At 39.9% G+C, this 49,393-nt stretch carries 49 protein-coding genes, 2 riboswitches and 1 other annotated feature (1 of these 52 running past the window's edge); of the genes, 41 read left to right on the top strand and 8 right to left on the bottom strand.

Translation table 11 applies throughout. The features are described from left to right. Positions 1 to 78: 78 nt before the first annotated feature. The 5 genes from CD31_RS10505 to CD31_RS10485 form a co-directional block, all read right to left on the bottom strand. On the bottom strand, positions 79 to 3,579 hold the full coding sequence (locus CD31_RS10505; protein WP_036077449.1) for a S8 family serine peptidase: 3,501 nt from the start codon (positions 3,577 to 3,579) through the stop codon (positions 79 to 81). 179 nt (positions 3,580 to 3,758) lie between these two features. Continuing rightward, positions 3,759 to 4,595, bottom strand: coding sequence for an energy-coupling factor ABC transporter ATP-binding protein (locus tag CD31_RS10500; protein ID WP_036077448.1), 837 nt, complete (start codon positions 4,593 to 4,595; stop codon positions 3,759 to 3,761). Beyond that, positions 4,592 to 5,365: a cobalt ECF transporter T component CbiQ gene (gene cbiQ / locus CD31_RS10495; RefSeq protein ID WP_036077446.1), complete on the bottom strand. Its 774-nt coding sequence runs from the start codon at positions 5,363 to 5,365 to the stop codon at positions 4,592 to 4,594. Before cbiQ ends, CD31_RS10500 begins: the two co-directional genes overlap by 4 nt. A 5-nt stretch (positions 5,366 to 5,370) precedes the next feature. Then, the gene (locus tag CD31_RS10490) at positions 5,371 to 5,643 is read right to left on the bottom strand and encodes an energy-coupling factor ABC transporter substrate-binding protein (protein WP_009370241.1); all 273 of its coding nucleotides are present in this window, start codon (positions 5,641 to 5,643) and stop codon (positions 5,371 to 5,373) included. Positions 5,644 to 5,645: 2 nt separating this feature from the next. Continuing rightward, positions 5,646 to 6,392 (bottom strand): energy-coupling factor ABC transporter permease, encoded by a 747-nt coding sequence (locus tag CD31_RS10485; protein ID WP_016993836.1) that lies wholly within the window; start codon positions 6,390 to 6,392, stop codon positions 5,646 to 5,648. A 149-nt stretch (positions 6,393 to 6,541) separates the two neighbouring features. Next, positions 6,542 to 6,726, bottom strand: a riboswitch (cobalamin riboswitch). A gap of 250 nt (positions 6,727 to 6,976) precedes the next feature. After that, positions 6,977 to 7,158: riboswitch (cobalamin riboswitch) on the top strand. A 146-nt stretch (positions 7,159 to 7,304) separates the two neighbouring features. Between CD31_RS10485 and CD31_RS10480 the strand changes: the two genes are divergently transcribed. The 27 genes from CD31_RS10480 to CD31_RS10350 all read left to right on the top strand — a co-directional run bounded on the left by CD31_RS10480 (position 7,305) and on the right by CD31_RS10350 (position 32,784). Next, positions 7,305 to 7,676 carry a (2Fe-2S) ferredoxin domain-containing protein gene (locus tag CD31_RS10480; protein WP_004231296.1) on the top strand — a complete coding sequence of 124 codons (372 nt, stop codon included), beginning with the start codon at positions 7,305 to 7,307 and terminating at the stop codon, positions 7,674 to 7,676. 4 nt (positions 7,677 to 7,680) lie between these two features. Next, the gene (cobJ, locus tag CD31_RS10475) at positions 7,681 to 9,348 is read left to right on the top strand and encodes a precorrin-3B C(17)-methyltransferase (protein WP_036077443.1); all 1,668 of its coding nucleotides are present in this window, start codon (positions 7,681 to 7,683) and stop codon (positions 9,346 to 9,348) included. A 14-nt stretch (positions 9,349 to 9,362) separates the two neighbouring features. Then, positions 9,363 to 10,274, top strand: a complete 912-nt coding sequence (locus CD31_RS10470) for a sirohydrochlorin chelatase (RefSeq protein ID WP_036077441.1) — start codon at positions 9,363 to 9,365, stop codon at positions 10,272 to 10,274. Beyond that, positions 10,271 to 11,032 carry a precorrin-6A reductase gene (cobK, locus tag CD31_RS10465; protein WP_016993831.1) on the top strand — a complete coding sequence of 254 codons (762 nt, stop codon included), beginning with the start codon at positions 10,271 to 10,273 and terminating at the stop codon, positions 11,030 to 11,032. The genes CD31_RS10470 and cobK overlap by 4 nt, the downstream gene beginning before the upstream one ends. 12 nt (positions 11,033 to 11,044) lie before the next feature. Then, the gene (locus CD31_RS10460) at positions 11,045 to 11,704 is read left to right on the top strand and encodes a precorrin-8X methylmutase (protein WP_004231303.1); all 660 of its coding nucleotides are present in this window, start codon (positions 11,045 to 11,047) and stop codon (positions 11,702 to 11,704) included. Further along, the gene (locus CD31_RS10455; protein ID WP_036077439.1) at positions 11,704 to 12,837 is read left to right on the top strand and encodes a cobalt-precorrin-5B (C(1))-methyltransferase; all 1,134 of its coding nucleotides are present in this window, start codon (positions 11,704 to 11,706) and stop codon (positions 12,835 to 12,837) included. The genes CD31_RS10460 and CD31_RS10455 overlap by 1 nt, the downstream gene beginning before the upstream one ends. Further along, positions 12,794 to 14,014 carry a bifunctional cobalt-precorrin-7 (C(5))-methyltransferase/cobalt-precorrin-6B (C(15))-methyltransferase gene (locus tag CD31_RS10450; protein ID WP_036077437.1) on the top strand — a complete coding sequence of 407 codons (1,221 nt, stop codon included), beginning with the start codon at positions 12,794 to 12,796 and terminating at the stop codon, positions 14,012 to 14,014. Before CD31_RS10455 ends, CD31_RS10450 begins: the two co-directional genes overlap by 44 nt. Continuing rightward, a complete protein-coding gene (gene cobI / locus CD31_RS10445; protein WP_036077434.1) occupies positions 14,007 to 14,714 on the top strand; it encodes a precorrin-2 C(20)-methyltransferase in 708 nt (235 codons plus the stop codon). Before CD31_RS10450 ends, cobI begins: the two co-directional genes overlap by 8 nt. Further along, on the top strand, positions 14,714 to 15,499 hold the full coding sequence (gene cobM / locus CD31_RS10440) for a precorrin-4 C(11)-methyltransferase (protein WP_036077432.1): 786 nt from the start codon (positions 14,714 to 14,716) through the stop codon (positions 15,497 to 15,499). The genes cobI and cobM overlap by 1 nt, the downstream gene beginning before the upstream one ends. Further along, positions 15,492 to 16,613 (top strand): cobalt-precorrin 5A hydrolase, encoded by a 1,122-nt coding sequence (locus CD31_RS10435; protein WP_036077430.1) that lies wholly within the window; start codon positions 15,492 to 15,494, stop codon positions 16,611 to 16,613. Before cobM ends, CD31_RS10435 begins: the two co-directional genes overlap by 8 nt. 11 nt (positions 16,614 to 16,624) lie before the next feature. Continuing rightward, positions 16,625 to 17,992 carry a cobyrinic acid a,c-diamide synthase CobB gene (locus CD31_RS10430; RefSeq protein ID WP_036077427.1) on the top strand — a complete coding sequence of 456 codons (1,368 nt, stop codon included), beginning with the start codon at positions 16,625 to 16,627 and terminating at the stop codon, positions 17,990 to 17,992. Then, the gene (locus CD31_RS10425) at positions 17,985 to 18,623 is read left to right on the top strand and encodes a precorrin-2 dehydrogenase/sirohydrochlorin ferrochelatase family protein (RefSeq protein ID WP_036077425.1); all 639 of its coding nucleotides are present in this window, start codon (positions 17,985 to 17,987) and stop codon (positions 18,621 to 18,623) included. The genes CD31_RS10430 and CD31_RS10425 overlap by 8 nt, the downstream gene beginning before the upstream one ends. Continuing rightward, entirely contained in the window at positions 18,620 to 19,387 is a 768-nt protein-coding gene (cobA, locus tag CD31_RS10420) for a uroporphyrinogen-III C-methyltransferase (RefSeq protein WP_036077423.1), read from the top strand. Before CD31_RS10425 ends, cobA begins: the two co-directional genes overlap by 4 nt. Positions 19,388 to 19,420: 33 nt before the next feature. After that, on the top strand, positions 19,421 to 19,981 hold the full coding sequence (locus CD31_RS10415; RefSeq protein WP_036077421.1) for a nitroreductase family protein: 561 nt from the start codon (positions 19,421 to 19,423) through the stop codon (positions 19,979 to 19,981). 13 nt (positions 19,982 to 19,994) lie between these two features. Further along, positions 19,995 to 20,531, top strand: a complete 537-nt coding sequence (locus CD31_RS10410; RefSeq protein ID WP_016993822.1) for a cob(I)yrinic acid a,c-diamide adenosyltransferase — start codon at positions 19,995 to 19,997, stop codon at positions 20,529 to 20,531. A gap of 215 nt (positions 20,532 to 20,746) precedes the next feature. After that, positions 20,747 to 22,246: a cobyric acid synthase gene (locus tag CD31_RS10405; protein ID WP_036077419.1), complete on the top strand. Its 1,500-nt coding sequence runs from the start codon at positions 20,747 to 20,749 to the stop codon at positions 22,244 to 22,246. Then, positions 22,243 to 23,079 carry a class I SAM-dependent methyltransferase gene (locus tag CD31_RS10400; protein WP_036077416.1) on the top strand — a complete coding sequence of 279 codons (837 nt, stop codon included), beginning with the start codon at positions 22,243 to 22,245 and terminating at the stop codon, positions 23,077 to 23,079. The genes CD31_RS10405 and CD31_RS10400 overlap by 4 nt, the downstream gene beginning before the upstream one ends. Before the next feature lie 97 nt (positions 23,080 to 23,176). Further along, entirely contained in the window at positions 23,177 to 24,109 is a 933-nt protein-coding gene (rnz, locus tag CD31_RS10395; protein ID WP_036077413.1) for a ribonuclease Z, read from the top strand. 323 nt (positions 24,110 to 24,432) lie between these two features. Further along, complete coding sequence (locus tag CD31_RS10390; protein WP_036077410.1) at positions 24,433 to 26,427, top strand: methyl-accepting chemotaxis protein; 1,995 nt, start codon at positions 24,433 to 24,435, stop codon at positions 26,425 to 26,427. 65 nt (positions 26,428 to 26,492) lie between these two features. Then, entirely contained in the window at positions 26,493 to 26,723 is a 231-nt protein-coding gene (locus CD31_RS10385; RefSeq protein WP_009370265.1) for a hypothetical protein, read from the top strand. A gap of 114 nt (positions 26,724 to 26,837) precedes the next feature. After that, the gene (locus CD31_RS10380; RefSeq protein WP_036077407.1) at positions 26,838 to 27,419 is read left to right on the top strand and encodes a TetR/AcrR family transcriptional regulator; all 582 of its coding nucleotides are present in this window, start codon (positions 26,838 to 26,840) and stop codon (positions 27,417 to 27,419) included. A 79-nt stretch (positions 27,420 to 27,498) separates the two neighbouring features. After that, a complete protein-coding gene (locus tag CD31_RS10375) occupies positions 27,499 to 28,878 on the top strand; it encodes an MDR family MFS transporter (RefSeq protein WP_016993128.1) in 1,380 nt (459 codons plus the stop codon). 90 nt (positions 28,879 to 28,968) lie between these two features. Beyond that, positions 28,969 to 29,589, top strand: a complete 621-nt coding sequence (cdaS, locus tag CD31_RS10370; RefSeq protein WP_036077405.1) for a sporulation-specific diadenylate cyclase CdaS — start codon at positions 28,969 to 28,971, stop codon at positions 29,587 to 29,589. Positions 29,590 to 29,688: 99 nt separating this feature from the next. Further along, a complete protein-coding gene (locus CD31_RS10365) occupies positions 29,689 to 30,132 on the top strand; it encodes a MarR family winged helix-turn-helix transcriptional regulator (RefSeq protein WP_036077403.1) in 444 nt (147 codons plus the stop codon). A 58-nt stretch (positions 30,133 to 30,190) separates the two neighbouring features. Then, positions 30,191 to 31,132 carry a ring-cleaving dioxygenase gene (locus CD31_RS10360; protein ID WP_036077401.1) on the top strand — a complete coding sequence of 314 codons (942 nt, stop codon included), beginning with the start codon at positions 30,191 to 30,193 and terminating at the stop codon, positions 31,130 to 31,132. Between the two features lie 16 nt (positions 31,133 to 31,148). After that, positions 31,149 to 32,204 (top strand): LLM class flavin-dependent oxidoreductase, encoded by a 1,056-nt coding sequence (locus CD31_RS10355; RefSeq protein ID WP_036077471.1) that lies wholly within the window; start codon positions 31,149 to 31,151, stop codon positions 32,202 to 32,204. Positions 32,205 to 32,217: 13 nt separating this feature from the next. Next, entirely contained in the window at positions 32,218 to 32,784 is a 567-nt protein-coding gene (locus tag CD31_RS10350; RefSeq protein ID WP_036077399.1) for an NADPH-dependent FMN reductase, read from the top strand. Positions 32,785 to 32,845: 61 nt separating this feature from the next. Here CD31_RS10350 and CD31_RS10345 read toward each other — a convergent pair whose 3' ends face one another. Then, complete coding sequence (locus tag CD31_RS10345; RefSeq protein ID WP_036077396.1) at positions 32,846 to 33,871, bottom strand: DUF2332 domain-containing protein; 1,026 nt, start codon at positions 33,869 to 33,871, stop codon at positions 32,846 to 32,848. Between the two features lie 121 nt (positions 33,872 to 33,992). On the opposite strand from CD31_RS10345, the gene CD31_RS10340 reads away from it, so the two are divergent. Both CD31_RS10340 and CD31_RS10335 read left to right on the top strand, forming a co-directional pair. Continuing rightward, positions 33,993 to 34,874: a LysR family transcriptional regulator gene (locus tag CD31_RS10340; RefSeq protein ID WP_016995068.1), complete on the top strand. Its 882-nt coding sequence runs from the start codon at positions 33,993 to 33,995 to the stop codon at positions 34,872 to 34,874. A 113-nt stretch (positions 34,875 to 34,987) separates the two neighbouring features. Beyond that, the gene (locus CD31_RS10335) at positions 34,988 to 35,266 is read left to right on the top strand and encodes a YuzB family protein (protein WP_081977492.1); all 279 of its coding nucleotides are present in this window, start codon (positions 34,988 to 34,990) and stop codon (positions 35,264 to 35,266) included. 49 nt (positions 35,267 to 35,315) lie between these two features. On the opposite strand, the gene namA is transcribed toward CD31_RS10335, so the two are convergent. Then, positions 35,316 to 36,326, bottom strand: a complete 1,011-nt coding sequence (gene namA / locus CD31_RS10330; RefSeq protein WP_052125366.1) for an NADPH dehydrogenase NamA — start codon at positions 36,324 to 36,326, stop codon at positions 35,316 to 35,318. Between the two features lie 48 nt (positions 36,327 to 36,374). Continuing rightward, on the bottom strand, positions 36,375 to 37,178 hold the full coding sequence (proC, locus tag CD31_RS10325; RefSeq protein WP_036077393.1) for a pyrroline-5-carboxylate reductase: 804 nt from the start codon (positions 37,176 to 37,178) through the stop codon (positions 36,375 to 36,377). A 46-nt stretch (positions 37,179 to 37,224) separates the two neighbouring features. Beyond that, positions 37,225 to 37,439, bottom strand: a binding site (T-box leader). Between the two features lie 86 nt (positions 37,440 to 37,525). On the opposite strand from proC, the gene CD31_RS10320 reads away from it, so the two are divergent. The 12 genes from CD31_RS10320 to CD31_RS10265 all read left to right on the top strand — a co-directional run. Next, a complete protein-coding gene (locus tag CD31_RS10320) occupies positions 37,526 to 38,515 on the top strand; it encodes an MBL fold metallo-hydrolase (protein WP_176408510.1) in 990 nt (329 codons plus the stop codon). Positions 38,516 to 38,523: 8 nt separating this feature from the next. Further along, on the top strand, positions 38,524 to 39,279 hold the full coding sequence (locus CD31_RS10315; RefSeq protein WP_036077391.1) for an SDR family NAD(P)-dependent oxidoreductase: 756 nt from the start codon (positions 38,524 to 38,526) through the stop codon (positions 39,277 to 39,279). Between the two features lie 102 nt (positions 39,280 to 39,381). After that, entirely contained in the window at positions 39,382 to 40,176 is a 795-nt protein-coding gene (locus tag CD31_RS10310; RefSeq protein ID WP_036077388.1) for a MerR family transcriptional regulator, read from the top strand. Positions 40,177 to 40,250: 74 nt separating this feature from the next. Then, complete coding sequence (locus tag CD31_RS10305) at positions 40,251 to 41,060, top strand: CPBP family intramembrane glutamic endopeptidase (protein ID WP_036077387.1); 810 nt, start codon at positions 40,251 to 40,253, stop codon at positions 41,058 to 41,060. Positions 41,061 to 41,343: 283 nt separating this feature from the next. Then, positions 41,344 to 42,537, top strand: coding sequence for an argininosuccinate synthase (locus tag CD31_RS10300; protein ID WP_004231366.1), 1,194 nt, complete (start codon positions 41,344 to 41,346; stop codon positions 42,535 to 42,537). Between the two features lie 81 nt (positions 42,538 to 42,618). Continuing rightward, positions 42,619 to 43,998 carry an argininosuccinate lyase gene (gene argH, locus CD31_RS10295; protein WP_016992885.1) on the top strand — a complete coding sequence of 460 codons (1,380 nt, stop codon included), beginning with the start codon at positions 42,619 to 42,621 and terminating at the stop codon, positions 43,996 to 43,998. 203 nt (positions 43,999 to 44,201) lie between these two features. Beyond that, positions 44,202 to 44,579, top strand: coding sequence for a carboxymuconolactone decarboxylase family protein (locus tag CD31_RS10290; protein WP_036077386.1), 378 nt, complete (start codon positions 44,202 to 44,204; stop codon positions 44,577 to 44,579). 616 nt (positions 44,580 to 45,195) lie between these two features. Continuing rightward, positions 45,196 to 45,573, top strand: a complete 378-nt coding sequence (locus tag CD31_RS10285; protein WP_016992883.1) for a GntR family transcriptional regulator — start codon at positions 45,196 to 45,198, stop codon at positions 45,571 to 45,573. Between the two features lie 7 nt (positions 45,574 to 45,580). After that, the gene (locus CD31_RS10280) at positions 45,581 to 46,660 is read left to right on the top strand and encodes a DUF1648 domain-containing protein (RefSeq protein WP_016992882.1); all 1,080 of its coding nucleotides are present in this window, start codon (positions 45,581 to 45,583) and stop codon (positions 46,658 to 46,660) included. A 13-nt stretch (positions 46,661 to 46,673) separates the two neighbouring features. Next, positions 46,674 to 47,957, top strand: coding sequence for an alpha/beta hydrolase (locus tag CD31_RS10275; RefSeq protein WP_036077385.1), 1,284 nt, complete (start codon positions 46,674 to 46,676; stop codon positions 47,955 to 47,957). Positions 47,958 to 47,969: 12 nt separating this feature from the next. Next, positions 47,970 to 48,284 (top strand): DUF3784 domain-containing protein, encoded by a 315-nt coding sequence (locus tag CD31_RS10270; protein WP_036077384.1) that lies wholly within the window; start codon positions 47,970 to 47,972, stop codon positions 48,282 to 48,284. Between the two features lie 224 nt (positions 48,285 to 48,508). Then, a protein-coding gene (locus CD31_RS10265) for a hypothetical protein (RefSeq protein WP_016992880.1) crosses the window boundary here: on the top strand, positions 48,509 to 49,393 show its 5' portion. 303 nt of this gene lie beyond the right edge of the window; only the first 885 of its 1,188 coding nucleotides appear in the window; its start codon is at positions 48,509 to 48,511; its stop codon lies beyond the right edge, outside the window.

The following is a 49,393-nucleotide window of genomic DNA, read 5'->3' as shown; positions in this document are numbered from 1 at the left end:
AACTGCTCCTCCAATTGTTAGATGTGTCTAACAATTGGGGAGCAGTTCAATGGTCTAGGGGATTTTGTTTATTTCTATCTATTTAATTTCAAGCGTATAGGGTTGTGTGCTAGCTTTGCCATCAAACTCACTTACTTCAATATAGTATTTGCCTGCATCAAGCTCCACCGTACCTACCTCGGCGTCACCAGCTCCATAAAGATCGAATGTTTTGACGGTTTTTCCGTTTGCATCCAACACTCGAATAACACCATCCAACGCTTTTTCTGTTTGAAGAGAGAAGAAGACTTCGCGCTTCTGGTCGTTATTCCATTCAAAATAGTCTTTATCGCCAAATGGAATACCTGCATTTAAATATTGCGTTGCAACCCATTTCTCGTCCTTTTTCACAAGAACAGATGGCTTGCTAGGTACACCATTTACTAATTTTGAATCCGCATCTTCATCCACATGCTTATGATCAAACAATGTTAATGTATAGGGCTGAATAGATACCTGGCCAAGCCCCATGCTGTTAACAAGGATAAAATAGCCTCGATCCTTCTTTGCCTTAAATGATGTATTCACATCTGTTGTACCCATCATTCCAAGTAACATTTCAAGAATATTATCACCTAAGCCAAATGGAATTTCTGTTTCCATTTCTTTGGCATCAATCTTCATATTGCCGTTCGTATCTTCGATAATAGCTCCTGCAAATTTTAAGTCTTTTTGCAGTTCTTTAGGTAGCTGAGTCAATTGTTCATTTGTAAAAGGAACTGAAGAAAGAAGCAGACTCATGACCTCATCATTGCCTTGTTGCTTATAGTAATAATAATCTACATCATCTTGATAAATCAGATGGTCTCTATAAGTAGTACCTGGTTGAATTTTTAGCGCTTTTGCTTCCTCATGATTGTCTGGATTGTACTCTGCTGGAAGATCGCCTATTTTCTTTGTTTTCAATGTATAAGGCTCGGCAGATCGTTCTCCAGCATTGACAACGGCTACCACGTAGGTTTTGTCCTTTTTCAATGGTATGACCTTTGCATCATCCTCGTTACCGGCTGAACCAAGTAGTAGTGCCAGTATACCAAGGTCATTAGTTAAGGATGAAACGGGAATTAATTCTTTTGTTTCTTCATCATATTCAAACACTGTACCTGTTGGCATTTGGTTCATGCCTTTCAAAAAGCTGAAGCTATAAAGGGCGTCTTCCTTCGCTTTAAATAAGAAATAATCCTCATCATAATCTGTTTGGAAATAAGCCTTTTGATCTTCGCCTATTTCAAAACGGATCGCCTGCTTAATGATAGGATCAACATTTTCTAGGTTGCCTGAACCTGTAGAATTCAATAACATACTCATCAGGCTGTCAATTGCATTACGTTTTTTTATGTTAGTTTCTATAAGCGGTAATTGGCCCTCAGGAACATTTTCTTCTGCCATGGCTTCATCTACAGGTAATCCATCCTCATCAGGTGGAAGGGTAACTACTTCACCTTTTAATGTGTAAGGGATCATTGATTCACTGATCGTTTCTTCTTTTTCGATGCCGCCACTAAAGAACATCTCCATAGAAAACTCGCTATTACTTTCATTAGATACACTTAAAACGTACTCTTGATCTGGAACAGCATCGATAATCATACGAACAGGTTCACCTTTTGCTGTACCATAAGCGGTCTGCATTGGATAGGCTTCCTCTTCTTCACCTTCATCATTTTCAGCTTGATCGATTTCTTCTGGTGGTACAGGATTAAAATCATCTTTTAGATAAAGCTCCATAGAGGCAGTGACACCTGGAATTCCTGATAGATCAAACTGTAATGTCGTCGGTTTTTTGACAGAGAACGTGAAGTAATCTTGATCTTGTTGTTGATCTTTTGACAGTAATGTATAGTTTTTACCTGCTGTACTATATGGGAACTTTTTAATAGGCTCCATCGTAGACTTGTCTATTGTATCTATTGGCAAGTCCTTCGTCGTTTGTGCTGTGAAAATATAAGTAGATTTGCCTTTTAAACTATAGCTTCCATTATGATCTTTGACACCAATAACAAGCGTTCCCTTTTGATCTGCTTTAAATAGATAACCTTCTTTTTTTCCTACACGAACATCATTAACAAGGATCGGCTCTACATCACCAATCCCACTATTTGGGTAGAAATATAAATCAAAGGCATAGTCGTATTTGTCAGCGCCTTTTAATGTTAATTGAGCATATTCATTTTCTTCTAAATCGACTTTATACCATTTCTTCTCGTCTTGCTGTTCAAAAGCACCCTGTTCAGTATTTAGCTTATTTTTAGCAAGGACCTTGGCGTTTTTAATACGATCTTCCTTTGTTTCTGAATAATGCTTAGGCAATTTATTGAAATCAAACTGTAATGCTTTTACAGGGTCAACTAATCCATGACCATAAGTAAGATCATAACCTTTCTCGCCCAAATCTTGTGCTGTCATTTCTAAAATCGCTTCTATTTGATGCGGTTTTAAAGATGGGTCTTTTGATTTAAGAAGAGAGGCGATACCTGCCACGACAGGAGAAGCCATGGATGTACCACTAAACTTGACAAAGGATGAACCTTTTTTCGCATCATGAACGGTGCTATAAATGTCTTCACCTGGTGCAACAATATCAACAGACGGACCGTAATTGGAGTAGCTTGATAGTTTGTTGCGTTCGTTTGTTGAACCAACACTAATGACACCTTCAAAAGAAGCGGGGAAGGAATATTCATCTGTCGATTCATTTCCTGCGGCCGCCACAATTGTAATACCACTATCAATCGCTTTCTGAACGGCTTCCTTCATCAGAGGAGATTCACCATAGCCTCCTAGACTCATATTAATAACGTCTACGCCCTGCTCAATTGCATAAAGAATACCCTGTGCAATGATGAAATCATTAGCACCTTCATTGCCATTAAATACATCAATTGGCAGCAACTTCGCATTCGGATTAATCCCGTGCCCACCTACGCCATTATCTTTTGCTGCGGCGATAATACCTGCCACATGTGTTCCGTGATCGCCTGAATAAGTAGTATTAGCGGGTGCTGCTGCATTATAGGGTGGGAGTACTTGTGACTTTAGATCGGGGTGTTTAAAATCTACACCAGAATCAATGACAGCAACTGTGACATCATGGTTGCCTGCTAATTCTAGTGCCTTATCCATTTGCAGTAGGTTTAAATGATACATCTCTTGTTTTTTAGGATCAGCTTCTTTAGTAAAGGAATGATAGATGTAACTAGGAGATACACTTGATATTCCGTTTTGCTTTAAATAGTAAGAGACGGCTTTTTCGATCGATACGCCTTTATTTAGTTGTACAACATCATAACCTAATGAAGGAATGGAGCGGATGACCTTGGAGCCAATTTTTTTATGTACGTTTTTATCAAGACCTGAATGCTTGATAACAATTGTATCCTTACTCATCCATTTTTCTTCATTCTTCTCTGTTTGTTTCGCACTGTTTGCCAGCATGTTTTTTGCTTTATGCTGGGGTGCCTCAGCAAAGGCAGAAGCAGCAGGAACCATGAGTGCAGCAGATGCTACAACAGCGACTGATTTTTTATACCAACTTTTCAATTGTTATCTCTCCTTGGTGTTATAAATTAAGTCTCGACTATATTAATACGGACAAAGATTAGAAAAGTTTCGTAATGAAGGAAAATTTTTCTTCCCTCATTTAACTTTTGGCGGGTAGAACGAAAAACCATACAGTTAAATACTGTCTGTTTTTCGTGACCTTGGTATTGTTAAAGACTTTAGAGCTGTTCTATTAATTGTTGTAACTCCTGCTTGGAACGAGGGATTTTGATATTATCGGGCAAGAGCTTCTTTTTTTGTAATGCTATGACCATTTCAAAAACCCATGGACGTTCAAGGTGCGCGCGATTTAACAATTCTTCTTCATAAAACAAGGTGATTGGATCGCCGTTATAAATAATTTTTCCAGCCTCCATCACAATCATTAGATCGGCCCATTCATAGGCGAGAGGAATGTCATGGGTTGCTAGTAAAATGGTTCTCTCACCATCTTCTAATTTGGCTAAGTATTGTAATACTTGTGTAGCATAATAATTATCAAGACCTGCTGTTGGTTCGTCTAACAAAAGGACTGAGGGCTCCATGGCTAAAACGCCTGCCATTGCTACTCGTTTTTTCTGACCTACGCTTAAAAAATGAATGGGCTTATCGAGCAAATCTTCCACTTCGGTTTGCGCAACGGCCCATGCTATTTTTTCTTCCGTTTTTTCAGGAGACCAGCCGAGATTCAATGGGCCAAATGCTATATCTTGCTTGACGGTCCCAGAAAAAAGCTGATGATCTGCATTTTGGAAAACAATGCCGACTTTTTGACGTAGCGCCTTTAAAGCTTTTCGATTATATTCCAGCCTGTTGCCTTCGAATAAAATGGTTCCAGTGGTAGGTTTCAAAATACCATTAAGATGCTGAAATAAAGTCGATTTTCCTGCGCCATTATGCCCGAGTATGGCAATTTTTTTACCTTTTGGAATGTGTAATGTTATATCAGACAACGCCTTCGTACCATCCGCATAGGCATATGATAATTGGTTGAGTTTAAAATAAAATGCTGTCATGTGAAATACCCTCCGTATACGATGAGGACTAGTAATATAGCTGCCATGCCTAGCCAATTTTTCTTGCTATAGGAGCCCATCTCTTGCCAATAGACGGCCTCGCCACCTCGTGATTGCATGGCATTGTTGAGCTCCCGACTATGTTGAAACATTTCCACAAATAATGCCGCAATGAGAATGGAGACAGAGCGTAACCATTGTATCGGTGAATGATAGCCGAGACGTGCTTGCTGCGCGAGATGTATATTTTGCATACTTGCTAAAAACATAAAAATAAAACGATAGGTTAGTTCGACGAGCTCAACCAATAAAGAGGGGAGTCGCCATTGTCGTAGCACATAACATATGCCTTGTACAGAAGTGGTTAGAATTAAAAAGTATAAACAACTAATACTGCCAAGGACTATAAAGAACAGCTGTTGTGCTGCTAACATACTTGCGTTCCCGATAAAGACAGTCCAATTGCTCCAGGTAAACGACCAAATATGGGCAGGGAGTGCATTCGTTGATGATGTAAAGGAAAGTAAAATAGAAACGAGGCTTGTTAATAAGAAAAAGCCAGGTAGCAATAATAATTTGAAATAGTATGTAAGCGGAATTTTTGCACCTACAATGATAAAAGCACTCATTACAAAAAATGTAATGAGTGAAAGTCGTTCATCTCTCATAATGAGCGTTATGAGAAGTAGTCCAAGTGAAAATATCATTTTTTCTAGCGGATGAACGGACGCTAGCTTATTCAGATAGGCATACTTATCAATGAGTAACATAATGGTTAACCTTCTTTGTGTTTGCCACGCATATAGCCGATGAAGTAGCCAATAAAGCCAGCTCCTATAGCTGCCTGTAGCACGAATAATAAGCTTTCGATTTCACCACTAGGTGGCTCCCATAGACTCTCAAACCATGGCTCATATTCCGCATTGATTTCACCAATAGCTGCTTCTGCCTCACCATCAGCACCACCAAATTCAGCACCTTTTTGTATGAACAAGGGAATAATGGCTAACAACACTACAATGGCTAACAGCAATAAATTTTTTTTCATCTTTAATGTGCCTCCTTTGTTGAGAAAACACGTAAAGTTTTTAATTCGCTAATATTGTATTTTTTCAAGAAATTCATCACAATGACGGTTAAAATGCCTTCACTCACGGCTAAAGGAATTTGAGTTAAGGCAAAAATACCTGCAAACTTTGTAAAGGATGCCATAAAGCCTCCAACCTCAGAAGGGAAGGCTAGTGCTAGTTGTACAGAAGTCACAACATATGTACCTAAATCACCAAGCATGGCTGCAAAGAAAACGGCTAGTGAAAATGACAAGCCTACTTTTTGTGCTCCTTTAAAGACAAAGTAAGCAATAAAAGGACCTACAATAGCCATAGAAAAGGCGTTAGCCCCTAAAGTTGTGATTCCACCATGTGCTAATAATAAAGATTGGAATAATAAAACGATTGTTCCAATTACACTCATAGCTAGAGGGCCAAAGAGAACTGTTCCAAGACCTACACCGGTTGGATGAGAGCAGCTACCTGTAACAGAAGGGATTTTTAAGGCGGATAGCACAAAGGCAAAGGCACCTGAAAGTCCCAAAAGCATTTTTGTTTCAGGATTTTCTTCAATGGTTTTTCGAATAGAACGCAATCCTAAAATGATAAAAGGAATAGAGATGACCCACCAAAAAATAGCCCATTCGATTGGTAAAAAACCTTCCATGATATGCATGGCAAAGGCACGTTTTGGCACGATTAAAAAGGCCAGTAAAAAATAACTAAGTTTCCACCATGATAATTTCAAAAAGCTTTCCTCCTAACTAATTAATAGATTTTTAGAATATTGCGTGCGTAATTAAAAAAAGCACTTCTCCAGTGGTGGAAAAGTGCATAGCTAAAAAAGCAAATAACAGTCTCATCTGCTAAGCCGCACACCTATCCTCGTAGGTTGAAACGATCACTTATTTTTCGGCAGGTCTCCTGGCTCTAGTTCAATGCTTTATAGGTCTTCCCATCCGTTGGACAGTGACATATTCTATAAAGCTCCCTATTACAGTGGCGGGACCGCGCCGGACTCAAACCGGCTTCCCTTTTAAGCAAAATGACAAGCATTTTACACCGAAAAACATTCAAATTGTGAGATTTCACGACAAAGTGTAACATGAATTTCCATAAATATGCTATACCTTTTATAAATTTTTTTAATTAAAGGTCAATGATGAATATTCTGATAATATTTTGTATGCTAATTATGTGATTGTATAAATTTTATACCCTAGTCCACCTCATAATTGATAAATTTGTCATAAATTTTTAAAGAAATATTGAAATTTTAAAATAATAAGATATGATAAAGACAGTTTTCTATTTAAAATTCTAATAAAAATTTCATATAAAACGTCAATAAGTGCTCGAATAGCTCGAGATAATAGGGAAATTGGTGAAAATCCAATACAGCCCCCGCTACTGTAATAGCTGATGAAATCGCAAAGCCACTGGTGCAAACTTGGGAAGGCGCGAAAGTAAAATGAAGCTTAAGTCAGGAAACCTGCTTATTTGATTGTGCATGCAAACTTTTCGGAGGGAGAAGTTGAAGCGAAAGCGAGTACCTGTATTTTATTCTATTCGTTTTTATTTGGCTTCTACAAAACCTTTACTCTTCGTTCTAGAGTGAAGGTTTTTCTTTTTCCAAAAAGCAAATGAGGGGAGACAGAAAATGACAACTTGGAATTTAGAGGGGATGAAAACACATCTCTTTATTTGCAATGGCAGTAGCTGTATGAAAAAGGATGGTGAGGAAATTACCTTAGCCATTCGAGATGAAATACAACGGCAAGCACTCGATCAAGAAATACATACGACAAGAACGCGCTGTAATGGACGATGCAAGGATGCTTGTGTGGTAATAGCCTACCCCCAGGGGAATTGGTATCGTGTGCCATCAACAGAGCATGCTAGAACACTAGTACAAGATTTACATCATGAATCCTTATACAACGAACATGTCTTTACACTTCGTGAAGGTACATTACAGCGTACTGCTCAAACAACTGCCATTAAAGGGATCGAAAAGGTGAAAGAGGGGTAACAACATGGCGCAAAAAGGAAAAATTTTCGTAGTAGGCTTTGGACCTGGAGATTTTAAGCATATTACGACACGTGCAGTAGAGGCACTACAACAAAGTGAGATGATTATAGGCTACAAAACCTATGTAGAGCTGATTCAAGATTTAGTAAGTGCAAAATCAATTGTTAGTACAGGCATGACAGAAGAAGTGTCGCGAGCACAGGAAGCCGTTCGTCAAGCAGAGGCAGGGAGCATCGTATCGGTGATTTCGAGTGGTGATGCAGGCGTCTATGGCATGGCGGGATTAGTATATGAGGTGTTAATTGAGCTAGGCTGGACAGAAGCAACAGGAATTGAAGTTGAAATTGTTCCTGGTATTTCTGCGATTAATTCATGCGCTAGTATACTTGGTGCACCGATTATGCACGATGCTTGTACAATCAGTTTAAGTGACCATCTAACACCTTGGAATTTGATTGCAAAGCGTGTCGAGGCAGCTGCAATGGCGGATTTTGTCATTGCTTTATACAATCCTAAAAGTGGGCGTCGAACAAGACAAATTGTCGAGGCTCAGCGAATTCTCTTAGAATATCGTTCGCCAGACACACCAGTAGGGCTTGTGAAAAGTGCCTATCGGGAACGTCAAGAAGTGACCATGACAACACTAGCAGAAATGCTAGAACATGATATTGGTATGCTGACAACTGTCATTATCGGGAATTCATCAACATTTTTCTATGACAATAAGATGATTACGCCCCGCGGTTACCAGCGTAAATATACCCTGGGTGAAGAAAAACAGCCATTACGTCCACATCAACGTTTACGCGAAGAAAATGAACCTTGGGCAATGAACCAAGAGACAGGGACAGCGCGAAATGACTTTACGGCTGACCCTAATGCAGGGCGTTTTAATAAACCCAGTATAGCCGCTACGCCAAAGCCGAAAAAAACAGCACTTGAAATGGCTACAGCGGCACTCGCAATGGTCAAAGGGACAAGCGCAGTCAAAGTAACACCGAAGCTAGTACAGCAAAAAATAGAATCTATTTTTGAATTAGCAGTTAGTCCTGGTGTAGCTAATAAGTTTTTTACTCCCCAGCAAATGATGACATTAGCAGAGGTCGTTGGGGAAGAGGGAACGATGGAATATACACCAGATCATCAAATTCACTTGAAAATACCAACGACAGTCCCTGAACAGATTACAGAGAAATTACAGGAAGTTGGCTTTTTATTAGCCCCGATTGGTGATGTGTTATCACTAAAGGCTTGTGATTTTTGCTACGGTGAAAAGGCTGATTCGATACCATATGCAGAGGAAATACAAGAAAAACTAGGCGGTATATCCTTACCGAAGACATTAAATATTGGCTTTAATGGCTGTGGGATGGCCTGTTATCGGGCAGTATTTGATGATATTGGCATCGTCTACCGCAAAAGTAAATTCGATGTCTTTATTGGAGCAAAGCCAGTCGGTCGTACAGCTCATGCGGCACAGCCTGTTGTAGAAGGGCTGGAGCCTGAGCAACTGATTCCACTCATTACAGATATTATTGAAGAATATAAAGCAAATGCTCATCCAAATGAACGTTTATTTAAATATTTTAAGCGTGTGAAAAAGATACTGCATTTTACGTATCAAGATATGTCTTCCAAAATAAAAGTAGAGCCAGCTCCGTGCGGCGACTAGTAAGGAGTAGAGAGATGAAAGCTATTTTATTTGTCGGCCATGGGAGCCGTTTAGCAGCAGGAAATGATGAGGTTCGTACATTTATCGAACAAATGACACCTCGTATTGATGAACAATTTTTAGTGGAAACTTGTTTCCTTGAATTTGCTTCACCTAACATCGAAGAAGGTATTACAAACTGTGTGAAAAAGGGAGCAACAGAGGTACATGTAATTCCAATCATTTTACTGCATGCAGGCCATTCAAAGCTGCATATTCCAGCGGAAATCGAGCATGCACGTGAGCATTATCCATCGATTACCTTCACATATGGTCAAACAATTGGTATCCATGATGAAATCTTTGCCATTTTACAAGATCGCCTAGCCGAAATTGGCTTTAATTCAGAACAAGAGCAGGAAGACACAGCGATTTTATTGATTGCACGAGGTGGCAGTGACCCATCTGCTAATGGTGATTTTTATAAAATCACGCGACTTTTATGGGAAAAACTACCTGTAAAATACGTAGAAAGTGCTTTTATGGGTGTCACAGATCCACGAGTTGAAGAAGGAATTGAACGTTGTGTCAAATTAGGTGCAAAAAAAATCATCATGTTACCATACTTCTTATTCACAGGCATTTTGATGGAACGCATGCATGGCATGTGTGAGAAGTTTAAGGAACTTTATCCAGAGTGTGATATTCAAATTGCTAACTATTTTGGTTACCATGAACGTTTACAAAATGTTTTATTAGAGCGTATTGAACAGGCGATCAACGGTACATCTACAGGTATGCAAGATTTAGAAGACTATCGTGCCTATGCGGCAATACATGGACATGCGCATCATCATCACCATCATGAGCACGATCATGGGCATGACCATCACCACCACCATGATCACGACCATGACCATCATCATGAAGAGGAGCCGGTAAAATGATTTTCATGTTAGCAGGGACAAGTGATGCAAGAGATCTAGCCCTAGCATTACAACGTGCAGGTCATGCGGTAACCGCTACGGTCGTCACTGAATCGGCGGCCTCTAGTCTTGCTGACGTTGGTCTGCCACATTTAATCGGTCGACTGACAGCTGAGGAAATGGCGACCATCATGACAGAGCAGGGCTATCAATTGGTGGTAGATGCCTCTCATCCATTTGCGGAAGAGGCCTCTAAAAATGCGATGGCAGCGGCAGAGCAGGCACAGATTCCATATATTCGCTATGAGCGAGCTCATGAACATTATGCCCATCCTTTAATTACTGTTGTAAAGGATTATGAGGAGGCAGCTCAGCTAGCTGCAGAAAAACGTGGCGTCATTATGCTAACGACTGGAAGTAAAACACTCGCTACATTTACGAAGGTTTTACACGGCTTAGAAAATACGAGAGTAATTGCTCGTATGCTTCCACGACTGGACAATATGGAAAAATGTGAGGCGCTCGGCGTGGCACAGCGAGATATTGTGGCCATTCAAGGTCCGTTTTCAAAGGAATTAAATGAAGCTCTATTTCGTCAATACGGAGTGACGTTGATGATTACCAAAGAAAGCGGTAAAGTTGGCTCAGTTGATGAGAAGCTAGAGGCAGCCCTTGCATGCCAGATCGAAACGATTCTTATTGCACGACCAAATATTCAATACGGCCAACAATATTCAACATTTGAAGAAGTATTACAGGCTGTTGAACATACAATTTAGGAGGCATTTTCCATGGATTTTAAAACAGATTTCAAACCATTAACGGTGGACCCAGATAAAATTTACGATTACAGTTTCTCGATAATTGCAGAGGAAATGGGCGAGCATGATTTCTCAGAAGATGAATGGAAAGTTGTACGTCGCATTATCCATGCATCCGCTGATTTCGAGCTAGGCCGTAGTGTCATCATTACACCAGGTGCTATTGAAGCGGGTATCAAGTCTATTCTTGCTGGACGTCATGTCATTGCAGATGTGCAAATGATTGAAAGTGGCTCTGGTAAAAAGCGTTTCCAAAAACATGGTGGCGATTTGCATTGCTATATTGCGGATGAAGATGTATCAATAGAAGCGAAAAAACAAAATACAACACGTGCCATCATTTCGATGCAAAAGGCTTCAAAATTACATGAAGGTGGTATTTATGCCATTGGTAATGCACCAACCGCATTACTGGAATTGATTCGTTTAATTAAAGAAGGGCTAGCAAAACCAGATTTAATTATCGGTATGCCTGTTGGTTTTGTGTCAGCAGCTGAGTCAAAAGAAGAGCTGCTTAAACTAGAAGGGATTCCGTACATTACAAATGTTGGTCGTAAAGGCGGTAGTACAGTGACGGTTGCTGCTTTAAATGCCATCTCACTTTTAGCGGACGAACAGGCGAAAAAATAATGGAGCGGAAGCCAAAAAAGGACCCCAAGGACATGCGTCACGGTTATACGACGGGAGCCTGTGCAACTGCTGTATCAAAGGCTGCACTGCTTGCCCTTATTACCAAGGAGGAGCAAGAGACAAGCACGATTCATTTACCTATTGGTCGAGATGCAACCTTTACAATTGAAAAATGCATATTTGAAGAAAATGCTGTCAGCTGTGAAACGATTAAAGATGCTGGTGATGATCCTGATGCGACCCATCAGGCACTCATCGTTGGCACAGTGAGCTGGGCAGATACACCTGGGATTCATTTAGATGGAGGTATTGGCGTCGGGCGTGTCACAAAGCCTGGCTTGCCAGTGCCTGTCGGAGAAGCAGCCATTAATCCTGTACCCCGTAAAATGATTTATAGCACGGTCCAAGGTGTGTTGGACGAATTTCACATTACACGAGGCGTGAATGTAGTGATTTCTGTCCCTAAGGGCGAGGAGATTGCTAAAAAAACGTTAAATGGACGACTCGGTATACTTGGGGGCATCTCAATCTTAGGCACTAGGGGAACCGTCGTGCCTTTTTCGAGTTCTGCTTATATGGCTAGTATTGTCCAAGCCATCAGTGTAGCGAAAGAGGCTGGCTGTGAGCATTTAGTGGTGACAACAGGTGGGCGAAGTGAGAAGTTTGCGATGAAACAATACCCACATCTAGCAGAAGAAGCGTTTATTGAAATGGGTGACTTTGTAGGTTTTACATTAAAGCATTGTAAGCGTCTAGGCATCAAACAAGTTTCACTCGTTGGGATGATGGGGAAATTTTCTAAAGTCGCACAAGGAGTCATGATGGTGCATTCCAAAAGTGCACCAATCGATTTTAATTTTTTAGCACAATTGGCAGAGGATATAGGGGCAGATGAAGAAACGATAGCACAAGTTCTGGAGGCAAATACAGCTTCACAAGTGGGTGAGATTATGATGGAGAAGGGCTATGATGCGTTCTTCCATCGTTTATGTGAGGCCTGCTGCTTTTCCTCTATCCATCATATTAAGGGCGGTTTAACGCTTTCCACATCGATCTATTCGATGCAGGGACAATTATTAGGAAGGGCTGATGACATTGCATCGATCGATGAAGTTGATTGGGATCGGGGATAACGGATTAGCAAGCTTATTACCCCAATACCTTCAGTGGATTGAGGACTGTGAGGTACTTGTTGGTGGTGAGCGAGTACTTGATTTTTTCCCAGACTTTAGAGGTGAAAAAATCCTGATAAAAGGAGGTCTTTCAACACTTGTTGAAAGATTGTCTGAAGAAACAAGAAATACCGTGATTCTTGCATCTGGAGATCCATTATTTTATGGCATCGGAGGCTATTTAGCAAAAAAGCTACAAATAGAGGTTTATCCATATATGAGCTCTGTCCAGCTTGCCTTTGCGAAAATGGGAGAGAGCTGGCAGGATGCTTACGTAACGAGTATTCATGGACGACCAATGAAGGGCCTGGCACAGCGAATTGATGGCAAAAAGAAAGTAGCACTTTTAACAGATGCAGAGAATAGTCCGAATGCTCTCGCTCAATATTTAAAGCATTTTGGTATGACGGAATATCGTGCGTTTGTAGCCGAAAATTTACAGGGCGAAAACGAAAAAAGTGGCTGGTACTCGCTCGATGAAATGGAAGTTACTCATTTTTCTCCTTTAAATGTCGTGATTTTAAAACAAACAATAGCACCGAAACGCTACACACTCGGGATTGATGATGAAGAATTTTCACAACGAAAGCCAGATAAAGGACTTATTACAAAGAAAGAAATTCGAGTTTTAAGTTTGCAAGCCATGCAGCTACAACAGGATAGCATTATTTGGGATATTGGCACATGTACGGGATCCATGGCCATTGAGGCAGGTAAGCTTGCGCCAGAAGGACAAGTATTTGCTGTAGAAAAAAATGCACCAGATTTAGAAAACTGTCTCCAGAATCAACAAAAATTCCGAGTTGATATGACAGCTATTCATAGTAAAGCACCAGAGGGCTTAGACAGCTTTCCAGACCCTGATGCCATTTTCATCGGTGGCACTGGTGGTGAAATGGTTGAGTTACTGCAATTATGCTGTCAGCGTTTAAAGCAAAATGGGCGCATTGTCTTAAATGCAGCGACTATTGAAAATTTATATAAAGCCGTTGAGGCATTTAAAGCTTGTGGTTTTGCTGTTGATATTTTGCAGGCACAGCTTGCACGTAGCAAGCCTATTTTAGACATGACACGCTTTGTGCCATTAAATCCAATATACATTATTTCCGCTTATCGAAAGGAAGAAAATTATGAGTAATCTAGGAATTTTATATGGCTTGGGCGTTGGTCCTGGCGATCCAGAATTAATTACAGTAAAGGCGTTCCGTGTGATTCAGGAGTCACCTGTTATTGCCTATCCAAAAAAGCTAAAAGGCAGTAAAAGCTATGCCCATCGTATTGTAGATGTGTATATTAATCCAGAAGAAAAAGATATGCTTGGTCTTGTATTCCCAATGACGAAAGATGAGGCTGTTCTAGAACGTGAATGGACAAAATCAGTAGAACTTGTCTACGAAAAATTACAAGAGGGGAAAGATGTAGCCTTTGTCACAGAGGGCGATCCATTATTGTATAGTACGTTTATTCATATGATGAAGCTAATGCAGGACATGCATCCAGATGTTGAAATTCGCACGGTACCAGGAATTTCTTCGTTTAATGGCTCTGCATCGCGCTTAGGCATTGCATTAGCGGATGGCGATGATCGTGTTGCGATTATTCCTGCGTATGACAATTACGAAGCAATGCGTGAAGCGATTGAAACGCATGATGCTGTTGTCTTTATTAAAGTGGCGAAAGTCATTGATTTAATGCTTGAGGTGCTACGCGATTTAGATTTATTAGATAAAGCATCCGTGGTGACAAAGGTAACATCTGATGAAGAAATCATTTGGGATGTGCGTGAGTTGGATGGTGTCGATTTAGAATATTTAACATTAATGGTGGTGCGTAAATAATGAAGAAAATCTATATTGTCGGCGCTGGTCCTGGTGATCCCGATTTAATTACAGTCAAAGGTTTACATATGTTACAAACAGCGGACGTTGTCATGTATACAGATTCTTTAGTGAGTGAGGATCTCATTGCGAAAGCTAGACCTGATGCGGAGGTCATTCGTACAGCAGGTATGCACTTAGAGGAAATGGTTGCCGTGATGGTGGACCGAGTCAATGCTGGGAAAACAGTGGCACGTATGCATACAGGTGACCCAGCGATGTATGGTGCCATTATGGAGCAAGTTGCGCTATTAAAAAAGGAAGGTATTGGGTATGAAGTCATTCCAGGAGTTAGCTCTGTATTTGCATCGGCTGCTGCTATCGGAGCTGAGCTAACCATCCCTGATTTAACACAAACCCTTATTTTAACGCGTGCTGAGGGGCGCACACCTGTACCAGAATTTGAAAAGCTGCGTGATTTAGCGAGTCATCATTGTACAATTGCCTTATTCCTTAGTGCAACGCTGACGAAGAAAATTGTCAAAGAGCTACAGAGCGCTGGTTGGGCTGATGACACGCCTGTAGCAGTTATTCAACGTGCTTCATGGCCCGATCAAAAAATCGTACGAACGACTTTAATCGATTTAGATGAAGCGATGCGTGTGAATGGTATTCGAAAGCATGCGATGATTTTAGCAGGCTGGGCATTAGACCCGAACATTCATGATAAAGACCAATATCGTTCGAAGTTATATGATGCAAGCTTTACACACGGCTTTAGAAAAGGTGTGAAGACAAGTGATTGAGTTACAAGAGGGTGTGTTACCAGAGGTTGATCAACGTAATCCTTATGCCGTTGTAGCCATTACGAAGCATGGTGTCCAAATAGGACGTCGTCTGCAGCAAACCTTTGCAGCAAGTGATTTATATTATATGAGTAAATTTGAACAAGGCGATGAAGCAGAAAAGCATATTCAACTATTTACAGGCACAGTGCGCCTGCTATTGCCAACACTCTTTAAGCAATATAAAGGGTTGATTTTAATTATTTCACTAGGGGCAGTCGTACGAATGATTGCGCCGATTTTAAAAGATAAAAAGACAGACCCAGGTGTTGTGGTGATTGATGATCGAGGGGAAAATGTTATTAGCGTATTATCAGGGCATTTAGGTGGTGCCAATGAGCTAACACACGAGGTGGCAGCTGCACTTGGTGCAAATCCGATTATTACAACGGCTTCTGATGTACAAAAGACGATTCCCGTTGATTTATTTGGAGCCCGCTTTGGCTGGGTATGGGATAGTGCGGATAAATTGACACCTGTTAGTGCATCTGTCGTAAATGAGGAACATGTAGCCATTGTACAGGAGACAGGCGAACGTGATTGGTGGATGCGTGATACACCGATGCCAGAGCAAATTAAAATCTATCCATCCACACAGGCAGCTATCCAAGCTGCTCCCCATGCCACATTATTAATAACAGATCGAATCATTGAACCTGAAGAAGAGGTTCTTCTAGAAAACGGTGTTATTTATCGCCCAAAATCCATTGTGCTAGGAATGGGCTGTAACCGTGGTACATCTTTAGAGGAAATTGAACAAGTAATCGATGAAACCTTGGCAGAGCTAAAGCTTTCGAAAAAAAGTGTGAAAGCCTTATGCACGATTGATTTAAAGAAAGATGAGCCATGTTTCCTAGAGATTACGAAGAAATATGATTGGGAGTTCGTTACGTATACACCGGATGAATTAAATGAAATCGAATTTCCATCACCCTCTGAAACAGTCTTTAAATATACAGGCGCATACGGAGTGAGTGAACCAGCAGCTATGCGCTATGCACAGGTCCCATCACTCCTATTAGAGAAGAAAAAATCAGGTAATGCTACGATTTCAGTTGCTAGATACCTATTTTAAGGAGGAAGTCCATGCAAACAAATCGATTTGTATTAGCTGGTACGGGTAGTGGTGTAGGCAAAACTACTTTTACCATTGGACTGATGAAGGCACTACAAAACAAAGGAAACGTGGTACAGGGCTTTAAATGCGGTCCTGATTATATCGATCCAACCTATCATACAGCTGTAACGGGCAGAGTATCACGTAATATTGATAGCTGGATGTTTTCACACGAAGCAGTCCGTGATATTGTAGCACGTGCAAGTATGGATGCAGATGTGTCCATTATTGAAGGTGTGATGGGCTTTTATGACGGTAAAAGCCCTTTATCTGACGCTGGGTCTGCTGCTGATATTAGCGTAGTGACAGAGAGTCCTGTTATTTTAATTGTCAATTGTGCTAGCATGGCACGTAGCGTAGCAGCAGTTGTGAAAGGCTTCCAATTACTATCAGATAAGCCGAATATCGTTGGTGTTATTGCGAACCAGGTTGGTAGTGTCGGTCATTATGAAATTGCGAAGGCGGCTATTGAACAAGAATGTGGCATTCCTGTTATTGGCTACCTAAAGCGTGAGGAAGGGATTGATATCCCGAGTCGTCATTTAGGGTTAGTACCCGCTATTGAAAGAGGAGAGCTAGATTCATTTTTTGATAAACTAGGGAACCTGATGGCAGAAACGATTGATTTGGACCAATTAATACATTTAACAAAGGCTCCTATTTTGCAAGAATCAGGTCATTTATTCAGAGAGGAGCCTTCACGAAATATTTGTATAGCGGTTGCAAGAGATGCAGCATTTAATTTTTATTATGAAGAAAACTTGGCGTTGTTACGTGCGAAAGGTGCGACACTACAGTTTTTCTCACCGCTTGCGAATGAGCCTGTACCAGCTGAAGCAGATGGCTTGTATATTGGTGGTGGCTTTCCTGAGGAATTTGCAGAGTCACTTGCTACCAATACAGTCGTTAAAGACTCTATTCGTCAAGTCATTGCCAAAGGTCTTCCAACATTAGCTGAGTGTGGGGGCTTTATGTATTTAACAGAGGCCATTACAAATAGCCATGGCGACCGCTATGACATGGTAGGGGTAATTCCCGGAGAAGTGGCGATGCAAACAAAACTAGCAGCACTTGGTTATCGTGAAATTTTTGGCACAGCCGATAATTTCTTAATTGGTGCTGAGGAACAAGCGAAGGGCCATGAGTTCCATTACTCCAAATATAGTGGTTCTCACAATACAGCAGCCTACGAAACGATTGGTCGTTTTGGCAAAAAGAAAGAAGGCTATCAAGAAGGAAATTTAGTGGCTGGCTATACTCATTTCCATTTTGTATCAAACCCAAAGCTCGTTGACAATTGGTTAACAGCTTGTAAGAAGGTGAAAAGTAATGACTAATTATTTTCCTATTCATATCAATCTAGAATATAAAACAGTGGTAATTGTAGGCGGCGGTCATGTGGCAACGCAGAAGGTAGCATCCCTGTTACCAGCAAAGGCAAACATCGTCATTGTCAGTCCAACCATACATGACACATTACAGTCACTTGCTGAGGCAGGGCAAATTACTTGGAAGCAAAAGGAATTTGAACCGCGTGATTTAGATGATGCCATTCTCATTATCGCTGCAACGAATGTGACAGCTGTGAACGAAGCCGTTCAAGAAGCAGCACAGCATTGGCAATTAATCAACCGAACAGATAAACAAAGTGAAAGTGATTTTATTACGCCTGCTACTGTTCGCCGTGGTCCACTGATGTTAACTGTTTCGACATCGGGAGCAAGCCCAAGTCTAGCGCGCAAGATTAAAGCAGACTTAGAAGAGCAATTCGATGATGCTTATGATGACTATGTTTGCTTTTTACAGCAAGCTCGATTAATGATTGCTGCTAAGTATGATAAAGGTCCCCAAAGACGTGCAGCATTACAAGCATTGCTAGAGCCAAACATCCTTGAATGGACACGTCATGGTGAGATTGATCGACGAGAAGCATTTTTACAACAACTATTGATGGGAGCAGCGCAATGAAGGATGGAATCGTATATATCGTGGGAGCAGGTCCTGGCGATCCGAAGCTCATTACTGTGTATGGACTGGAATGTATTCAAAAGGCTGATGTAATTGCTTATGACCGTCTTGTAAATCCCAAATTGCTTGATTTTGCAAAAAAGGATGCGGAGCTTGTTTATTGTGGCAAATTACCAGGGAAGCATCATCTCATTCAAGAGGAAATAAATGCATTGCTCGTTGAAAAAGCACAAGAAGGTAAAATTGTTACACGCCTAAAAGGTGGCGATCCGTTTGTTTTTGGACGTGGCGCAGAGGAAGCTGAAATCTTAAAAAATCATGGCATTGCCTATGAAATCGTTCCGGGGATTACAGCCGGAATTGCAGCTCCTGCATACGCAGGAATTCCAGTTACACATAGAGACTTCGCGACAAGCTTTGCCATTGTAACGGGACATGGTCGTGAAGAAAAAGGACAAGATTTTTTGAATTGGCCCGCATTGGCTACTGGTATAGATACCGTTGCCTTTTACATGAGTGTAGGTAATATTGCCTACATTGCGCGAAAATTAATCGAAAATGGACGGAAGGCAACAACGTCAGTCGCGGTCATTGAGTGGGGAACAACTGCTCAGCAACGCACGATTACAGGGCCGCTAGATGAGATAGCTAGCATTATTGAGCGTGAAGGGTATCATAACCCTTCTATGATTGTTGTTGGCGAGGTTGTCAATGTACGTGAAAAAATTCAATGGTTTGAAGAGCAAGGACTTACCTTTTCATAATCATCTCTTAGAAGCGCACAAGGAGGAAGCACTATGACTGTCATTGAAGCATTAAAAAAACGTCGAGCAATTCGTAATTACACGACACAACCAGTAGAGAAAGAAAAAATTGAGCAAATTTTACAGGCAGCAACCTATGCTCCGAATGACCGGATGCGAGAGCCCTGGCATTTTTATGTCATTCAAGATGAAGCCATGAAGCGTTACGAAGAAATGGCTAGTGCTTATTTACAAGAACGCTTTCCCACGAAGCCAAATTTAGTGGAAAGTTCATTAAAGGTTGTACAAACAACGCCTGTAGCCATTGTTGTGACAGCTGACATAGTAGAAGGGGATGCAGATGCCACAGAAGATAATGTCTTTGCTGTATGTAGTGCCATTATGTCTATGTGGTTGACAGCAGAGGAGCTAGGTCTTGGCTTTGTTTGGCGTACACGTGGTGTTGGTCTCGTACATGATTCTCGTATGCATACGTTTATTGGTGCAAGTGAGGCTCAAAAAGTAGTCGGTACAATATTTATTGGCTACCCACAGGAGCAAGAGCAAGCAGAAAAGAAACGAACACCGTTTGCAGAAAAGACAACATGGCTGTAAGGAGGCGATCAGCATGGCAAGAAAAGGCTTGTTTTTAGTATATACAGGTGAAGGTAAAGGCAAAACGACAGCATCTCTTGGCGTTACATTGCGTGCAGTTGGCCGTGGCTTACATGTGCGTTATCTGCAGTTTATCAAATCCCCAGAACGCACTTACGGAGAGCAAATTGCCCTTCGTAAGCTAGGCGTCGAAATGGAACAAATGGGCATAGGCTTTACATGGACAAAAACACCTGAGGAGCATCGTGCTGCATTAGCGAAGGCTTGGAAAAAAACGAAGGCAGCTCTGCAGGATGCCAGCATTGATTTATTGGTTTTAGATGAACTGAACAATGCCCTAGCAATCACCAAGTTTCCAATCGATGATGTCCTTCCCCTTGCAGAAGTCATCGAGGCAATCCAACAACGCCCTTCAACAATGCATTTGGTTGTTACAGGACGAAGTGCGAATCCGGCATTACTAGCAATGGCTGATTTAGTGTCAACCATTGAGGCAACAAAGCATTACTATGATGAAGGGATTCCAGCGGTGAAAGGGCTCGAATTTTAAGGCCCTTTACAATGGCTGAATGAAAAATACCCGCGTTTCGCCATGGAATACCCGCGGAGTGAAGGGAAATACCCGCGCTTTGCCATGGAATACCCGCGGAGTGAAGAGAAATACCCGCGCTTCGCCATGGAATACCCGCGAAGTGAAGGGAAATACCCGCGCTTTGCCATGATATACCCGCGGAGCGACGCCGAACATTACAGAGGAGAGTGACTATGCCAGCAAAATCAATCATGATTCAAGGAACAGCTTCCGATGTTGGAAAAAGTATGATTTGTACCGCACTATGTCGTATATTTTCAGATGATGGACTGAAGGTAGTCCCATTTAAATCACAAAATATGGCTCTTAATTCATTTGTTACGAAAGATGGCGGTGAAATCGGCCGCGCCCAAGGGGTACAGGCCGAGGCGGCTCGTGTTGTTGCAACGACTGATATGAATCCTATCCTGCTGAAACCGAAGCAAGATATGATGTCAGAGGTTATCGTTCATGGTAAACATTTTTTAAATATGGATGCCAAAAGCTACCGCAATAATTTTGTGCAAGAAGCGATGCCAATCGTAGAAAAATCAGTACGCACGCTACAAAATACATATGATGTCATTGTTCTAGAGGGAGCTGGTAGCCCAGCAGAAATTAACTTAAAGGATCGCGATATTGCTAATATGCGAATGGCTCACTTAGCAGATGCAGCGGTGGTCCTCGTTGCTGATATTGATCGTGGCGGGGTCTTTGCCTCGATTGTTGGGACACTGGCATTGTTAGATGAGGAAGAACGAGCACGTGTTAAGGGATTAATTATTAATAAATTTAGAGGCATGCGTGAGTTACTGGATGATGGTTTGGCATGGGTGGAGCGCGAAACGGGTATTCCAGTACTTGGTGTGATTCCTTATGTCGAGGTCAATATTGAAGCAGAGGATTCTCTTGCATTATCGTCACTACGTTTTAAAAAACCAAAGCCAGGCGAATTTGCTGTAGATGTAGCCATGATTCGTTTACCACGTATTTCAAACTTCACCGATATTGATCCATTTTTCGATGAGCCAGAGGTGGGTGTACGTTTAATTGGTCATGTCAATGAACTAGGTACACCCGATTTACTCATTCTGCCAGGAACGAAAAGTACAATGGATGATTTAGCTTGGCTAAAAGCACAGGGCTTCGATCAAGCCATTACACATTTACGTGAATGCGGTACTAAAATTATTGGCATTTGTGGCGGTTTCCAAATGCTTGGTGAAACATTACTTGATCCAGAAGCAGTGGAGGGGAATGGTGAATCTGCAGATGGTCTTGGGCTATTGCCGATGGAAACCATTTTTGTAGGCAATAAAAAAACGGTGCAAATGACAGGCGTAAGAGGGCAGGACACATTGACAGGCTATGAAATCCATCTAGGGCGTACAAAAATTTTACGTGATGCGGTATCACCGTTTTTACTGTTAGAGGATGGAAGAGAAGATGGTGCGGTTAGTCAAGATGAGCAAGTGATTGGCACGTATTTCCACGGCTTGTTCCATAATCGTACCTTTACCCGTCAACTTGTCAATGAAATACGAGTGAAAAAAGGGCTAGCAGCTTTACCGAGTGATGTGAAAAGTGACGCAGAACGAAGAGAAGATGCCTATAATATGTTAGCTGACCATGTACGAGCAAATCTTGATATGAAAAAAATATATGAATTATTATCGTTAGAGGTATCTATATGACGAGAAAAGGACCGTTAGCCATTAACTATGAGGCATTATGGCAGGAAGGTATGAAGGACTGGCATGGCAATATGCCTGAACGAATGGTGAATGATCAGCTAGAGGAGCAATTTTGGGCGCAATCCGTGGCACGTAAAAAAGTGGGACAAACAGATCCTTATGCTGCATTGATTTTTCAGGAGCTTCAAAAAAAGATTGAACCTCAGCATTCTGTATTAGAAATTGGTCCTGGATGGGGCAATTATACATTTCCATTAGCTGATAAAGTAAGCAAGCTTACATGTGTGGATAGCTCTGAAAGCATTTTGAATTACTTACAACAGTGTATGCCGCAGGAGGAGCACGTTTCCTATATTCATGCGAAGTGGGAAAGCTTAGAGGATGATGAGATTGAACCACATGATATCGTCCTGGGCGTGAATTGTTTTTACCGCATGTATGAAATCAAAGCAGCTTTATATCACATGAATCGGCTGGCGAAGAAGCGGGCCATCATTGGGATGACGACAGGGCCCATCCAGCCACACTATGAACAATTGTATGAAAAATATGGTTATGACATTAAATTTCCCCGCAGAGATTATATCGAGTTTTTGAATCTACTCTATGAAATGGATATTTACGCGGATTGTCAGATTATCCCGCTCGAGCGTGTCTATGAATATGAAAGCTATGAGCAGCTTGTGGCAACACAGAGTAAAAAAATCCTAACGACGAATTTTCAGCGAGCCCATGTAGAGGAATCACTGCTACCTTTTATCGAAGAAAAGGATGGACGTTATTATTATCGTCATGATTTTCATGCAGCGCTTGTGTCATGGCAACCAAAATAATTAAGAAACCTTTGGAGAAACTGTACACCAAAGGTTTTTCTTATGGGAATGGATAAGGTACAATAAAACGATATAAATAAGAAGTGAGGTGGCATATGTGCAGCTACATTTTCTAGGGACAGGCGCAGGCATGCCTTCAAAAGAACGAAATACAAGTGCTCTGATGGTAAAGCTATTAGATGAAGTGAGTGAAATGTGGCTATTTGACTGTGGGGAGGCGACACAGCATCAAATCCTTCATACGTCGTTAAAGCCACGGAAAGTGACAAAAATTTTTATTACACATTTACATGGGGATCATATTTTTGGACTTCCAGGCTTTTTAAGCTCACGTTCCTTTCAGGGTGGGGATGAGCCGCTAACGATCTTCGGGCCATCTGGCTTACAGCAGTGGATTGAACAAACATTGGCCCTATCAAAAACCCATTTAACATATCCTTTGCGCTTTGTAGAAGTACAAGAAGGCATTATTTATGAGGATGCTCATTTTACAATTCATGCTAAGGAATTGCGCCATGTTGTACCTTGCTATGGTTATCGTATTGAACAAAAGGATTTACCAGGCGAATTATTAATTGACAAAGCGCAGGCACTTGGCGTTCCAAAGGGACCTTTGCTAGGGCAATTAAAAAATGGCCACGATATTGTACTTGAAAATGGTGATGTGGTACTTGCAAAAGACGTGGTGGCACCAGCCAAAAAGGGCTTTACGTTGTCAGTTTTAGGTGATACGAAATATTGTGAAGAAGCGATCCAATTATCAATGGGTGCTGATATCATTGTCCATGAAGCGACTTTTGATGGTACAACAACAGATTTAGCAGCAAGCTATGGTCATGCAACAAATGTGGAGGCTGCAAAAGTCGCACAGCAAGCTGGTGCACACTATTTATTATTAAATCATTTAAGCGCACGTTTTCTCCCATATGACTTACCTCAATTTTTAGCTGAAGCACAGGGGATTTTTCCGAATACATTCCTAACAGCTGATCAAGCCGTCTATACATGGCAACACAATAAATTATTCTGATATAATTATAAAATAAAAAACATCTATTAGAGGAGATTCTTCTAATAGATGTTTTTAGTTTATCATCCTAAAGGTTTATAGCTAATTTTGTTTAAATATTACTGTTCACTCATGAGAAATATCCTTTTTTGCATGCCTCTACTCGTACAAAATAGTTAAATTTTTCCTATCTGATTTTCTATTTCGAAATTTTTACAAATTAATGACAATTTAAACTACTTCAAAACTTATTATTTTATATTTAATAAATAGTTAATGAAATATATGGAAGTGATATTGTATGATGAAGTGGAAATAATCGTAATTTTTAGGGGGATCTCATCATGAGAAAGTCAATGAAATGGAAAATGCTTCTGGAGATTATGGGCATTGTGGTGTTCATTATAACGGCATTTTCTATTTATATTTATCAAGCTACATATAAAAGTGCAAAAAACAATGGAGAAGCAATCGCCAACTCCATTGTCATGGGGATGGAAGGAGCGATTCAATCTAGAGAAAAAGCGGAAGAAATCATGGAAAAAGAAATGATTGCCGAATCTGTAATGGCTTCTTACATCATTGACAAAGGTGCTACATATGAGGATTTAAAGGCCATTGCTGAGCGAGGTGGCATCGATGAGATTTGGAGTACAGATGATAAAGGGAATACAACGGTGACATCAGTAGCTCCAACTGTTGATTTTAACTTTGGCGCTGATCCAAACGGACAAGCGGCAGAGTATATGCAACTCTTAGACGGTAGAGCGAAAGAAATTGTCCAAAAAGCACAGATTCGCGATGTCGATGATCAATTTTTCAAATTTGTCGGGGTAGGTAGCTGGAATCCAGCAACACCACAAATTGTACAGGTAGCTCGCCATGGACAGCAGCTACTAGACTTAGAAGCAAGTATCGGCAGTGAATCCTATATCGATCAACTGGATAACTATTTATCCTCGACCGTATTATTTGCTGCGATTGTAGATGAAAAAGGCCAAGCCATTGCCGCTACAGCAGATCAAGATTTAGCCGATATAGGTTTTGAGCCAGCCCAATTTTCAGCACAAAAGTCGACTGAATTTTCAGGGCGCTATGATGGCACACGTGTCACGCAATATGTGAAACCATTATCGAACGGTACATACTTAGCGATTATTGTATCCAATGCCGTACTATCGCATATTTTAGTAGGTACAATTGTGGCTTCGTTGATCGTAGTTTGTGTGATTTTCTTCACTACAGGTCTATCTATTTCCAAACAAGTAGCTCGTATTTTAAGCGTTCGAAATTCTTTAGAGGAAATTAGTAAAGGTGAAGCGGATTTAACGAAGCGCATTCCGATCAATGCCAAGGATGAAATTGGCCAATTAGTGACTTCATTTAATGGGATGATGGATAATTTCCAACAAATTATGTATGAATTAAAGCAAGGGGCCAATCAAATAAAAGAAGCTACCTATACCATTCAAGAAAATGCTCATGAAACACTTGAATCAGCCGCAATTATCCAAGGAGAATCAAGTCAGGTCGCTCAGGCCTCCTTTGCCCAACAGAATAATACGGCTGACAGTGCACACTCAATGGAGGAATTGGCACGCAGTATTCAATATATTTCGGAATCTATAGCAGAAATTTCTAGTATTTCGCGTAATACCGAGGAAAACGCAGATAATGGATTACAAATTATGCAGTCCTTACAAAAGCAATTAGTGACGATTCATGAGAAAACAAATTTTGCGGTGATTGGAACACAGGAACTTGAAAAATTATCTACTATGATTGGGGAATTTACCAATGTGATTACGGGGATCTCTGATCAAACGAATTTACTGGCATTGAATGCATCTATCGAAGCGGCGCGAGCAGGTGAAGCGGGGAAAGGCTTTGCGGTTGTAGCTGAAGAAGTTCGTAAATTAGCAGAAGATTCTAAGAGTGCGGCGGATAGAATTACACAGGTGGTGATAAATGTCCAAAAGGAAACAGCCAATATTGTAGCAACCATCCAAGCGACAGCAGATGTATTACATGCAGGACGTGTAATTGTACAACAAGCACAGCACTCGTTTGAAGGCATTCATAATGATGTACAGGTGTTAGCAACACAAGTGGATTTAGTATCAAGCTCCACCGAAGAAATTGCTGCAAGTACAGAGGAAGTAACAGCTACCATGGAAGATGTTTCGCTCTTGGCTAAGCAAACATCGCAAAGTGTTGATGCCGTTGCCCAAAAGGCTAAGCATCAAGCGGAAAATATGGAAAGTATGACCGCATTTATCGATCAATTGAATACAACAGCGGAAAATCTCCAACTATCAGCAGGCAAATATAAAGTATAAAAGGAAAAATATAGTACGATAAATCACTAGATTCCCGTATAATTGAAAAAAGGGGTGTGGTTTAAATGAATCAACAAAAGATGCCGCCAGCATTATTGCGATTAATCGTCATTTTTCCAAATGTGCTGAGCTATTTACTATTATTCGGTCTAATTATTTTTGTCATGACAAATTATGAAACATTAAAAGCGACAAATAATTTAACTGTGTGGATTATTTTTATTGTCGTATTAGCACCCGCTGCTGCCTACACGACTTTCAGCATCGTAAAGAAAATTCGAGCAGGGCATATGTAACTCACAAGTGTTGTTATTAGAGGATGTTCTAATAACAACACATTTTTTTTGACAAATTGGGTTTAATCCTCTATATTTTTGTTAGTCATAACTAACATTTAGAGGGCGTGTAAAATGAAAAAAGATACAAAGGATAAAATTCTTGCTGCTGCAACAAGCTTAATGACTGAAAGGGGCTACTCCAATGTCTCTGTAAAAGACATTGCTTTAACTGCTGGAGTGAGTGAAATGACTGTTTTTCGCCATTTTGAAACAAAAATGGGGATTCTACAAGCTGTACTCGATAGACATTCTTATATTCCATACTTTGAACAGTTATTTGCTCAAGATTTATCAGGAAATCTAGTGAATGACTTACAGCAAATTGCTAACGCTTATCTAGCTTTTATGGAAAAAAATAAAGCGATATTTCTCATTACTACACAAGATAGGAGTATACTATCTGGAGTAATGGATCTTATTTCGGATAACCAAACCAAACAATTACTAAAATTATTGGAAGGTTATTTTCAAGCACAAATCGAACAGGGAAAGATGAAGGATATTGATACAAATGGGCAGGCCACTGTTTTTTTAACGAGCCTTTTTGGTTTCTTTGTATCCAATGCATTATGGGATGAACATTTTTTAAAAAAACAAAAGGAAAGTTTTGTTCATCATTTAGTAGCTACTTTTGTGGGTGGAGTCTGTATTTAATGCTCCACTCTCAAAACTTTCATATATTTTTAAATAAAATGTTAGTTATAACTAACTAACAAATTAAAGGGGATTCAACATGAAGGAAAAAAGAAATGTGATAGTAGCAATTTTACTATCCGCCGCATTTGTGTCTATTCTCAACCAAACTTTATTACTCATAGCGATGCCGCCCATTATGGAAGATTTCAAGATTCATGCTAATTTAGCACAATGGCTCACGACGGTATATTTATTGACGAATGGAATACTCATACCCATTACAGCTTTTTTAATTGGTCGTTTTTCAAATCGATTGCTGCTAATCGTTGCCCTCACCTTATTTAGTATCGGTACATTTTTAGGCGCCTTTGCACCAACCTTTACAATTTTGCTTATCGCAAGAGTTATTCAAGCAGCGGGAGCAGGGGTGATTATGCCGTTAATGCAAACGATTTTATTAACGATGTATCCAAAAGAAAAGCGGGGTTCGATTATGGGGCTAGCTGGTTTAGTCACAGGTTTTGCGCCAGCAGTTGGCCCAACATTATCTGGCTGGATTTTAGAACATCTTACATGGCGGCATTTATTTTTTACTGTCCTCCCTGTTTCAGTCGTGGTATTGACAGTAGCGACGATTTTTATGAAAAATGTAACGTCTAAAAAAGAAGAGCAGTTAGACACTCTTTCTATCGTGTTCTCTTCATTAGGTTGGGGAGGCTTGTTATATGGCTTTAGTATTGCAGGAACAGCTGGTTTCCAATCCATACAGGTTGCTGTCACATTAGGGATGGGTGGGACGATGTTGGCTTTATTTATTAGGCGTCAGCTACGATTACCCAAACCCATGCTAGAATTTCGTGTCTTTCAATCTACTATGTTCTCGATCACAACCTTCCTATCAAGTTTGGTCTATGCCATTATGATTGGTACGCAAATACTATTAACTTTTTATATTCAAAACGTACGTCAACTTTCTGCACTTGAAACAGGATTAGTTTTATTAATTGGTGCTCTAGTGATGGGCTTTATGTCTCCAGTGACGGGTAAGATTTTTGATAAAGTTGGAGGGAAAGGCTTAGCAGTAGTAGGATTCACATGTATTTTCCTTGGCACAAGTCTGCTGATAACGATCTCATTGAACACGAAACTTTGGCTACTGGCAGGGCTGTTTACGATGATTTCCTTTGGAATATCAATGATTATGATGCCTCTGACAACGGCTGGCATGAATGCGTTACCTACACATTTAATGGCCCATGCAACAGCGATGAACAGTACATTGCGTATGGTTGGGGGTGCATTAGTAACGGCCTTACTTGTAACGATCATGAGTACTGTGACTACTTTACAACATGAGTTAGGAGTAGCTGATGCGATGCTAAATGGTATTCGAACTGCTTTTATCGCCACAACGATTTTAAGTAGCATTGGACTACTATTGTCTCTGTATGTAAAGAAGGAACAACCAACTCGATAACCTTCTTTTCTCATATGCATAAAAATAACCTATGTAGAGAAACTAAAAGAAGAAGAGGCTTCACAATTTAAAAAAAGAGAGGTGCTTTTTGTGAATCCAACAAATTGTGATTTTTCACCAATGAAAGAAACATTAAAAGATGAGCTTCTCCAAGTGATCCTGTCCTTACAGCACAGTGTGCAGGAAATGGATACAGATACAAATTGTCTCCTCGGTAATTTTGAGAAAATTAAAGAGAAGTTTATGACAATTGAAATGAAAGCTGCAACGTTCTATTTAAATTGTTATCTTTCCCCGTTTACTGAAAAGTATCCAGAGCTATCACACAGTGTGCAAAATATGTCTTTGAGAAGACATGGTGGTTTAATTGTCATCCAACGAAAGGATACTTTAGAGAATCTGATTCAGCCTGGTATTCATATTGGGGCAGATTTAACCCATTCTTTATTAGAGTCAATTTTCTTCCCTGGTAATCCACTTCACGATGGCGCAGTACTTGTCAATCAAAATCAAATTGAGTCAGCAGCAAATGTACTGCCATTATCAGAGCGTTATACAGGGGAAAAGAAATTAGGTACAAGACATCGTGCTGCGCTGGGATTGAGTGAAGTAAGTGATGCACTGATAATGGTTGTATCAGAAGAAACGGGTAGAATATCTTTTGCTCTTAAAGGGAATTTATATCCTGTTACAACACCTGGCATTATATAGGGAGTCTCCCTATGTGAAAAAATATCTCGAATTCAAGATATTTTTCTTGCGGAAGTGTCACTTGCGTGGTAAAGTGATAACTGAAGGGAGGATGAAGTCATGAGAAATCATACATTAGGTACCCTAACGTGGATTCGTATGATGCGTTTTACAACGCAAAGTAATCAATTATCGAATGAATTTTTAAAGCGTTTCGACTTAACGACAGCTCAATTTGATGTGTTAATCCAAATCAAAACATATGCCCCGATTACACAGTGTCAATTAGCAGAAAAAGTAACTGTAACGCAAGGTGGCATGTCTCGTATGCTTGCCCGACTAGAAAAAGAGGGACTAATCGAGCGTAAACAAAATTGGAAGACAAAAACCATTTCATTGACATCAAAAGGGGAGCAATTGATTGATGCGGCAACACCGAGTCAACTTCACTTCCAGTCTTCATTTTTTGAAGAAGTATTAACAGCTGAGGAAATAAAATCTTTATATATTGCGATGACAAAGCTTGAAAAACATAGCCGAGAAAAAAAATTGCCGCCCGTGTAATTTTTTTTGTGAAATCACTTGCTTAGTCAAGTGAAAATGATGAGGAGGAACAATTAGGATGAACAAATTAAGCGGACACCATCATATATCAATGCTAACGAAAAATGGTAAACAGAATAATCACTTCTACACAACTATTTTAGGGTTACGACGTGTGAAGAAAACGGTGAATCAAGACTCACCTTCCATGTATCACTTGTTTTATGGAGACTTAACAGGTGCAGCAGGTACAGAATTAACATTTTTTGAAATGCCTGTTGCAGGACGTACAGTGCGAGGGACGAATGCTATTACACGTATTGGCTTACTTGTACCTAGCTTCGAAAGCCTACTATATTGGAAAGAACGCTTTCAGCAGCTAGAGGTTAAACATAGCGATATCACTACTTATGCAGGTAAAGAGGCTTTATTTTTTGAAGATCATGAAGGTTTACGGATGGTATTGTTAAACCATCAAGGACAAGAAACGCCTGCTCAATGGCAACCATGGGATGGAAATGATATACCGGAGGAACATCGTATTTTAGGCATGGGAACGATTGAAATCACTGTGCGCTATTTACAAAGAACGGTCAATTTATTACAAGATTTATTTCACTATACAGTTATTGCAGAAAAGGACAAGGAAATGGTCCTACAATCGATAGAAGGGGAAGTGCATGGCGAGATTGTTGTCAAAGAATTAGAAGGACCTAGCGAGAAACCTGGTAAAGGCAGTATTCATCATCTTGCCTTACGTGTAGCAACTGTTGAAGAATTACAGCAATGGGATACCAAAATTAAGGAGCAAGGATTGGATAGTACTGGTGTGGTTGATCGTTATTATTTCCAAAGTCTATATTTTAGAGATCGTAACGGTATTTTATTTGAAATGGCGACAGATGGGCCAGGGTTTACGGTAGATTCAGCAGTCGAAGAACTTGGCAAAGAGTTAGACCTCCCGCCATTTTTAGAAGAGAGACGTTCAGAAATTGAAGCCATTTTAGAACCACTCGAATAAGGAGAGATAGCACATGATGGAAAAATATCGTATAGATCAAACAAAAGGGCTCGAATTTGGGCTGTACTCTTTAGGTGATCATATCCCTAATCCACTAACAGGCGAGCGTATTTCTGCTCAGCAGCGACTAAAAGAGCTAGTTGAGGCAAGTCAATTAGCGGAGCAAGCTGGGATTGATGTATTCGGCATAGGTGAAAGTCATCAATCTTATTTTACAACACAGGCACATACGGTCGTGTTAGGTGCTATTGCACAAGCAACTTCGACTATTAAATTGTCTAGCTCAGCAACGGTATTAAGTGTTTCAGACCCTGTACGAGTATATGAGGATTTTGCCACAATTGATTTATTATCAGATGGTCGTGCAGAAATTGTAGCGGGACGTGGCTCCCGTGTCGGTGCCTATCACTTACTAGGTGTTGATTTACAAGATTATGAAGAAATCTTTGAGGAAAAATTAGAGCTTCTTATGAAAATCAATGACGAGGAGCTTGTGACTTGGGAAGGGCAATTTAGAGCACCTCTCCACCATGCACAAATTTTACCGCAGCCAAAAAACGGCTCGTTGCCAATATGGCGTGCGGTGGGTGGACCACCTGCCAGCGCCATTAAAGCAGGATATATGGGCATTCCGATGATGCTTACAACATTAGGTGGCCCTGCTATCAACTTTAAACCATCTGTGGATGCCTATCGCGAAGCGGCAGAGCGCAAAGGCTTTGACCCAAATGAATTACCTATTGCCACAACAAGCTTGTTTTATGTAGCAGACACAACAAAAGAGGCATTGCAGGGCATGTATCCACATTTAAACGGTGGTTTCCAAGCTATTCGTGGTGGGGGCTATCCAAAGCAACAATTTGCACAAGCGCCTGATACACGTGATGCTTTAATGGTGGGCAGTAAAGAGCAAATTATTGAAAAACTACTTTATCAATACGAACTATATGGCATGCAACGCTTTATGGCACAAATCGATTTTGGTGGCGTACCATTCGAAAAATTGATGAAAAATATTGAAATCATTGGTAATGATATAATTCCAGCGATAAAAAAACACACAGCAAAATAAGGAGTGGCTCATTATGAAAATTGTCGCGCTTGCGGGTTCTATTGTCGGCTCAAAAACAAGAACAGCTACGCAAAAAATGGTCGAGATGTTACAAGAAAAATACCCACAGCATGAAGTAACATTACTAGATCTTGCTGACTATCAGCTAGTTTTTAGTGATGGACGTAATTACTTTGAATATGAAGGCGATACAAAATATGTGACGGAAACCCTTATGGCTGCAGATGCAATCGTTCTTGGGACGCCAACATTCCAAGCATCTATACCAGCTACATTAAAAAACATCTTTGACCTTTTACCTGTCAATGCCTTCCGCGATAAAGTCGTCAGTGTTATTGTTACAGCGGGTACATCCAAGCATTATTTAATGGTGGAACAGCAACTAAAGCCGATCCTTGCTTATATGAAAGCGCACATCGTACCGACCTATGTATTTATAGAAGAAAAGGATTTTTTACGAAAAGAAATTGTCAATGATGATGTCCTTTTTCGTTTAGAACGGTTAGCGGAGGATACCGTGATGGTTACAGAGGCTTTTGCAGAAATTCGAGCCAAAAAAGATGCTGAATATGATTTTTAAAGATTAATAGAAGAAACGCTGTGTAAGTAGTCTGACACAGCGTTTCTTTTTATGTCAAAGGCTAGCTATTTGACCATTCAAACCATCGTGCATGCCCATCTGGACGCGCCATTGTACGAATGGATTCTATAGTGCCTTGATCTATAAAATCTTGATGAAGTTTTGTATCAAATAAATTGTTATAGCAATGATAAAGAGGTCGCTCCAGGCTAATTTCTTTTAATTGCTCTATTAATGTATGACGTAATTCAATTGGTATTTGATTTGCGACATGTGTATGATAAATCACTAACATCGCCTCTTGCTCTATTGTTCGACTAAGCTCTTTAATCAGTTGAATCACATCCCCTTTTACCAACTGAATATCTAATTGATTGATGATGGGAAGAGCCTGATTGAATAACATTCTACGTTCATGATGTTCAGGCCAAATTAACGCTTGAAGCCATTGACTTTCTTCTTTATTACCAAGATCAATTGGGTGTAAATCGATTCCTATTCTCTGCCAAACAACAGGAGGCTTTGACAAAGAGGCAGGCAATGTTTCACCACGATTTTCTGAGATCAACACCATATCATTCTTAGTATTAGTAATCGCTACGTGTTGGTTATAGCAATAATTGTAGTGATCCATACCAAGCTGAAGACCTGCACTTGCGCCAATTTCGATGAAAGCCAATGGTTGTTGATGTTTGGCGTAGATTTCAGTCATCATTGGGTAGAGATACGCACAACGTCGAATTTCATTTGTTTGTACAAGCTTTTCTTGAAACAATGTCGTTAATTCATTTGTATGTGACAGTACAAATGCTTTAAAAATAGGGAACACCTCCTGTATTGGATGCGGGAAAGGTGTGAAAGATGCATAATAATTTGTCAAAGGATCATTGGATGTAGCTAATAAATAATGAACTGCTGCCAACAATAAATTGGGTGCAGGCTGACCCTGTGGGATCAAGGAGGCAATATCTAACAAATCTTCATCATCGGCAATTTTATTTGCTAAATGTTCATACAGCGGGCTTGAGCCTTGACATTCCTGTTGTGCAAACATCTGAAATTGACGACTTAATATCGTGTGCTGCATATGCTTCGCTCCTTTTGCATACATAATCTAGTTCATCATTAGTCTATTCTTATTGTATAATTTAGTAAATTAAATATATTTAATAAATTTAATTAAGATTATTAATCAATGAGGTGAGGTTTTGGAATATAAATGGTTACAGTCTTTTATCGTCGCAGCCCAGACCTGTAATTTTCGTACAGCAGCGGAACAACTTCATTTATCCCAGCCAAGTATAACGGTTCATATTCAGCAGTTAGAGGAATTTCTACATGTACAATTATTTAAGCGTGAAAAAAATCGTGTGCAATTAACAGACACTGGAAGGCTTTTTCAAGTAGAGGCACAGGAAATGGTCAAACAGTGGGAACTAAGCATTGAACGGATTCGATTAGCAAGTAAAGGTATTCAAGAAAAGGTTATGATTGCTATGACCCCGTTAATGGTTGAAACGATTCTACCACATGTGATCTATCAATTTATCAATGATAACCCTTCAATTGAGATCTCAATTTTAGTAGAGGATTCAGCTAAAATAGAGGATTTAGTCAATCAGGATCAAGCTCATATTGGCATTTCATTATTACCAACACGTTATCGACATTGGCATCAAGAACTGCTGATCGATAGCCCATTAGAGTTAGTAATTCCCCTTGATGCCTATGATGATGAAACAGGCACGTATATTGATTATGAGGAGTTATTTCAAACGTATACTTTATTTACGCACCATCATCCAACAATTTGGGGAGAGCTATTACGTAAATTACGAGAAAAATATGTTTTAACGAAGCAAGTATCCATTTCTCAATCCTATGTGGTGAAAAGGCTAATAAAGGATGGTTTAGGGTTGTCGTTTTTACCTCGTATGATTGTAAGAAAAGAACGCATGGAGGGCAGGTTTAATATAGTTCCTTTTGAAGATTTCCCATTACCGAGTGTACCCGTATACTTGTTTTATAAGGAATCTACACAAGTGCCAGATGGATTAGTAGATTTATTACAAACTAGAAATTATTTATAATTCACAAGATGGTCAAAAATGATAATGAAATGATGGTGTTCTGTGTAAGGGTTTTCATAGAGTTTATCGAATTGTGGTATGATCGTTTTTAGAGAGTAGGGGGGGCAATAAACATGGTATTTTCTCTTTTTAAAAAAAAGAAAGAACCACAGCAGCTAAAAAATAGAGTGGAGTTTTGTATCACTAATTTAGCACTTGGTGCGGCAGATGCGTATGATGTATTAATAGAACGGGATGATATTGAGATAGAGGAGTCTGGTTGTACATCCCATTGTGAAATCTGTGAGCAAGGTATTTTTGCCATAGTAAATGGAGAAGTTGTGACAGCAGATGACGCAGAGACATTGGTACAGGCTATTGATGAAGAATTAAAACAAAATCCACTTTTCTAATGAAAAAACAGCTTGCTGGATCACAAGCTGTTTTTTGATGGAAATGAAATTACCAACCACGAACGTATTGTACGGGAGGCTGCACGTCTTCTCCAAGCTCTTTAGCTGCATGTAGTGCCCAGTAAGGGTCTCGTAATAAAACACGCGCTAAGAATATTAAATCTGCACGATTATTTTGGAGTATCTCTTCGGCTTGAATGGCTGTGGTAATCAGACCAACTGCACCAGTAGGTAGATCGGCCCCATGCTTAATTGCTTCTGCATGTGGTACCTGATAGCCTGGAAAAACATTGATGGCTGCTGGTACAACGCCCCCTGTTGACACATCAACTAAATCAACACCCTGAGATTTCATCCAGCGGCTAAAAACAATAAAGTCATCCATTGTTGTACCATCTTCCGCATAATCTTCCGCAGAGACACGTACCAATAAAGGACCGTCCCATACACTGCGAACAGCATCGATGACTTGACGTAGAATGCGATATCGATTTTCCTGTGAGCCCCCATATTGATCTTGACGTTTATTCGTAGCAGGTGATAAAAACTCGCTAATTAAATAGCCATGTGCGCCATGAATTTCTAGTACATCAAAGCCAGCCTTTGCGGCACGAATAGCTGCTTGTTTAAATGCCTCGATGACATAGTGAATGTCCTCTTCTGTCATTTCTGTTGGGGTTTTATAGTCTGAACTAAAGGCAATAGCTGATGGAGCAAAAATTTCGCCATCTACTGTTGCTTTGCGACCAGCATGTGCAAGCTGGATGCCTGTTTTAGCGCCGTACGCTTTCATCCCCTCAACTAATTGACTTAATCCTTCGATATGTGCATCATCCCAAATCCCTAAATCCTTATTTGAGATACGACCTTCTGGTACAACACCAGTAGCCTCTAAAATGATTAAGCCTACTTGACCAGCTGCACGTGTTGCATAATGGACGAAATGAAAGGGTGTTACCATGCCATCGTCTTGTGCTGAGTACATGCACATAGGGGCCATCACAACACGGTTTTTTAAGGTGATAGATTGCAATGTATAGGGTTCGAATAATTTACTCAAAATAAAGCCTCCTAATTCCTAGTGATACACTCTATTTTGCACATAATGCTACCCATTTGCAAGTGAACGAGATCGTGCCTCGGCTTCTTTAATACAGGCTTCGATGGCTTCATTAAATTGATATTGCTCTAATGCCTGTATGCCTGCCTCCGTCGTGCCACCAGGACTTGTCACCTTTTTGCGTAAGACATCTGGTTCATCTAATGACTGCTTGAGCATCTCAGCTGTCCCCGCAAGTGTTTGAGTCATCAGTAAGCGCACCGTATCTTTCGATAAGCCTACCTTCGTCCCTACTCGTTCAAAAGCTTCCATTAAATAATAGATATAAGCAGGGCCGCTACCTGAAAGGGCTGTGACAGCATGTAACTGATCCTCATCGACTTCAATAACGGAGCCAACAGCCTCTAATAACTGGAGGAAAAGGATACGCTGGTCTGTAGCTACCTCGTTATTGAATGCAATGCCACTTGCTGACATACCGATTGTAGCGGAAGTATTTGGCATTACCCTTGCTACTGGCCGACTCCCTAAAAATTCTGTAATCGTATCAATCGCAATGCCAGCTAAAATAGATAATACAGCCGTGTGCGCTGTAAGTTTAGGCTTTAAATCACACATAGCAGCAATAGCATCTTTCGGCTTCATTGCTAAAATAACCAGATCTGCCTGTTGAAAAATCGCATGATCAAACACACAATGTACACCATATGTTTCATGCAAGAAATGTAAGCGTTCTTTGTCAGAGCGATTGGTGACATAAATTTCCTGTGGTGTAAACACCTTTTGTTTAATCCAGCCTTGCATCAATGCTTCCGCCATTGAGCCTGCACCGATAAATAAAATTTTTTTCATGAACAATACCTCCAGTTCAAAATAAAAAAGCGCTCTCGTCCTTATCTAGAAGGACGAAAACGCTCTCGTTTCCGCGGTACCACCTTTGTTTGCCAATTGTTGGCACAACTCTTAGCCCTCTTATCGCAAGGGGAACGGTTATGTTTGCATAACTGCTCAGAAGTAGGTTCGGTAATGGGAGCGGGTGATGTTACTCTCAGCAAATGTAACACTCTCTAACACCTTCACCAGTTACGTACTCGTCTTCTTCAACGCACATAAATAATTAGATTATTCAAAATTATAGTGAGGAATAGGCAACCTGTCAACAGGAGGATGACGAAAACAGAAAAAACTTGTAAAATAGAATGAATCAGTATTCACAAGTGCGTGAAAAGGGGGAAACAACTTTGTCTATATACAAAATAGAAATACCAACACCCTATGCAGTAGGAGATGTCAATGCATTTATTGTAAAAGGCGATGCACTTAGCATTTTTGATGTTGGTCCAAAAACAATGGAAGCCTATGATGCTTTAAAATGGGGGATTCGAGCAGCAGGCTTTGACATGCATGATATTGAACAGGTTGTGTTAACCCATCATCATCCAGATCATGCGGGATGGGTCGATGCTTTTCCACATGCAGAAATTTTAGGACATGCCTATAATGACAAATGGCTTCGTCACGATGAAGACTTTTTACGCTATCATGAACAATTTTACAGTGAACGTTTATTGGAGCATGGAGTACCACAAGAATATATTACAAAAAGTGTCCATGTTCGTCGTGAATTGGAGCTTGTAGGGGAACGACCATTAACGCAAATTTTGGCAGATGGAGATGAAGTGCCTGGGCATCCAGGATTAAAGGCAATCGAAACATTAGGTCACGCACAAAGTCATTTCATTTTTTGGGATGAAAAAACTCATCATGTGATTGGTGGAGATTTATTGCTTGAAAAAATAACGCCCAATCCATTAATAGAGCCACCATTGGATCGTACTGTAGGACGTACAAAATCTTTACTACAATATAATGCATCCCTAGAAATTCTACGTCAATTACCTGTCAAAATGATGCACACAGGGCATGGAGCAGAGCTAGAGGATATTCCGTCGTTAATTGATAAACGATTAGAGCGACAGCACCAACAATCAATGAAGGTTTTTGAATTGTTAGGCGATGATCAATTAACAGTTGTCCAAGTAACAAAACGCTTGTATCCGGCTATCTTCCAGCATCAGCTTGGTTTAACTTTATCTAAAACACTTGGTCATTTAGATTATCTAGAGGCCAATGAGTATATTACGTCAACGAAGACAGAAGCAGGTATCTATTTATTTCAAAGGAAGTAGGTTTATACATGAAACATCCTAACAAAACGATCTTTGTGACAGGAGCTACAAGTGGGGTTGGCTTAAAAATAACTGAATTATTAGTAGCTCAAGGGCATACCGTTTATGCCACAGGTCGCAATGCCGTTGCACTAAAGGTGCTAGAGCGTTTAGGTGCTCAAGTGATCCAAGCAGATTTAACCAATCTACATACACTTGATAATGTTTGTGCCCAGCTACCACCGCTTGATGTAGCGATTCTTTCAGCAGGTGTAGGAAAGTTTGCTGTAGCCCCTGCTTTACAGGATGAGGATATTGCGCAAATGATCGAATTAAATGTTAGTGTACCGATTTATCTTGCCAAACGATTAGCCTCTAAGATGATAGAGCGCAAACAGGGTCATTTAATATTCATTGGTTCTCAGGCTGGGAAGGTGGCCACACCAAAAGCGAGTGTCTATGCTGCGACGAAACATGCTATTGTCGGTTTTACCAATGGATTGCGTATGGAATTGGCTCCATACAATGTAAAAGTGACAGCCATCCATCCTGGTCCCATTGATACACCATTTTTAGATAAAGCCAATGATACAAGTGGCTACCGAGAATCCTTAGGGCGCTTTTTATTGTCAGCGGAGGAAGTAGCACAAGAGACAGTGAAAACGATTGATCGTCCTGTTCGTGAGATGAATCTGCCTAGAATTATGGGATTATCGAGTAAATTGTATGCATTAGCCCCAGCGACCATAGAATGGTTGGGCAAATCATTTTTTCATAAGAAATAGCGAACTGTAAACATGCTTCAAGGGCATGTCTACGGTTTTTTTCATATTTATATATACGTGTAGATATAGTAGTGAAGAGGAAACGATGAAAAGGAGACTTTGATGTATACAATTGGTCAAGTTGCAAAATTTTTAGGAGTTTCTAGAGATACCTTAAAATTTTACGAAGAAAAGGGATTAGTAAAGCCCCAGCAAAAAAGTGAGAATGGCTATAGAATATACAATCATTTTGATATATACGATATCACAACAATCAATTTTTATAGAGAAATTGATGTTGAAATCAAAAAGATTCAGGAATTGAGAAAAGGCAAGCGTATAGATGACATCCAATCAATGTTAGTAGAAAAGGAACAAGAAGTATTAGAGGAAATAGCTTATAAAAAGCTCCAATTAAAAAAGCTCCAGCTTGTAAAAGAGGATTGTCAAAAAATTAGCCAATTTTTAGGAACGTATACTATAAAGGAAATGAAACCATTAGAAATAATGGGCGTAATAGATCATTATACAGCCTATGATGAATATGACTCGTTAAAAGAAAATGCAGACAGTATAAAGAAAGCGGTAATTCTCACATCTTTAAGAAGAGTTATTCGGTTCAATGATAGCGGAATGCTAGAAAATAAATTTATGGTTGTCAGGAAAGTAGAAAATAGCGATCATCCAATTAAAGGTGAAGTTTTAGCGCATCCCAAATGTCTTTATACAGTTATTGAAGATGGGCGTTGGTCTACGGGTGGCAAAAATACAGACGACAAAGTAGAGGCTAGTATAAGAAAAGTAGCTAAGGAAAATGGCTATGAGCTTTTAGGGCTTGTTTATATCAACTTATTGCTTACGACTTATGAAGAAGGGCTTGAACGTATTTTTTTAGAAATGTATGTACCGATAAAATAAAGGCAAAATGGGTTTGACCTGTGAGCAACCCCTAGGTTTATGCTGAAGATATTCAGATGAAATGGGGGATCTACTTGCCTAGAAAAAAGAAATTAAAAAAACCCGTAGCAAGCTTTATTGTTTTAACCAATATCATTTTTTGGCCACTTTTCTGTGTTGTAGGAGCCGTCAAGCTATTAGGCTATCCGACTTGGCTATTTGATATCGTACGCTGTCTATCGGCTTGGTCATCCACCTTTGCCTTTGCGCTACTTTTTCCAAGAATCTATCCTGAGCAACGTTTTATATACTTTGTCAAACAAAAATTCAAAAACAAACTGTCATTTTCAGTAATTGTTTTAATCGTGATGATACAAACAGCTATCTTTATCGTGATTTTGTTTCATATCAAGAATAATTATGAAGAAACCTCCATTTTTACGCTGTCCTCATGGGGCATGCTGAGCTTTTATTTTATTAAAACGCTTTTGTCAGGACCACTAGGTGAGGAGTTAGGATGGAGGGGCTTTGCACTGCTGGAGCTTCAAAAGAAGTACTCTCCATTAATAGCTTCTATTATCATAGGCTTTTGGTGGGGAATGTGGCATTTACCGATATGGTTTACAACAGGGTTTATAGGAATGGATTTGATCAAATATAGCTTCTTCTTTATGTTAACGATTATAGCTACGACCATCATCATGACAGTATTTTATACGATCAATCAAAATTTAATGATTCCTATTATTATTCATCAGCTCTTTAATTTTTTTATCGGCTCCATCAATGGAAACCTAATTGATTTAATTATGTATAATGCCATTTTATATTCGGCGGTGGCCGTACTACTTATTTTGATTAATCCTAAAAAAGTATTGTATAGGATACATCAGCCAAATAGCTAGAAAGAATCCAGTTTGTATAATGGATTCTTTTTTTCGTCCGTTGCTAAATTTATATTGTATACATTTATATAGATAGTAAAAAAACGTTTTTTCGCGTGAATTGCCATGGATTTCTTGTCAACCTTATACAAGGAACGACTTACTTTTGACAATAAAAATAAAAGTCTATGAATTTATAAAAATACACTTGTATTTATTTTTATAACATGATACTATTCGTGTATAAACTTTTAAATGAATGTATAAACATACATATCGATAGAGCAATGGAGGCGCATTTTTAATGGCAAATAAAAAAGTGGTATTAGCTTATTCAGGTGGACTTGATACTTCGGTAGCAATTCCTTGGTTAAAAGAGCAAGGTTGGGACGTAATTGCAGTATGTCTTGACGTTGGCGAAGGAAAAGATCTTGAATTCGTAAAAAATAAAGCTCTTCAAGTAGGAGCGATTGAATCATATATGGTGGATGCGAAAGACGAATTTGCTGAAGGGTATGCATTAATTTCTTTACAGGCACATACTTGGTACGAGCAAAAGTATCCATTAGTATCAGCACTTTCCCGTCCGCTTATCTCGAAAAAATTAGTAGAGATTGCTAATCAAGTAGGTGCAGATGCTGTTGCGCATGGTTGCACAGGTAAAGGGAATGACCAAGTTCGTTTTGAAGTATCAATTAAAGCATTAAATCCAGATTTAGAGGTATTAGCACCAGTACGTGAGTGGGGCTGGAGCCGTGATGAGGAAATCGAATATGCAATGAAGCATAATGTACCGATTCCTGCAACATTGGATTCACCATTCTCAATCGACCAAAACCTATGGGGTCGTGCGAATGAGGCTGGCATCATGGAAGATCCATGGGTGTCGCCACCAGAAGAAGCTTATGGCTTAACTGTTTCAGTTGAAAATGCACCGAATGAAGCAGAGTATGTGGAAATCGAGTTTGTAGCTGGTAAACCAGTAGCATTAAACGGAAAAGAAATGAAGCTTGCTGATTTAATTCAAGAATTAAATGCAGTAGCAGGTGCTCATGGTGTGGGACGTATCGATCACGTTGAAAATCGTTTAGTTGGTATTAAATCTCGTGAGGTTTATGAAATTCCAGGTGCAAAAGTGCTGTTAACAGCGCATAAAGAGCTTGAAGACTTAACGCTTGTAAAAGAATTAGCCCACTTCAAGCCAGTAATTGAGAAAAAACTATCTGAATTAATTTACGACGGTCTATGGTTCTCACCATTACGTGATGCTCTTGAAGCATTTCTTGCGCAAACACAACAATATGTGAATGGTACAGTACGTGTGAAACTATTTAAAGGACATGCGATTGTAGAAGGACGTAAATCTCCAAATTCATTATACAGTGAAAAGCTAGCAACATACTCGAAGGAAGATCAATTCAATCACGCTTCCGCTGTAGGCTTTATCGAGTTATGGGGTCTACCAACTGTAGTGAACTCATCTGTAAATAAAAAGTAATGTTGAACAAGCAAGGTGTGGTGAGGCATTTGTGCTTATACTACACCTTTTAATAAGTAATCGAGGAAAAGGTGAGCTGACATGACAAAACTTTGGGGTGGACGTTTCCAAAAATCAGCAGAAGCATGGGTAGACGAATTTGGCGCATCCATTGGCTTTGACCAGCAACTTGTGCTAGAGGACCTTGAAGGTAGTGTTGCACATGTCACAATGCTTGGTGCAACAGGCATTTTACCAGCAGCTGATGTAGAGGCCATTCTAGGTGGTCTTGCCCAATTAAAAGATAAGGCAATCGCAGGTGAGCTTGAATTTAGCGTTGCCAATGAAGATATACACTTAAATTTAGAAAAGATGTTAATTGATTTAATAGGTCCTGTCGGTGGCAAACTCCATACAGGACGTAGCCGAAATGACCAGGTAGCAACGGATATGCATCTTTTCTTGAAAAAGCGGGTGCAGGAAGCAATTGATTTAATTGTGACGTTCCAGCAAACGCTATTAGACAAAGCACAAGAGCATATTGAAACGATTGCACCAGGTTATACGCATCTACAACGTGCACAGCCAATATCCTTCGCACACCATCTAATGGCTTATTTTTGGATGCTAGAGCGTGATAAACAACGCTTTACAGAATCCATAAAACGTATTGATATTTTACCTTTAGGTGCTGGGGCAATGGCAGGGACAACTTTCCCGATTGACCGTTTAAAATCAGCAGAGCTATTAGGGTTTAGCGAGGTTTATGCAAACTCCATGGATGCTGTAAGTGATCGTGATTTTATCGTGGAATTTTTAAGTCATTCCTCCTTACTTATGGCACATTTATCACGCTTTGCTGAGGAGATTATTATCTGGTCTACAGATGAATTTAAATTTATCGAATTGGATGATGCCTTTTCTACAGGTTCGTCGATAATGCCACAAAAGAAAAACCCGGATATGGCAGAGCTTATTCGTGGTAAAACAGGGCGTGTATATGGGAATCTAATGGGCTTATTAACGGTATTAAAGGGTACACCATTAACGTATAACAAAGATATGCAGGAGGACAAAGAGGGCATGTTCGACACTGTTCATACGATTCTTGGTTCACTTAAAATCTTTGAAGGTATGGTTCGTACAATGACTGTCAACACGGAACGTTTACATCAGGCTGTTCACGCTGATTTTTCAAATGCAACGGAGTTAGCAGATTACCTTGCTACAAAGGGGATGCCATTCCGTGAGGCACATGAGGTGACTGGTAAGCTTGTCTTTACATGTATTCAAAAGGGCATATATTTATTAGACTTACCATTGGAAGAAATGCAGCAAGAAAGTGCGTTAATTGAAGCGGATATTTATGATGTACTAGCGCCAGAAGCGGCTGTTCGCCGCCGCCACTCCTTAGGTGGTACTGGCTTTGAACAAGTAAAAATCCAAATTGAGAAAGCGAAAGCCTGTCTTGTAGCCATTTAATTATTGCGTGCATGTCCTTGTGACTTTTTGCATAGATATTCATTAAAGCTGTCCTGTGAGGCACTATGAAAACCTTTATCCTTTTTCAACTGAGCCAGAGGGTGACGTGAAGAAGAGAACCTTACATATGTGAAGGACAATCCCCAATTCTGGAGACGCGGAATTGGGGTTTTTGTATAAGTAAATGTAGGAGGGATGAAGAAATGAATGAACGTTTTACAAAGGGGCTCGAAGCAATTAAACAATATGTGACAGAGGAAGAAGCAGCACGGATGATTGAATCCGATGCATTAGCCGATATAGCACCCGATTTACGCAAAATGATTATTGAATTTGCTTACGGTGATGTCTATTCACGGCCTGGGCTGGATGCAAAGAGTCGAGCCCTCGTCGTGATCACAGCAGTTGTTACACAAGGTGCTGCACCACAAACCAAAACGCATATTCAGCGTGGATTACATGCAGGCTTGACACAGACAGAAGTGGTCGAGGCACTTTTACAATTAGTACCCTACATCGGTTTTCCAAGAGTGCAAAATGCTTTAACGATAGCCCAACAAGTCTTTACAGAAAAAAGCTGAAGCATGTATAAAAAATAGGGAATGGCTCATAATAAGAGAGGAACCACTTATTAATCTAATCTGATGGGGAGGATGCAGAATGAGTAGTAATAGTCAAACACCCAAAGACCAAGAATCTCAGGAAAGTCCGCCACAACTGTTGAAGGTTGAAGCTTTTTAAATCTTAAGCCTAAAGGTGAAACAGAACATTCTGTTTTGCTATAGATTAAGAAGAAGCGTAAACCATATCAGTTAAAATCAAATAGAAGCAATAAGTGTCCATGGATCCAGAATTATTCTGGGTCCTTTTTGTTTCTTATTCTATAGTTCACAAGATCCGCTCTAAATGAAGTTCAAAGCGCTCCTAAGGAAGGAGAACCCGCTCTAAATGAAGATTAAAGCGCTCCTAAGGAAGGGGGATCCGCTCTAAATGGAGTTCAAAGTGCTCCTAGGGGAGGAGAACCCGCTCTAAATGAAGTTCAAAGCACTACTAAGGGAAGGCTCCCGCTCTTATTGTGAAAAAAACTCTACTCAACACCATAAAAAATTCCTTCATTTGACATTACAGAAAATCTGTATTACTCTATACGTAACAGATTTCTGTTTGGTTATAAGCAATACAGATTGGAGGGTTATTATGCAAATACAATTAGATCCAAACAGTGAATTGCAGCTATATAAACAATTGGCTAATCAAATAATTGAATGCATTGCAAGTGGCGAGCTGAAAAATGGTGATACTTTACCGTCTGTGCGTGCGATGGCTACGGATTTAGGTATTAATGTTAGCACGGTCAGTAAGAGTTATCATGAACTTGAAGAGAAGGGCTTAATTGAATTAAAGCCGAAAGCAAAAGCGGTCATTATTGGTGGTCAAAAGAGAGAGCTGGAAGAAACGGAGGTTGAAAAAGTCGAAAATGCCTTGAAGCCTATTATGGCGGAGGCTTTTGCGCGAGGGCTCGAAAAAGAGCAAATGACAAGTTTGTTCCAGCGAATTTTAAAACAATGGAAGTAGGGGTAGTATGCTTATAATCTTAGGCATCTTTATCATTGTCGGGATTTTGGAAACGATGACACCGCATTTAACAAGAAAAACGATTGTCTTTGGTGTTTCCATCCCAGAACCTTATGTCAAACATCCACAATTAAAGCTGTGGAAGAAGCATTATAGCCAAGTCATCGCAGGGATTGCAGGCTTATTTTTAGTAGGTCAAATAACTCTCTATCTTTCACCTATACAAGAGGAAAAGGCGTCTTTAATATCCTTTATCCTATTGTATGTCATGCTCCTTTTATCGTCAGGACTTTACATGAGTTATCATGTCAAAACTAAAAAATTAAAGGTGCAGGAGCAGTGGGAGGCACAAATTAAAGCAGTATATGTGACAGATTTATCGATCCGCCAAAATGAAGAAACATTGTCACCTATATTTTTTAGCGTACCCATCATCATCACACTTGCATTAATCGCTTTTACGTTCATGAACTATGAGTCAATCCCAGATGTTTTTGCGACACATTGGAATGGAGCTGGAGAGGTCGATGGTTGGACTCAAAAATCACGGCTCTCAGTCATCAGTATGCCGCTTATATTATTGGCAATTCAAATTAGTTTTTTCATGATGAATCAAGGCATGAAAAGTGCCAAAATCCAATTAAGTGCACAGGCCAAAGAAGCATCCATCCATCGGGAGTTAACTCAGCGTAAATACGGAAGCTGGTATCTGGCTGCCATTAATTTTAGTATGACAATTCTATTTGTTGTTTTACACTATACAACCGTTATTTTACAAGATCAAACGGCTCCTTACTTTTTCCCACTTTTTCTTGTCTTTAATGTCGTTACGTTGGGTGGTTTACTAGTGTTCATTTGGAAGCTCAGTAAAAGTAATGAACGTTTTGATGAGGTACATACAAATGAAACAGCTGTAACAGATGATCAATACTGGAAATGGGGTGTTTTTTATTGCAATAAAAATGATCCATCCTTATTAGTGCCTAAAAAGTTCGGGATCGGTTGGACTGTTAATTTTGCGAACAAATGGTGCTATATCTTAATTGCTATTACTTTACTGCCAATTTTATTGGTGATTTTCATATAGAAAGGAAGATTGGATGAAAAAATGGTTATTGATTTGCTGTACAATTTTACTTTTAGCTGCCTGTGGGCAAAAAGAGGTCACTGCTCAACATCAAGGAACAAAGGGGACAAATGCAATGAATGAACAGTTTATTGGAAAATGGGAAGGAACTATTGAAACGCCAAATGGACCATTACCGATTATGATCGATTTAAAGAAGGAAAGTGGTACATTATCCGTGCCAGCACAGGGCTTATCTAATTTTCCATTCCAAAGTGTGACGTATACAGGTGATAAAGTAAAAGTGGCCATTAATTTAAACGGTTCTGCTATTGCCATTAATGGCACAATCAAAAATGAACAAATAGAGGCTACATTTCAACAAAATGGTGGAAAATATCCTTTAATACTAAAGGCTTATAAAGAGCAACCTGTTACCTATGACACATTAAAGATTCCCGTTCAAAATGGCAATTTAACGGTAGCTGTACAAAAGGCTTCTCCATCCCCATCACCAGTGGCACTGATAATAGCAGGATCGGGGCCAACGGATAAAGACGGTAATTCCGCTTTAGCTGGAAAAAATAATAGCTTGAAAATGTTAGCAGAAGGTTTAGCACAACAGGGCATTGCGACGGTGCGTTATGATAAGCGAGGACTTGGAGATAATCAAGCGCTCTTAACAAAGGAAGAGGATGGAACGTTTGACCAATATGTTGATGATGCTGTGCAAATTATCCAAACATTGATGGCTGATAAAGCCTACACAAGTGTCCATGTGATTGGACATAGTGAAGGCTCACTCATTGGTTTGCTAGCGGCTCAAAAGACAGGCGTAGCATCCTTTGTCTCCATTGCCGGTGCAGGTAGACCATTGGATGAAGTGCTTTTAGAGCAATTAAAGGGTCAATTAGCACCAAAGCTTTTCAACGAATCCACGAATATTTTGACAGCTTTAAAGCAAGGGGAGCAAGTGAAAAACATTTCGCCAGAGCTACAAGCCCTTTTCCGTCCATCTGTACAGCCTTTCCTGATTTCCTTGCTAAAGTATCAACCTGCTGATGAGCTAGCCAAAGTAAAAGGACGTGTATTACTGTTACAAGGAACAACAGATTTACAAGTGAAGGAAGCCGATGCCGAGGCATTGAAGAAAGGCAAAAAAGAGGCAAAAATACTTTATCTAGAGGGTATGAATCACGTATTGAAAAAGGCACCAGCAGATCGTGCAGAAAACTTAGCAACCTATGCAGACCCTTCGCTGCCACTGCATGAAGAATTATTACCAGCAATTGAGCAATTTATTAAAAATGAAAAGTAGGATGATTAAACCTTGGGAGTTATTGTCTATTTAATTATCATGCTGCCGTTTCTCATCTTCGCCATTGTTCTATCGCAAGGTAAAGGAGCTTTTCTACTTGCAGGCTTTAATACAATGGCACAGGAAGATAAAGAACAATATGATGAAAAGGCATTGGCAAGATTTATGGGAAAAATGATGTATGGCTACTGTTTTTGTGTCCTTTTATGGATTCTAGACGAATTATTCCATACACAATGGTTATTTCACGTTGGTCTTGTGCTTTTTGTCGCACTCACGCTTTTTTTATTGATCTATGCGAATACAGGTAATCGTTTCAAAAAATAGCATGTAAGACAAAGTAGAACCATTTTATAATGGTTCTATTTTTTTGAAAGCGCTTTATGAAAATTCTTTAAAATCTAAATATTTGGAAAACCGTAATTTTAGTGTCGCGAATATGCTCGTTCTTACATTGTTTTTCTTCTTTTCTGTAAAAATAGAATTTTAAGAATAATTAGTATTATTATAGATGACATTAAAAAATTACTAAGTTAGGAGAATTCTTTGATATGTCGCAAATGTTAGCACTGACGATAGTACTTGCTATTCTTTACATCGGAGATATTGTAGCAACAAGAACGAAGGCGTGGATTCCATCTGTGTTCGTCTGTGCGGTATTATTTTTAATCGGCTATTGGACATTCTTCCCGAAAGATATTGTGAGTATTGCCGGGATTGGTCCAGTCGTTGCCACGATGTTAATGTATTTACTAATTACGAACATGGGTACACTTCTGTCCCTTAAGGAATTGAAAAACCAGTGGAAAGCCATTGTTATTTCTTTAGCTGGTATTGTAGGCATCATCGCCATATTATTTACAATTGGCGCCTTGCTATTTGATTTAAAAACGATGATTGTGGCAGTTCCACCATTAGTCGGTGGTGTTGTGGCAGCGCTAGTGATGTCAGAAGGCGCTTCTGCGGCTGGCTTAGAGGATTTAGCCGTCTTTGCCATTGTGATTTACGTCATTCAAGGTTTTGCAGGATACCCCATCACGTCCATTGTATTGAAGCGTGAAGCAAAACGTTTATTAAAGGAACACCATCAGGGGAATTTACAATCGGTAACAGAGGTAGAGGAAGATAATGAACAGTCATCTGAGCAACCGAAATTATTTAGGAAAATTCCTGCTAAGTACAATACAGAATACTTTAAATTTTTCCGTTTAGCGCTTGTTGGATTATTAGCGTATGGTACATCTACAGCATTAGCACCTGTAGTGACAGTCAATGCATTAGTGCTATGCCTAGTGTTTGGTGTGCTTGCATCGACATTTGGTTTTTTAGAAAGACAACCATTGCAAAAAGCAAATGGCTTCGGCTTTGCCATTATGGGCTTAATGCTCTTTATATTCGATGGCTTAAAACAGGCATCCCCTGAAATGCTGATGCGT

The sequence above is a fragment of the Lysinibacillus boronitolerans JCM 21713 = 10a = NBRC 103108 genome, from assembly GCF_000772935.1.
Classification (GTDB): Bacteria; Bacillota; Bacilli; order Bacillales_A; family Planococcaceae; genus Lysinibacillus; species Lysinibacillus boronitolerans.
Note: the sequence above shows the minus strand (reverse complement) of the source record. Positions and strands in the feature narration are given on the sequence as shown.

What these genes read in the sequence shown, in the direction of transcription:
- cobJ (WP_036077443.1), top strand. Translation starts at nt 7,681, where the DNA reads ATGGCGCAAAAAGGAAAAATTTTCGTAGTAGGCTTTGGACCTGGAGAT.
- CD31_RS10285 (WP_016992883.1), top strand. Translation starts at nt 45,196, where the DNA reads ATGCAAATACAATTAGATCCAAACAGTGAATTGCAGCTATATAAACAA.
- CD31_RS10280 (WP_016992882.1), top strand. Translation starts at nt 45,581, where the DNA reads ATGCTTATAATCTTAGGCATCTTTATCATTGTCGGGATTTTGGAAACG.
- CD31_RS10415 (WP_036077421.1), top strand. Translation starts at nt 19,421, where the DNA reads ATGACTGTCATTGAAGCATTAAAAAAACGTCGAGCAATTCGTAATTAC.
- CD31_RS10490 (WP_009370241.1), bottom strand. Translation starts at nt 5,643, where the DNA reads ATGAAAAAAAATTTATTGCTGTTAGCCATTGTAGTGTTGTTAGCCATT.
- cobM (WP_036077432.1), top strand. Translation starts at nt 14,714, where the DNA reads ATGAAGAAAATCTATATTGTCGGCGCTGGTCCTGGTGATCCCGATTTA.
- CD31_RS10400 (WP_036077416.1), top strand. Translation starts at nt 22,243, where the DNA reads ATGACGAGAAAAGGACCGTTAGCCATTAACTATGAGGCATTATGGCAG.
- cobK (WP_016993831.1), top strand. Translation starts at nt 10,271, where the DNA reads ATGATTTTCATGTTAGCAGGGACAAGTGATGCAAGAGATCTAGCCCTA.
- CD31_RS10345 (WP_036077396.1), bottom strand. Translation starts at nt 33,871, where the DNA reads ATGCAGCACACGATATTAAGTCGTCAATTTCAGATGTTTGCACAACAG.
- CD31_RS10425 (WP_036077425.1), top strand. Translation starts at nt 17,985, where the DNA reads ATGACTAATTATTTTCCTATTCATATCAATCTAGAATATAAAACAGTG.
- CD31_RS10350 (WP_036077399.1), top strand. Translation starts at nt 32,218, where the DNA reads ATGAAAATTGTCGCGCTTGCGGGTTCTATTGTCGGCTCAAAAACAAGA.
- CD31_RS10355 (WP_036077471.1), top strand. Translation starts at nt 31,149, where the DNA reads ATGGAAAAATATCGTATAGATCAAACAAAAGGGCTCGAATTTGGGCTG.
- CD31_RS10315 (WP_036077391.1), top strand. Translation starts at nt 38,524, where the DNA reads ATGAAACATCCTAACAAAACGATCTTTGTGACAGGAGCTACAAGTGGG.
- CD31_RS10405 (WP_036077419.1), top strand. Translation starts at nt 20,747, where the DNA reads ATGCCAGCAAAATCAATCATGATTCAAGGAACAGCTTCCGATGTTGGA.
- cbiQ (WP_036077446.1), bottom strand. Translation starts at nt 5,365, where the DNA reads ATGTTACTCATTGATAAGTATGCCTATCTGAATAAGCTAGCGTCCGTT.
- CD31_RS10385 (WP_009370265.1), top strand. Translation starts at nt 26,493, where the DNA reads ATGAATCAACAAAAGATGCCGCCAGCATTATTGCGATTAATCGTCATT.
- CD31_RS10335 (WP_081977492.1), top strand. Translation starts at nt 34,988, where the DNA reads ATGGTATTTTCTCTTTTTAAAAAAAAGAAAGAACCACAGCAGCTAAAA.
- CD31_RS10450 (WP_036077437.1), top strand. Translation starts at nt 12,794, where the DNA reads ATGACATTGCATCGATCGATGAAGTTGATTGGGATCGGGGATAACGGA.
- argH (WP_016992885.1), top strand. Translation starts at nt 42,619, where the DNA reads ATGACAAAACTTTGGGGTGGACGTTTCCAAAAATCAGCAGAAGCATGG.
- CD31_RS10380 (WP_036077407.1), top strand. Translation starts at nt 26,838, where the DNA reads ATGAAAAAAGATACAAAGGATAAAATTCTTGCTGCTGCAACAAGCTTA.
- CD31_RS10360 (WP_036077401.1), top strand. Translation starts at nt 30,191, where the DNA reads ATGAACAAATTAAGCGGACACCATCATATATCAATGCTAACGAAAAAT.
- CD31_RS10320 (WP_176408510.1), top strand. Translation starts at nt 37,526, where the DNA reads ATGAATCAGTATTCACAAGTGCGTGAAAAGGGGGAAACAACTTTGTCT.
- CD31_RS10470 (WP_036077441.1), top strand. Translation starts at nt 9,363, where the DNA reads ATGAAAGCTATTTTATTTGTCGGCCATGGGAGCCGTTTAGCAGCAGGA.
- CD31_RS10390 (WP_036077410.1), top strand. Translation starts at nt 24,433, where the DNA reads ATGAGAAAGTCAATGAAATGGAAAATGCTTCTGGAGATTATGGGCATT.
- cobI (WP_036077434.1), top strand. Translation starts at nt 14,007, where the DNA reads ATGAGTAATCTAGGAATTTTATATGGCTTGGGCGTTGGTCCTGGCGAT.
- CD31_RS10410 (WP_016993822.1), top strand. Translation starts at nt 19,995, where the DNA reads ATGGCAAGAAAAGGCTTGTTTTTAGTATATACAGGTGAAGGTAAAGGC.
- CD31_RS10455 (WP_036077439.1), top strand. Translation starts at nt 11,704, where the DNA reads ATGGAGCGGAAGCCAAAAAAGGACCCCAAGGACATGCGTCACGGTTAT.
- proC (WP_036077393.1), bottom strand. Translation starts at nt 37,178, where the DNA reads ATGAAAAAAATTTTATTTATCGGTGCAGGCTCAATGGCGGAAGCATTG.
- CD31_RS10300 (WP_004231366.1), top strand. Translation starts at nt 41,344, where the DNA reads ATGGCAAATAAAAAAGTGGTATTAGCTTATTCAGGTGGACTTGATACT.
- CD31_RS10375 (WP_016993128.1), top strand. Translation starts at nt 27,499, where the DNA reads ATGAAGGAAAAAAGAAATGTGATAGTAGCAATTTTACTATCCGCCGCA.
- cobA (WP_036077423.1), top strand. Translation starts at nt 18,620, where the DNA reads ATGAAGGATGGAATCGTATATATCGTGGGAGCAGGTCCTGGCGATCCG.
- CD31_RS10500 (WP_036077448.1), bottom strand. Translation starts at nt 4,595, where the DNA reads ATGACAGCATTTTATTTTAAACTCAACCAATTATCATATGCCTATGCG.
- CD31_RS10275 (WP_036077385.1), top strand. Translation starts at nt 46,674, where the DNA reads ATGAAAAAATGGTTATTGATTTGCTGTACAATTTTACTTTTAGCTGCC.
- CD31_RS10430 (WP_036077427.1), top strand. Translation starts at nt 16,625, where the DNA reads ATGCAAACAAATCGATTTGTATTAGCTGGTACGGGTAGTGGTGTAGGC.
- CD31_RS10460 (WP_004231303.1), top strand. Translation starts at nt 11,045, where the DNA reads ATGGATTTTAAAACAGATTTCAAACCATTAACGGTGGACCCAGATAAA.
- CD31_RS10480 (WP_004231296.1), top strand. Translation starts at nt 7,305, where the DNA reads ATGACAACTTGGAATTTAGAGGGGATGAAAACACATCTCTTTATTTGC.
- CD31_RS10310 (WP_036077388.1), top strand. Translation starts at nt 39,382, where the DNA reads ATGTATACAATTGGTCAAGTTGCAAAATTTTTAGGAGTTTCTAGAGAT.
- CD31_RS10365 (WP_036077403.1), top strand. Translation starts at nt 29,689, where the DNA reads ATGAGAAATCATACATTAGGTACCCTAACGTGGATTCGTATGATGCGT.
- CD31_RS10290 (WP_036077386.1), top strand. Translation starts at nt 44,202, where the DNA reads ATGAATGAACGTTTTACAAAGGGGCTCGAAGCAATTAAACAATATGTG.